The 56,319-nt window shown below is 71.4% G+C and carries 47 protein-coding genes (1 of these 47 only partly in view); 21 read left to right on the top strand and 26 right to left on the bottom strand.

The window, feature by feature from the left end; all coding sequences use genetic code 11:
• A protein-coding gene (locus tag ACIBI5_RS00970) for a PDZ domain-containing protein (RefSeq protein ID WP_397241861.1) crosses the window boundary here: on the bottom strand, positions 1 to 2,599 show its 5' portion. It extends 563 nt beyond the left edge of the window; the window shows 2,599 of its 3,162 coding nt (coding positions 1-2,599); its start codon is at positions 2,597 to 2,599; its stop codon lies off the left edge, out of view.
• 146 nt (positions 2,600 to 2,745) lie between these two features.
• On the opposite strand from ACIBI5_RS00970, the gene ACIBI5_RS00965 reads away from it, so the two are divergent.
• Entirely contained in the window at positions 2,746 to 5,115 is a 2,370-nt protein-coding gene (locus tag ACIBI5_RS00965) for a discoidin domain-containing protein (RefSeq protein WP_397241859.1), read from the top strand.
• On the opposite strand, the gene ACIBI5_RS00960 is transcribed toward ACIBI5_RS00965, so the two are convergent.
• Together ACIBI5_RS00960 and ACIBI5_RS00955 are read right to left on the bottom strand one after the other, a co-directional pair.
• Complete coding sequence (locus ACIBI5_RS00960) at positions 5,112 to 5,618, bottom strand: helix-turn-helix transcriptional regulator (RefSeq protein ID WP_397241857.1); 507 nt, start codon at positions 5,616 to 5,618, stop codon at positions 5,112 to 5,114. The genes ACIBI5_RS00965 and ACIBI5_RS00960 overlap by 4 nt on opposite strands.
• A complete protein-coding gene (locus ACIBI5_RS00955; protein ID WP_397241855.1) occupies positions 5,619 to 6,524 on the bottom strand; it encodes an LLM class flavin-dependent oxidoreductase in 906 nt (301 codons plus the stop codon).
• Positions 6,525 to 6,621: 97 nt separating this feature from the next.
• Between ACIBI5_RS00955 and ACIBI5_RS00950 the strand changes: the two genes are divergently transcribed.
• Entirely contained in the window at positions 6,622 to 6,960 is a 339-nt protein-coding gene (locus ACIBI5_RS00950; protein WP_397241853.1) for a YciI family protein, read from the top strand.
• Positions 6,953 to 8,131, top strand: a complete 1,179-nt coding sequence (locus ACIBI5_RS00945) for an RNA polymerase sigma factor (protein WP_397241851.1) — start codon at positions 6,953 to 6,955, stop codon at positions 8,129 to 8,131. Before ACIBI5_RS00950 ends, ACIBI5_RS00945 begins: the two co-directional genes overlap by 8 nt.
• A gap of 12 nt (positions 8,132 to 8,143) precedes the next feature.
• Here ACIBI5_RS00945 and leuS read toward each other — a convergent pair whose 3' ends face one another.
• Positions 8,144 to 10,627 carry a leucine--tRNA ligase gene (gene leuS, locus ACIBI5_RS00940; RefSeq protein ID WP_397241849.1) on the bottom strand — a complete coding sequence of 828 codons (2,484 nt, stop codon included), beginning with the start codon at positions 10,625 to 10,627 and terminating at the stop codon, positions 8,144 to 8,146.
• 660 nt (positions 10,628 to 11,287) lie between these two features.
• Between leuS and ACIBI5_RS00935 the strand changes: the two genes are divergently transcribed.
• Positions 11,288 to 12,766, top strand: coding sequence for a hypothetical protein (locus ACIBI5_RS00935; protein ID WP_397241847.1), 1,479 nt, complete (start codon positions 11,288 to 11,290; stop codon positions 12,764 to 12,766).
• Positions 12,767 to 12,769: 3 nt separating this feature from the next.
• Here the strand turns inward: ACIBI5_RS00935 and ACIBI5_RS00930 are convergent, their stop codons facing one another.
• Positions 12,770 to 14,011 carry a cytochrome P450 gene (locus ACIBI5_RS00930; RefSeq protein ID WP_397241845.1) on the bottom strand — a complete coding sequence of 414 codons (1,242 nt, stop codon included), beginning with the start codon at positions 14,009 to 14,011 and terminating at the stop codon, positions 12,770 to 12,772.
• Between the two features lie 230 nt (positions 14,012 to 14,241).
• Between ACIBI5_RS00930 and ACIBI5_RS00925 the strand changes: the two genes are divergently transcribed.
• Both ACIBI5_RS00925 and ACIBI5_RS00920 read left to right on the top strand, forming a co-directional pair.
• Positions 14,242 to 15,228: a methyltransferase domain-containing protein gene (locus ACIBI5_RS00925; protein ID WP_397241843.1), complete on the top strand. Its 987-nt coding sequence runs from the start codon at positions 14,242 to 14,244 to the stop codon at positions 15,226 to 15,228.
• A 60-nt stretch (positions 15,229 to 15,288) separates the two neighbouring features.
• Positions 15,289 to 16,506: a beta-ketoacyl-[acyl-carrier-protein] synthase family protein gene (locus ACIBI5_RS00920; protein WP_397241841.1), complete on the top strand. Its 1,218-nt coding sequence runs from the start codon at positions 15,289 to 15,291 to the stop codon at positions 16,504 to 16,506.
• On the opposite strand, the gene ACIBI5_RS00915 is transcribed toward ACIBI5_RS00920, so the two are convergent.
• From ACIBI5_RS00915 to ACIBI5_RS00905, 3 genes are all read right to left on the bottom strand, one after another.
• On the bottom strand, positions 16,475 to 17,311 hold the full coding sequence (locus ACIBI5_RS00915; RefSeq protein WP_397241839.1) for an alpha/beta fold hydrolase: 837 nt from the start codon (positions 17,309 to 17,311) through the stop codon (positions 16,475 to 16,477). The genes ACIBI5_RS00920 and ACIBI5_RS00915 overlap by 32 nt on opposite strands.
• 463 nt (positions 17,312 to 17,774) lie before the next feature.
• On the bottom strand, positions 17,775 to 19,028 hold the full coding sequence (locus ACIBI5_RS00910) for a cytochrome P450 (protein WP_397241837.1): 1,254 nt from the start codon (positions 19,026 to 19,028) through the stop codon (positions 17,775 to 17,777).
• Between the two features lie 75 nt (positions 19,029 to 19,103).
• A complete protein-coding gene (locus ACIBI5_RS00905) occupies positions 19,104 to 19,460 on the bottom strand; it encodes a hypothetical protein (protein WP_397241835.1) in 357 nt (118 codons plus the stop codon).
• A 100-nt stretch (positions 19,461 to 19,560) separates the two neighbouring features.
• Here ACIBI5_RS00905 and ACIBI5_RS00900 point away from each other — a divergent pair, with 100 nt between their 5' ends.
• A complete protein-coding gene (locus ACIBI5_RS00900; RefSeq protein ID WP_397241833.1) occupies positions 19,561 to 23,046 on the top strand; it encodes a helix-turn-helix domain-containing protein in 3,486 nt (1,161 codons plus the stop codon).
• Here the strand turns inward: ACIBI5_RS00900 and ACIBI5_RS00895 are convergent.
• Positions 23,016 to 24,575: a GMC family oxidoreductase gene (locus ACIBI5_RS00895; protein WP_397241831.1), complete on the bottom strand. Its 1,560-nt coding sequence runs from the start codon at positions 24,573 to 24,575 to the stop codon at positions 23,016 to 23,018. The two genes, ACIBI5_RS00900 and ACIBI5_RS00895, sit on opposite strands and share 31 nt — an antisense overlap.
• Before the next feature lie 148 nt (positions 24,576 to 24,723).
• Between ACIBI5_RS00895 and ACIBI5_RS00890 the strand changes: the two genes are divergently transcribed.
• Complete coding sequence (locus ACIBI5_RS00890; RefSeq protein WP_397241829.1) at positions 24,724 to 26,259, top strand: long-chain fatty acid--CoA ligase; 1,536 nt, start codon at positions 24,724 to 24,726, stop codon at positions 26,257 to 26,259.
• Positions 26,260 to 26,315: 56 nt separating this feature from the next.
• Here the strand turns inward: ACIBI5_RS00890 and ACIBI5_RS00885 are convergent, their stop codons facing one another.
• Complete coding sequence (locus ACIBI5_RS00885; protein WP_397241827.1) at positions 26,316 to 27,926, bottom strand: DUF885 domain-containing protein; 1,611 nt, start codon at positions 27,924 to 27,926, stop codon at positions 26,316 to 26,318.
• 96 nt (positions 27,927 to 28,022) lie between these two features.
• On the opposite strand from ACIBI5_RS00885, the gene ACIBI5_RS00880 reads away from it, so the two are divergent.
• A complete protein-coding gene (locus ACIBI5_RS00880) occupies positions 28,023 to 28,469 on the top strand; it encodes a MarR family winged helix-turn-helix transcriptional regulator (RefSeq protein WP_397241825.1) in 447 nt (148 codons plus the stop codon).
• A 362-nt stretch (positions 28,470 to 28,831) separates the two neighbouring features.
• Here the strand turns inward: ACIBI5_RS00880 and ACIBI5_RS00875 are convergent, their stop codons facing one another.
• The 7 genes from ACIBI5_RS00875 to ACIBI5_RS00845 form a co-directional block, all read right to left on the bottom strand.
• The gene (locus ACIBI5_RS00875; RefSeq protein WP_397241823.1) at positions 28,832 to 30,058 is read right to left on the bottom strand and encodes a serine hydrolase domain-containing protein; all 1,227 of its coding nucleotides are present in this window, start codon (positions 30,056 to 30,058) and stop codon (positions 28,832 to 28,834) included.
• A gap of 69 nt (positions 30,059 to 30,127) precedes the next feature.
• Entirely contained in the window at positions 30,128 to 30,592 is a 465-nt protein-coding gene (locus ACIBI5_RS00870) for a pyridoxamine 5'-phosphate oxidase family protein (protein WP_397241821.1), read from the bottom strand.
• Positions 30,593 to 30,608: 16 nt separating this feature from the next.
• A complete protein-coding gene (locus ACIBI5_RS00865) occupies positions 30,609 to 31,385 on the bottom strand; it encodes an ABC transporter permease (protein ID WP_397241819.1) in 777 nt (258 codons plus the stop codon).
• On the bottom strand, positions 31,382 to 32,350 hold the full coding sequence (locus tag ACIBI5_RS00860) for an ATP-binding cassette domain-containing protein (protein WP_397241817.1): 969 nt from the start codon (positions 32,348 to 32,350) through the stop codon (positions 31,382 to 31,384). Before ACIBI5_RS00860 ends, ACIBI5_RS00865 begins: the two co-directional genes overlap by 4 nt.
• A 233-nt stretch (positions 32,351 to 32,583) precedes the next feature.
• Positions 32,584 to 33,432, bottom strand: coding sequence for a DUF4097 family beta strand repeat-containing protein (locus ACIBI5_RS00855; protein WP_397241815.1), 849 nt, complete (start codon positions 33,430 to 33,432; stop codon positions 32,584 to 32,586).
• Between the two features lie 208 nt (positions 33,433 to 33,640).
• Positions 33,641 to 34,156 (bottom strand): hypothetical protein, encoded by a 516-nt coding sequence (locus ACIBI5_RS00850; protein WP_397241813.1) that lies wholly within the window; start codon positions 34,154 to 34,156, stop codon positions 33,641 to 33,643.
• Positions 34,157 to 34,480: 324 nt separating this feature from the next.
• Positions 34,481 to 35,761, bottom strand: a complete 1,281-nt coding sequence (locus ACIBI5_RS00845; protein ID WP_397241811.1) for an FAD-binding oxidoreductase — start codon at positions 35,759 to 35,761, stop codon at positions 34,481 to 34,483.
• A 105-nt stretch (positions 35,762 to 35,866) separates the two neighbouring features.
• On the opposite strand from ACIBI5_RS00845, the gene ACIBI5_RS00840 reads away from it, so the two are divergent.
• From ACIBI5_RS00840 to ACIBI5_RS00830, 3 genes are read left to right on the top strand one after another with little or no spacing between them, the layout of a single operon-like run.
• Positions 35,867 to 36,409, top strand: a complete 543-nt coding sequence (locus ACIBI5_RS00840) for a hypothetical protein (RefSeq protein WP_397241809.1) — start codon at positions 35,867 to 35,869, stop codon at positions 36,407 to 36,409.
• A gap of 43 nt (positions 36,410 to 36,452) precedes the next feature.
• A complete protein-coding gene (locus ACIBI5_RS00835; RefSeq protein ID WP_397241807.1) occupies positions 36,453 to 37,364 on the top strand; it encodes an alpha/beta fold hydrolase in 912 nt (303 codons plus the stop codon).
• A complete protein-coding gene (locus tag ACIBI5_RS00830; RefSeq protein WP_397241805.1) occupies positions 37,342 to 37,941 on the top strand; it encodes a TetR/AcrR family transcriptional regulator in 600 nt (199 codons plus the stop codon). The genes ACIBI5_RS00835 and ACIBI5_RS00830 overlap by 23 nt, the downstream gene beginning before the upstream one ends.
• A gap of 15 nt (positions 37,942 to 37,956) precedes the next feature.
• On the opposite strand, the gene ACIBI5_RS00825 is transcribed toward ACIBI5_RS00830, so the two are convergent.
• The 5 genes from ACIBI5_RS00825 to ACIBI5_RS00805 all read right to left on the bottom strand — a co-directional run bounded on the left by ACIBI5_RS00825 (position 37,957) and on the right by ACIBI5_RS00805 (position 44,176).
• Entirely contained in the window at positions 37,957 to 38,757 is an 801-nt protein-coding gene (locus ACIBI5_RS00825; RefSeq protein ID WP_397241803.1) for an LLM class flavin-dependent oxidoreductase, read from the bottom strand.
• 190 nt (positions 38,758 to 38,947) lie between these two features.
• Entirely contained in the window at positions 38,948 to 40,207 is a 1,260-nt protein-coding gene (locus tag ACIBI5_RS00820; RefSeq protein WP_397241801.1) for a class I SAM-dependent methyltransferase, read from the bottom strand.
• A 3-nt stretch (positions 40,208 to 40,210) separates the two neighbouring features.
• On the bottom strand, positions 40,211 to 41,560 hold the full coding sequence (locus tag ACIBI5_RS00815; RefSeq protein WP_397241799.1) for an FAD-binding oxidoreductase: 1,350 nt from the start codon (positions 41,558 to 41,560) through the stop codon (positions 40,211 to 40,213).
• A gap of 130 nt (positions 41,561 to 41,690) precedes the next feature.
• Positions 41,691 to 42,671, bottom strand: coding sequence for an NAD(P)-dependent oxidoreductase (locus tag ACIBI5_RS00810; protein WP_397241797.1), 981 nt, complete (start codon positions 42,669 to 42,671; stop codon positions 41,691 to 41,693).
• Positions 42,668 to 44,176: a serine/threonine-protein kinase gene (locus ACIBI5_RS00805; RefSeq protein WP_397241795.1), complete on the bottom strand. Its 1,509-nt coding sequence runs from the start codon at positions 44,174 to 44,176 to the stop codon at positions 42,668 to 42,670. Before ACIBI5_RS00805 ends, ACIBI5_RS00810 begins: the two co-directional genes overlap by 4 nt.
• A gap of 168 nt (positions 44,177 to 44,344) precedes the next feature.
• Here ACIBI5_RS00805 and ACIBI5_RS00800 point away from each other — a divergent pair, with 168 nt between their 5' ends.
• The 3 genes from ACIBI5_RS00800 to ACIBI5_RS00790 all read left to right on the top strand — a co-directional run bounded on the left by ACIBI5_RS00800 (position 44,345) and on the right by ACIBI5_RS00790 (position 47,395).
• Positions 44,345 to 45,457 (top strand): CaiB/BaiF CoA transferase family protein, encoded by a 1,113-nt coding sequence (locus tag ACIBI5_RS00800; protein WP_397241793.1) that lies wholly within the window; start codon positions 44,345 to 44,347, stop codon positions 45,455 to 45,457.
• The gene (locus ACIBI5_RS00795) at positions 45,457 to 46,113 is read left to right on the top strand and encodes a nitroreductase family protein (protein WP_397241791.1); all 657 of its coding nucleotides are present in this window, start codon (positions 45,457 to 45,459) and stop codon (positions 46,111 to 46,113) included. The genes ACIBI5_RS00800 and ACIBI5_RS00795 overlap by 1 nt, the downstream gene beginning before the upstream one ends.
• Positions 46,114 to 46,207: 94 nt before the next feature.
• Positions 46,208 to 47,395, top strand: coding sequence for a cytochrome P450 (locus ACIBI5_RS00790; protein WP_397241789.1), 1,188 nt, complete (start codon positions 46,208 to 46,210; stop codon positions 47,393 to 47,395).
• A 114-nt stretch (positions 47,396 to 47,509) separates the two neighbouring features.
• Here ACIBI5_RS00790 and ACIBI5_RS00785 read toward each other — a convergent pair whose 3' ends face one another.
• A complete protein-coding gene (locus tag ACIBI5_RS00785) occupies positions 47,510 to 48,715 on the bottom strand; it encodes an FAD-dependent monooxygenase (protein WP_397241787.1) in 1,206 nt (401 codons plus the stop codon).
• Positions 48,716 to 48,775: 60 nt separating this feature from the next.
• On the opposite strand from ACIBI5_RS00785, the gene ACIBI5_RS00780 reads away from it, so the two are divergent.
• The gene (locus tag ACIBI5_RS00780) at positions 48,776 to 49,321 is read left to right on the top strand and encodes a TetR/AcrR family transcriptional regulator (RefSeq protein WP_397241785.1); all 546 of its coding nucleotides are present in this window, start codon (positions 48,776 to 48,778) and stop codon (positions 49,319 to 49,321) included.
• Here the strand turns inward: ACIBI5_RS00780 and ACIBI5_RS00775 are convergent.
• Positions 49,310 to 49,762, bottom strand: coding sequence for a GyrI-like domain-containing protein (locus ACIBI5_RS00775; protein ID WP_379609391.1), 453 nt, complete (start codon positions 49,760 to 49,762; stop codon positions 49,310 to 49,312). The genes ACIBI5_RS00780 and ACIBI5_RS00775 overlap by 12 nt on opposite strands.
• 78 nt (positions 49,763 to 49,840) lie before the next feature.
• On the opposite strand from ACIBI5_RS00775, the gene ACIBI5_RS00770 reads away from it, so the two are divergent.
• Positions 49,841 to 51,280, top strand: a complete 1,440-nt coding sequence (locus tag ACIBI5_RS00770) for a GuaB1 family IMP dehydrogenase-related protein (RefSeq protein WP_397241783.1) — start codon at positions 49,841 to 49,843, stop codon at positions 51,278 to 51,280.
• Here ACIBI5_RS00770 and ACIBI5_RS00765 read toward each other — a convergent pair whose 3' ends face one another.
• Positions 51,281 to 51,898, bottom strand: a complete 618-nt coding sequence (locus tag ACIBI5_RS00765) for an SDR family NAD(P)-dependent oxidoreductase (protein WP_397241781.1) — start codon at positions 51,896 to 51,898, stop codon at positions 51,281 to 51,283.
• 54 nt (positions 51,899 to 51,952) lie between these two features.
• Here ACIBI5_RS00765 and ACIBI5_RS00760 point away from each other — a divergent pair, with 54 nt between their 5' ends.
• The 3 genes from ACIBI5_RS00760 to ACIBI5_RS00750 all read left to right on the top strand — a co-directional run bounded on the left by ACIBI5_RS00760 (position 51,953) and on the right by ACIBI5_RS00750 (position 54,418).
• Entirely contained in the window at positions 51,953 to 52,327 is a 375-nt protein-coding gene (locus ACIBI5_RS00760; protein ID WP_184973397.1) for an FKBP-type peptidyl-prolyl cis-trans isomerase, read from the top strand.
• A 72-nt stretch (positions 52,328 to 52,399) separates the two neighbouring features.
• A complete protein-coding gene (locus ACIBI5_RS00755) occupies positions 52,400 to 53,131 on the top strand; it encodes an EI24 domain-containing protein (RefSeq protein WP_397241779.1) in 732 nt (243 codons plus the stop codon).
• Positions 53,132 to 53,359: 228 nt separating this feature from the next.
• On the top strand, positions 53,360 to 54,418 hold the full coding sequence (locus ACIBI5_RS00750) for a DUF4192 domain-containing protein (RefSeq protein ID WP_397241777.1): 1,059 nt from the start codon (positions 53,360 to 53,362) through the stop codon (positions 54,416 to 54,418).
• 472 nt (positions 54,419 to 54,890) lie between these two features.
• On the opposite strand, the gene ACIBI5_RS00745 is transcribed toward ACIBI5_RS00750, so the two are convergent.
• A complete protein-coding gene (locus tag ACIBI5_RS00745) occupies positions 54,891 to 55,235 on the bottom strand; it encodes a hypothetical protein (protein WP_184973393.1) in 345 nt (114 codons plus the stop codon).
• A 132-nt stretch (positions 55,236 to 55,367) separates the two neighbouring features.
• Between ACIBI5_RS00745 and ACIBI5_RS00740 the strand changes: the two genes are divergently transcribed.
• On the top strand, positions 55,368 to 55,970 hold the full coding sequence (locus ACIBI5_RS00740) for a DUF1707 and DUF4870 domain-containing protein (protein ID WP_397241775.1): 603 nt from the start codon (positions 55,368 to 55,370) through the stop codon (positions 55,968 to 55,970).
• The last annotated feature ends 349 nt before the right edge of the window (positions 55,971 to 56,319 follow it).

Raw genomic sequence — 56,319 nt, 5'->3', positions numbered from 1 at the left:
CGACCATGTCGGGAACGTGCAGGTAGCCGAGCCGCCCGCCGGACAGCTCGTGGACGCGGGCCCGCCGGCTCTCGACCCACTCGTGGTAGCGCAGCTGGGTCTCGTCGGTGATCGGGGTGACGACGACGCGGCGCGGGTCGCCGCCCGAGGCCGGCCGTACCGTGAGCTCGGTGGGCTGGCCGGCGGTGCCGGCGAGGGAGGCGAGCGGGCCGCGCACGGGGTCGACGGGGCGGCCGCCGACGGCGAGGATCGCGTCGCCCTCGCGGACGGCGACGCCGGGCGCGAGCAGCGGCGAGCGCGCGTCGTGGTCGGAGCTCTCGCCGGGCAGGATGCGGGTGACGCGCCAGGCGCCGTCTTCGTCGCGGGCCAGGTCGGCGCCGAGCAGGCCCTGGCGGCGGCGGGGGTCGACGCCGGTGCCGTTGGCGCGGGCGTAGGCGTGGGAGGTGCCGAGTTCGCCCTGTACCTCCCAGAGCAGGTCGATCAGCTCGGAGTAGGAGCCGATGCGCTCGACGAGCGGGGCGTAGCGGTCGAGCATGCCCTGCCAGTCGACGCCGTTCATGTCCGCGCGCCAGAAGTGGTCGCGCATGAGGCGGCCGGCCTCGTGGTAGCTCTGGCGCCATTCCGCGACGGGGTCGATGGTGACGCCGACGCGGTCGAGGTCGATGGTGACGACCTCGTCGCCTTCGCCGGCGGCGCGGGTCTGCAGGCCGTTCTTGCCGTTGGTGACCAGGCGGCCGCCGTCGGAGCTGACCTCGAACGCCCGGTACTCCTTGCCGAGCTCGACCTTGGCGCGCTTCTTGAGGTCGTAGCGCTCCAGCACGACCTCGGGGGTGACGTCGCTGCCGTCGCCGAGCTGGCCGGTCAGCGGGTGGCGCAGCCACAGCAGGGCGTCCTTGGCGGTGCGCAGGTTGCCGTAGCGGCCGGCGGGCACCGGGACGGGCACGACGCGGGCGGCGAGACCTTCGGCGTCGACCTCGGTGCGCGGCGGCGTGTCGCCGTTCTTCTTGTCCTTGGCGTCCTTGGAGCCCTTGTCGTCGTCCTCGCCGTTGAAGCCGCGCCCCTGGAGGCTCGGGTCGAAGGGGCTGGGCGTGGTGGCCTGCAGCGGCACGATGTACGGCCGGCACGCATTGGGAAAGGACAAGTCGAAGACGTGCGAGTCGTAGACCGGATCGAAGGTCCGCATGGACAGGAACGCCAGGTGCTTGCCGTCCTTGGTGAAGACCGGCGAGTAGTCGGAGAAGCGCGGCTGCGTCACCTCCAGCGTGGCGGTCCCGTCGACCCGCCCGACCTTGATCTGCGACAGCGGCTCCGGGTGCGGGTGAACCCAGGCGAGCCAGGCGGAGTCGGGCGAGAAGGCCAGGTCGCCGATGTCGCCGTGGGCGGTTCTGTCGAGTTCGCGCAGAGTGCCGTTGTCGAGGTCGACGGCGAGCAGGCGGCCGTCGTGGGTGGCGACGGCGGCGTGCTTGCCGTCGGGCGCGGCGGCCAGTTCGAGCACCCGTCCGAGCTCGCCCGCGGCCAGGGTGCGGATCTCGCCGCCGGGCACTCCGGTCTCCAGCGCGTCCTCGCCGGTGGCGTCGGAGACCCAGATGGCTCGGCCGTCGGCGTCGAGGGTGCGCGGGAGCCGTACCCGCACGCCTGCTTCGGCGCGTAGCGCGCCGGCGGGTCCGTCGCGGTGGGTCACCCAGTGCGCGGTGCCGCGGATCTCGATCGCGCTGGCCCGTCCGGTCGCGTCGGGCGAGAAGCCGCCGACGCGGCTGGGCGCCGGGCGCTTGGCGCGCGCCGGGCGCGGCCCGCCAAGCGAGATGTCCAGCTTGTACGGCTCCGCAGCCAGATCCTCCAGCAGCCAGAGGTCCCCGGCATGGCTGTAGACCACGCGCTGCCCGTCGGTGGCCGCGTGCCGGGCGTAGAAGTCGTCGTGCGTGGTGTGCCGGCGCACGTCGGAACCGTCGGCCAGGGCGGAGTAGAGGTTGCCGGTCCCGTCCTCGTCGTTGAGGAACGCCAGGCGTTCCCCCACCCACATGACCGACCAGTACGGCGAGAGCCGGTCGGCGAACAGCCGCTCGAACTCGCCGTCGCCGTCGGCGTCCACCCAGATCTTGCCCGCGGTCCCGCCGCGGTAGCGCTTCCACTGCGACGGCTCGCGCCACACCGCGGAGACCACCGCGACCCGCTCACCGTCGACGGCCGCCTCGCTGACCCACCCGTACGGCAGCCGCGTGGCGGGACCGCCGTCGAGCGGCACGGAGTACGCCCAGGTCCGGCTCCGCCCGGCTTCGCCCGCCGCGGTCACGGCCAGCACGTTCCCGTCGGCGGTCCAGCCGCGTACGCCGGTCGTGCTGTTGCCCCAGAACGTCAGTCTGTCGACCGCCGCATCGTCGATCTCGGCGGCGAAGGCTTCCGGCGCGCCTTCGCGTGCGCCGGTCCAGGCGATGCGGGTACCGTCGGGAGAGAAGCGCGGGGAACTGACCGGGATGCGGTCGGCGGTGAACCGCCACGCGCGGCCACCGCTCAGCGGAGCGAGCCAGACATCGTCGTCGGCGACGAAGGTGACCAGGTCACCGTGCAGATGCGGGTATCTCAGGTATGCGCCATTTGTCACATCTGAACCCTAGTGCTCGGTCCGCGGCGACGGCTCGTGCTCGCTCCCAGCGAACAGCTCGCTAAAGCGGTCTAGTCCAGGAACAGAGGATGAAGTAGCGTCTCCACCGCAGACAGCTAAAGCGATTTAGCATCGAGGAGAGCTTCATGACCCGTCGTCTGTTACCCCTGCTGTGCGGGGTCCTGGTCGCGACCGCCCTCGTCGCCCTCCCCGCACGGGCCGCCGCCCCCGGCGACCAGCCGTACGCCTCGTACTGGCATCCCGGCACCATCCTGTCCTGGAACCCGGCGAGCGATCCCGACGCCCGGTTCAACCGGTCGAGCGTTCCGCTGCGGCCCCGCGTCTCGGACCCGGCGCTGAAGGCCAACGCCAACGCCCGCGCCGGTGAGGGCCGCGTCGCCGCGCTGGCCGCCTTCGCCCCCACCTCCGGCAACCCCTCCCAAGGCGGGCTCGACCCCAACTACTACGCCTTCACCTACTGGCAGTACATCGACACGCTGGTCTTCTGGGGCGGCTCGGCCAGTGAAGGCCTGATCCTCGCCCCCAACGGCCCCGTGATCGACGCCGCCCACCGCAACGGCGTCAGGGTCTACGGGACCGTCTTCTTCCCGCCCACCGCCTACGGCGGCCAGATCCAGTGGGTACGGGACTTCGTCCAGAAGCAGGGCTCCACCTACCCCGTCGCCGACAAGCTCGCCCAGGTGGCCCAGCACTACGGCTTCGACGGCTGGTTCATCAACCAGGAGACCGCCGGCGGCGACGCCGCGCTGGCCACCGAGATGCGCAACGTGATCTCCTATCTGCGCGCCAAGGGCATGCAGGTCATGTGGTACGACGCCATGACCGAGTCCGGCGCCATCTCCTGGCAGGACGCGCTGACCAGCGCCAACGACAGCTTCTTCCAGGCCTCGAACAACATGTTCATCGACTTCGGCTGGTCGGGCCTGACCTCCTCCCGCGACCTGGCCCGCACGATGGGGCGCAGCGAGTTCGACCTGTACAGCGGCATCGACACCGAGGCGAACGGCTACAACACCGGCGTCAACTGGAACGCGGTCTTCCCCGGCGGCGGGCCGCACGTGACCTCGCTGGGCATCTACCGCCCCGAGTGGACGTGGAAGTCCGCGAGCGGCCCCGCCGACTTCCGCACCCGTGACTCCCGCTACTGGGTGGGCGCCAACGCCGACCCGTCGAACACGGCCACCACCTCGGCCTGGAAGGGCCTGGCCCATTACGTGGCCGAGTCGAGCCCGGTCACCGGCAAGCCGTTCGTCACCGGATTCAACACCGGTCACGGCGACTTCTACAACGTCGGCGGGGTCCGGGTGCGTACCGGGGGCTGGAACAACCTGTCCGTCCAGGACGTGCCGCCCACCTACCGCTGGGTCATCGCCTCCTCAGGCACCAAGCTCACCCCGTCGATCGACTACGGCGACGCCTACGAGGGCGGCTCCTCGCTCCGCCTGACCGGCACCCTCGACGCCGCCAACACCCTGCGCCTGTACCAGACGCGCCTGCCGGTGGCGGCCGACACCAAGCTGTCGGTCGTGGTGAAGACGCCCGCCGCGGGGCCCACCCGGCTCAAGGCGGCCGTGGCCTTCACCGACGCCCCCTCCACCTTCGTGCCGCTGGACCTCGGCTCGACCGGCGGCAACGGCTGGGAACGCAAGACGCTCGACCTGTCCGCCTACGCGGGCCGTACTCTCGCCCAGGTGGGCCTGCGCGCCGAAGGTGCGGCGGGCGCCTACGACGTCAGGGTCGGCCGGCTCGCGGTCTACGACGGCGCGGTCGACGTGCCCGGCGCCCCCTCCGGGCTCACCGTGCTCGGCGCCACCGACGTCTCCCCCGCCCGCAAGTCGCTCCGCCTGAGCTGGACCGGCTCGGGCAGCCCCCACCACTACGACCTCTACCGCCGCGATGCCGACGGCACCCGCACCTACCTGGGCGCCACCCCGGGCCAGGCCTTCTTCGTGCCGCAGCTCGACCGCGCCGGATCCGAGGCGAGCACCACGCTCGACGTGGAGGCGGTCAGCGCCGAGTACGGCCGCTCGGCCCCCGCCAGCACCACGATCTCCTGGTCCGGCACCGGCGAGGCGAACCTGGCGCTGAACCGCCCGGCCACCGCCTCGGGTCAGTGCAACCCGAACGAGGGCCCGGCCAAGGCGGTCAACGGCAGCGTGGGCGGCGGCAACACCGACAAGTGGTGCGCCCTGACCGCGGCCAAGTGGATGGAGGTGGATCTCGGCGCGCCCAAGGCCCTGACCAGGTTCACCGTCAGGCACGCGCAGGCGGGCGGCGAGTCCGCCTCCTGGAACACCCGGGCCTACACCATCCAGGTCCGCGCATCCGGCTCGGACGCCTGGACCACCGCGGTCACGGTCGCGGCCAACACCGCCGCCGTCTCCGACCACCCGGTGGCGTTCACCGCCCGCCACGTCCGCCTGAACGTCACCACACCCGCCCAGAACGGCGACCCGGCGGCCCGGATCTACGAGTTCGAGGCCTGGGGAGGCTAGAAGCCCTGGGCCCAGCCCCGCTGCGCGGCCTGCCAGCCGAGCTGGACGCGGGTCCGCACTCCCGCCAGGTCCATGAGCTGCCTGATGCGCCGCTGCAGCGTGCGCAGGGACAGACCGAGCCGGCCGGCGACCGCCTCGTCGGTCAGCTTGGCCGGCCACTCCTGCGTCGTGCCCGACAGCCCGATGCGCGCCACCGGCCCGCGCACGTCGCCCGCCAGGTCCGTACGCACGTCGTAGTCGAGTTGCAGCAGCGGGATGTCCACGTTGAACGGCCCGTCCGGGTCGTTGGCGCCGGAGGAGAACCCCCACTCGGTGCGCGCGCGGGTCGAGGTCCGCCACGTCCCGCCGTCCCCGGCGCTGTCCAGCACCAGCCGGTACGGCAGCGCCGCCGGCGAGTCGTCGGGAAGAGGTGTCGAGGGGCATACGACCGATCCAACGCCGCCCCGATCGGCCCGGCCGAGACGGCGGCCCGGCGGAAGCCCGCCTTGGCGGCGACCCGCCACCTAACCGCGGGTCACGTACGCGTTGACCTCCCCGGCAAGCTCGATCTGATGCAGGAAGTCGCTGCCGTCGATGCCGAAGCCGACCTCGGCCGCGCCCGCCTCGGCGAAGGCCGCGACCCGTTCCGCCGCCTCCCGCGGGGGTCCGCTCACCGTGGCCTCGCGGATCTCCTCGGGCGAGAGCTGGAAGAATCCGGCGAGCTGGGCCTCCATCGCCCGCTTCGCCTCGGGGTCGTCGCCCAGGACGGCGTGCACACCCACGTGGACGAAGGGGGCGGGCCTGCCGTACTCGTCGGCGAACTCCTTCAGCCTGGCCACGGCCGCCTGGAGCTGGGCGGGTGTCAGCCCGGAGGGCAGCCAGCCGTCGGCGTAGCGTGCCACCCGCCGCAGGCCGGCCTCGCCGGTGCCGGAGCCGACCAGCAGGGGCGGCACCGCCGTCCCGGGGGCCAGGGTCACCTCCGGGCCGTCACCCACCGGGGTGGGGCGGCCGGCGATCAGGCCGGGCAGCGCGCGCAGGGCCTCGTCGGCGGCCCGGCCGCGGTTCGTGCCGGTGGCGCCGATCGCGATCCAGAACGGCGAGCCGGGAAAGCCCCCGATCCCCACGCCCAGCCGGACCCTGCCCCGCGAGAGGTACTGCAGGGTCTGCACCTGCGCCGCCATCATCGCCACCGGCCGGGTGGGCGCCGACAGCACCCCGAAGTCCAGCGTGATCCGCTCGGTGACGGCGGCGGCCGTGGCCAGCGTGACCACGCTCTCCAGCGCGAGCGTCCCGTCCCCGATGAGCACGTCGGCGGCGCCCAGGGAGTCGAGGCCGGCCTCCTCGGCCAGCCGCGCCGCGCGGGCCACGCCGTCGGGGCCGAGCGTTTCTATCTCCTGCATCGTCGGAAGCCCGACGCCGATCTTCACCATGGATCCACTGTGCAACCTCAATTCGGCTTGAGGTCAAATCCTGTCGAGAAGGGGCCGGGCCGTTCGTGTAGAAGGTGACCGAGGGAAGGACAAGAGGATGAACTACCTGCTGGCGATCTACCAGCCCGACGGCGAGCCGCCGGAGGGACTGCTGGACGAGGTGCTGCCGCGCGTCGTCGCCTGGGACGACGAGGTCAAGGCGGCCGGGCAATGGGTGTTCGCCGCCGGGCTGCACCTGGCCTCGACCGCGACCGTCGTGCGCGCCAAGGACGGCGACGTGCTCATGACCGACGGGCCGTTCACCGAGGGCAAGGAACATCTCGGCGGCTTCACCGTGATCAGCGCCCCCGACCTGGACGACGCCCTGGCGTGGGCGGGCAAGCTGGCGAAGGCCGTCGGCCTGCCGATCGAGGTGCGCCCGATCCACGGTGACTGACCAGGTCGAACGCGTCTTCCGCGAGGAGTACGGCCGTGCGGTCGCGGTCCTGGTCCGCTCCTTCGGCGACATCGACCTCGCCGAGGAGGCGGTCCAGGACGCCTTCGCGACCGCGCTGCGCCGCTGGCCGGAGGAGGGTCCGCCGCCCAGCCCGTCCGGATGGATCATCACCACCGCCCGCAACCGGGCCATCGACCGGCTGCGCCGGGAGTCCTCTCGCCAGGACCGGCACGCGCAGGCCGCGCTCCTGCGCGCCCGCGAGGAGCCGCCCGCCGAGGAGGGGCCCGTGCGCGACGAACGGCTGCGCCTGATCTTCACCTGCTGCCATCCCGCCCTGGCCAGGAACGTCCAGGTCGCGCTCACGCTGCGGCTGCTCGGCGGGCTCACCACCGCCGAGATCGCGCGGGCGTTCCTGGTGCCGGAGCCGACGATGGCCCAGCGTTTGGTCCGTGCGAAGGGCAAGATCCGCGACGCGAAGATCCCCTACCGGGTGCCGAAGGAGTCCGACCTGCCCGACCGGCTGCGTTCGGTGCTGGCCGTCGTCTACCTCATCTTCAACGAGGGCCACCTGGCCAGGGAGGACCTCTGCGCCGAGGCGATCCGGCTCGGGCGGCTGCTGGCCGCGCTGATGCCGGACGAGCCCGAGGTGATCGGGCTGCTGGCGCTCATGCTGCTGATCGAGGCGCGGCGGGCCGGCCGTACCGGGGAGTCGGGTGAGCTGGTCCCGCTCGCCGCGCAGGACCGCGCGCGGTGGGACCGCGCGCTCGTGGCAGAAGGCCGTGAGCTGGTACGGCGGTGCCTGCGCCGCGACCGCCCGGGCCCGTACCAGATCCAGGCGGCGATCAACGCGGTCCACAGCGACCCGCCGCCGACGGACTGGGCGCAGATCCTGGCCCTGTACGACCAGCTGATCGCGCTGGCCCCGACCCCCGTCGTGGCGCTGAACCGGGCGGTCGCGCTCGCCGAGGTCCGGGGAGCCGCCGCGGCGCTGCCCCTGGTCGAGGAGCTGCCGCTGGACGGCTATCACGTCTTTCACGCCGTCCGCGCCGACCTGCTGCGCCGCCTGGGCAGGAATGCCGAGGCGGCGCCGGCCTACGAACGGGCGATCGCGCTCACCGGCAGCGCGGCGGAGCGCACGTTCCTGCGGGGCCGGCTGGCGGCCCTGCGGTGACGTCCGTCCGGGTCAGGGGACGATGTTGACCAGCTTCGGCGCGCGGACGATCACCTTGCGGGGCTCGCCCGACAGGTGCGCCCGCACCTTCTCCGAGGCCAGCGCCAGCGCGCGCAGGTCACTCTCGGAGATGTCGGGGGCCACCTCCAGCCGGTCGCGGACCTTGCCCGCCACCTGCACCACGGCGGTCACCGACTCCTCGACCAGCAGCGCGGGATCGGCCACCGGCCAGCCTGCCAATGCCACCGAGCCGGTACGGCCCAGCCGCTCCCAGCCCTCCTCGGTGGTGTAGGGCGCGACCAGCGACAGCATGACCGCCAGCGACTCGGCCGCCTCGCGCACCGCGGGGTCGCCCGCGCCGGGGCCGGAGTCGATGGCCTTGCGGGCGGCGGAGGTCAGCTCCATCAGGCGGGCGATCGCCACGTTGAACCGGTAGGACTCGATCAGCTTGGTGACCTCGTCGATGGTCTTGTGGGTGACCTTGCGCAGCGCCGGGTCGCCCTGCGAGAAGTCGGCGCCGGCCTCACTGGCGACCTCGTCCATCACGCGGAAGGCGCGGGCCAGGTACTTCTGCGAGGCCTGCGGCGATACGTCGGCCCAGTCGATGTCGTCCTCGGGCGGGCTGGCGAACAGCATCGTCAGCCGGACCGCGTCGACGCCGAAGTCGTCGATCTGCTTACCCAGGTCGACGCCGTTGCCCAGGGACTTCGACATGGCCTTGCCGCCGTTGATCACCTGGCCCTGGCCCAGCTGGCGCATGAACGGCTCGGTGAAGTCGACCATGCCCATGTCGTGCAGCACCTTGACGAAGAAGCGCGAGTACAGCAGGTGCAGGACCGCGTGCTCCACGCCGCCGACGTACATGTCGATCGGGCCCCACTCGCGGATCTTCTCCACGTCGAACGGGCCGTCGGTGTAGGTGGGGTCGGTGTAGCGCAGGAAGTACCAGGCGGAGTCGACGAAGGTGTCCATGGTGTCGGTGTCGCGCTTGGCGGCGCCGCCGCACTTGGGACAGGCGACGTTGACCCACTCGGTGGCACCGGCCAGCGGGGAGATGCCCTTGGGGGCCAGCGCCTCGCCGCGCAGGTCGGGCAGCGTGACCGGCAGCTGGTCGTCGGGGACCGGCACCTCGCCGCAGTCGGGGCAGTGGATGATCGGGATCGGCGTCCCCCAGAAGCGCTGACGCGACAGCAGCCAGTCGCGCAGGCGGAAGTTGATCGCGCCCTTGCCCCGGCCGTCGGTCTCCAGGCTCCGGATGATCGTGGCGATGGCCTCGGTCTTGCTCAGGCCGTCGAGCGGGCCGGAGTTGACCAGCGTGCCCTCGCCGGGGGTGGCCTCGCCGGTCTCGCCGGGGTCGGCCAGCCCGGTGTGCACGACGACCCGCACCGGCAGGCCGAATTTCAGCGCGAAGTCCAGGTCGCGCTGGTCGTGCGCGGGCACCGCCATGATCGCGCCGTGGCCGTAGTCGGCCAGGACGTAGTCGGCCGCCCAGACCGGGATGCGCTCGCCGTTGACCGGGTTGATCGCGTGGCGGCCCAGGAAGACGCCGCTCTTGTCCTTGTCGGTGGACATGCGCTCGATGTCGCTGAGCTTGGCGACCTCGGCCCGGTAGGCCTCGAACTCGGCGCGGTGCTCGTCGGTGACGATCTCGTCGGCCAGCGCGGCGTCCACGGCGACCACGAAGAAGGTGGCGCCGAACAGGGTGTCGGGGCGCGTGGTGAAGACGTGGACCGGCTCCTCGCGGCCCTCGATCTCGAACAGCACGTCGGCGCCCTCGGAGCGGCCGATCCAGTTGCGCTGCATCGTCAGCACGCGCTCCGGCCAGCCGCCCTCCAGCTGGCTCATGTCGTCCAGCAGGCGCTGCGCGTAGTCAGTGATCTTGAAGTACCACTGCGTCAGCTCGCGGCGCACGACCTCGGCGCCGCAGCGCTCGCACTTGCCGGCCACGACCTGCTCGTTGGCCAGCACGGTCTGGTCGTTGGGGCACCAGTTGACCAGTCCGCCCTTGCGGTAGGCCAGGCCGCGCTCGAAGAAGCGGTTGAACAGCCACTGGTTCCAGCGGTAGTACTCGGGGTCGCTGGTGTGCAGGCGGCGCGACCAGTCGAAGGAGATCGCGTAGCGCTTGAAGGAGTTGGCCTGGACGTCGATGTTGGCGTAGGTCCACTCGGCCGGGTGGGCGTTCCGCTTGATCGCGGCGTTCTCGGCGGGCAGGCCGAAGGAGTCCCAGCCGATGGGGTGCAGGACGTTGTAACCCTGCTGGAACCAGTAGCGGGCGACGACGTCGCCGATGGCGAAGACCTCGCCGTGGCCCATGTGAAGGTCACCGGAGGGGTAAGGGAACATGTCCAGCATGTAGCGGCGCTCGCGGGGGTCGGCGGCGTCCTCGCTGGCCCGGAACGGGTCCTGCTCCTCCCATCGCTGCTGCCACTTGGCCTGCAGCGCCTGCGGGTCGTACTCACTCACGGCGGTGTCCTTCTGGTTTGATTCTGACCCCATAAGAAAACCCCTCGTATGACAACGAGGGGTAGCCGCGACGGCGAGATCTCAGGGCCGTCGCGGCCCGCTAAGAAGCAGGGTCGCGGAACGCATAGGTCAAGCCTAGCGCACGTCTTCGGAAGAATGAGGGGACTACGCCTGGGGCACCCGGCAGAATGGGCCCTTCAGGTCCTATGAGACCTCGTTGAGATCTATCCGTTGTGACCTCATATGTCCCATTAGAATACTCTCGTCGCCGTGGCCAACCCTGCTGAGCCTGACCGATCAGCGGCCGACCTGCCGATGCAGGATCCGCCGACGGATCCGCACGGCTTCGCACGTTTCCCTGCGGAAGACCACGGGCCACATGAGATCATGCCGGATGCGTCTAATCCGGACATAACCTCGGGAGGTACGGCAGCAATGGCAACGGAGAATTCCGGAGCACCACACTTGCCGCCATCCTGGCCCGAGGTGCCCACGTCCTGGCCGGAGGCTCGCGACGAGGTGCCGACCTCATGGCCGGAGGCGGGACCGCCGCCGCAGCCCACCTGGCCGGAACCACCGCAGCGTGACCCACTCGGCGGCAGGGACCCCTTGGTCGATCCTCGCGACCCCTTGGGTGACCTGTCGGGTGGCAGACGGAGCCGGGACGCACAGGGAATGAGAGACCAGCAGAACATGCGTGATCAGCAGGGTACGCGCGAGCAGCCTCCCGTCCGGGATCCGCTGCCCGCCTGGTCCGACACCCCCGCGCCGGCCCCCTGGCCGGAGACCGCCCAGCCCGGCGGCGCGCACTCCGCCCCGCAGAACCCCTTGGCACAGAACCCTTTGACGCAGAGCCCGTCCGGGCAGAACCCTTCGGCACAGCAGAACCCTTCGGCACAGCAGAGCCCGGGGCAGCAGGTGTGGCCGGAGATGCCGCCGCCCGCCGACGGAGCCTGGTCCAACCTGTCCAGCCCCGCCCCCTGGCCCCCGGCCGGACCGCCGCAGAAGGACCCGTGGCCCCCGGCCGCGCCGCCGCCGGCGGGCGCCCAGCCCGACCCGCGCGCCTGGCAGCAGGACGGCCGCCCCGACGCTCCGGCCTGGCAGCCCGACGGACGCACGGAGACCCCGGGATGGCAGCCCGAGGGGCAGCCGGTTCAGCAGGCGGCGCCCAAGGGCGACCCCATGGACCGGACGATCACCTACAACGAGGCCTACCCCACCCCCGCCGCCCCGCCGCAGGAGCCGGATGAGCACGGCCAGCAGGGCCAGCACGCCCGGCCGGGCTCCAACCTGAGCCGCGACCCGTCCGACCCCGACCGCCCGTTCGTCACCGCGGGCCAGATCAGCGGCTCGCGCACCCCTCCGCCCGAGCGTCAGCAGGAGCTCTGGAACACCGTCTTCGGCGACAACTACCAGGAGATGGGCGACGACGGCAAGGAGTCGCTCGACGAGCCGGGCAAGCCGGTGTGGCTGTTCGCGCTGGCCGCCTCGGTCGCGGTGGCCCTGGTGGCCGCGCTGGTGTGGGCGTTCGTCGCGGGACCGCTGGCCAGCGAGAGCGAGCCCACGGACCCGCCCGCCGCCAAGCCCCAGGCCAGCGGCAAGCCCACACCCACCAAGCCGTCCACCACGATCGGCCCGCTGAAGCGCTTCCCCGGCAAGGCGGCCCCGGTCATGGGCGTGGTCCCCGACCAGCAGGCCGGCATCTCGGTGCCCCGCCTGGGCGGCACCTGGCTGCTCGACCAGCGGCCCCTGGTGAAGACCACCTACGGCTACGACACCCGCCAGTACGTCCAGGTCGGCACCGACACCTACGCCAACCTGATGACCGGCCCGCTCCCCCAGCGCCTGGCCGCCTCCTACACCTCCAAGGACGACCTGGAGCCGGTGATCAAGCAGGTCGTGCTGAGCGCCCGCAAGCGTTTCTTCCCCGAGGACAACAAGGTCAGGAAGATCGCCCAGCAGCCGCTCAAGATCAACGGCTCGACCGGCCGCCTGATCGCCTACGAGCTGACCTCCGGCACCGGCAAGGCCACGATCGTGACCGCGGCCATCAACACGGCCAACGAGCTTCCGGCCATCGTCTACATGTCCGTCCCCGGCGACGCCAAGCGGCTCCTGCCCGACATCAACACCGTGGTCAAGCAGATCAAGGTGACCAACCCGGCCCCCTGACCCTCAGAACGTGCACTCCATGTGCTTGATGCCGTTGATGAAGCTGGAGTGCAGCCGGTCCGGGTGACCGGCCTCCAGCTGGGGGACGCGGCGCAGCAGTTCGCGCAGCATCACGGTGATCTCCCGGCGGGCCAGGTGGGCGCCCAGGCAGAAGTGGGGGCCGGGCCCGCCGTACCCGACGTGGGGGTTGGGGTCGCGGGTGATGTCGAAGGCGTACGGGTCGGTGAAGACGCGCTCGTCGCGGTTGGCGGCCCAGTAGAACAGGACGACCTTCTCGCCCTCGCGGTACAGGTTGCCGTTCATCTCGTGGTCGCGGGTGACCTTGCGGCGCATGAAGTTCACCGGCGAGGCCAGCCGGACGATCTCCTCGACGGCGCCGGGCAGGCGGGCCTCGGTGTCCTCCAGGAGGAGGGCGCGCTGGTCAGGGTGGTTGGAGAGCAGGCGCATGCCGTACGAGATGGCGTTGCGGGTGGTCTCGTTGCCGGCCACGACCAGGAGGATGAAAAAGGACCCGAGCTCCTGCAGCGTCAGATGCTCGCCGTCGATGTTGGCGTTGACCAGAGCGGAGATGAGGTCGCCCGTGGGGTTGCCGGTGCGGTGGGCGGCGAGGTCCTGGACGAGCTGCTGGAGTTCCATGCCGGCGTTGAGCAGGCGTTCGGCGACCTTGGTCAGGTCGTCGCCGGCGTACTCGGGGTCGAAGCCGCCGAGGATCAGGTTCGAGCGCTCGAAGATGAACTGGTAGTCCTTCTCCGGGATGCCCATCATGTCGCAGATGATCTTCAAGGGCAGGCGGGCGGCGACCTCGGTGACGAAGTCGCAGCCGGAGCCGGTGACGAGGAGGTCGTCGACGATCTGGGCGGCGGCGGTCTCCACGTCGGCCTCGAACTGCTTGATCATCTTGGGCGTGAAGGCCCGGGAGACGATGCGGCGCAGGCGGGCGTGGCGCGGGTCGTCCATGTTGATCATCGAGCCGAAATACTCGGCGAACTCCGGGGGCATGTCGGGGATGTTCGTGGCCCCGCCCCTGCCCGAGCTGAACACCTCCGGGTTACGGCTGGCCTCCAGGATGTCGGCGTGCCTGACGAGCGCGTGGTAGCCGATGCCCTTGGGAGCGAAGGACACCTCCATCTCCTCGAAGAAGGCGGGGGTGTCCCGTGCGCGCAGCGTGTCGAAGGCCGCTTCCCGCTCGGCCATGGGCCTGGCCCAGAAGTGCTGATCCGACAGATCGAAGTCGAGTGCGCTCATGTGCCCATAATTCGAGAAAGCGGGCACTTACGTCAATACTTGGCACGTACACCGTACGTAGGCCCTGGAAAATCGATGGCCGGGCGCCCGCGGGCCCGATAGCGTCGGGCGTATGACGTTCTTCTTCCTGCGCTAGCGACCCCGTCGGCGGGCACGCGGCTCAGTGACCCACCGCCGGCGATGCGGGACGGCTCCACGCCCTCCCGAGTCGCGACGTGGGAGAAGGACACGTGCATACCCTTGCCGTGGCCAGGTCGGTGCACGGCATCGAACACCTGGTGGCCACGGAGATCCGTCATGCCGGGCTGGGCATCGTGCGCGAGGTGCGGCACCGGGAGGTCTGGTTCGAGATCACGCGGCCGGGGGCGTTGGAGCTCCGCCTGGCCGACGACGTCCTGCTGGTGGGAGCCGTGGTCGACGGCGTCGGGCCGCGCCGTGACGCGCTGCGCCGCCTGGCCTCGGCCGCCGCGCGCATCGACGTCCACGCCGTGGCCGCAGGGCGGCCTCTCGGGCCCGGCTCCGGTGTGGAGGTGTCAGCCTCGTTCCTGGGGCGGCGCGCCTACAACCGCTACGACATCGAGGACGCGGTCGGGCCCGAACTCGGCCGTCCCTACCACGCGCGGCGCGAGGGCCGGGTGCCTCCGGCAGGCGCCGCGTCGTGGCGGGTGACGGTCGAGGGCGAGCGGGCCGTGATCGCCCTGCGGGCGGGCGCGCGTCCGCTGCACCGTCGTGCCTACAAGGTGCGCTCGGTGCCGGGAACGCTGCACCCGCCGCTGGCCGCCGCCATGGCGTACCTGGCCGAGCCGAAGGGGCTGGTGATCGATCCGTGCTGCGGCGCCGGCACCACGCTCATCGAGGCCGCCGCCCTCGCGCCGGAGGCCCGCACGCTGGGGTTCGACCGTTGCGGCGAGGCGATCGCCGCGGCCGCCGCCAACGGCCCGCGCCTGGCGTGGGCGCGCGCCGACGCGGGCCGCGTCCCGCTGCCCTCGGGGAGCGTGGACCGCGTGCTGGTCAACCCGCCCTGGCAGCGGCAGGTACGGCTGGCCGGATCCGGTCACCGGCTCTGGGCGGAGCTGCGCCGGGTGCTGGCCGACGGAGGGCGGGTGGTGGCACTGGTGCCTGAGGTGCCGCGCGGCTGGGCCGTACTGGAGAGGGTGGATGTTTCGCTTTTTGGGCGGCATCCCATCCTGGCCATGATGACTCCGGACAAATCCTGATCACGGTTTTGGTGGGCGGGGGACATCCGGGCCGGGTCCCGCGGCTGGCAGCGTGGACACATGAGCGAGGTTGTGATCACGGGGCTCGGGGCCGTCACGCCGCTGGGCGGCGATGTTCCCTCGACGTGGGCGGGACTGCTGGCCGGCCGGTCCGGGGTGGTGGCGCTGCGGGAGTCCTGGGCGGAGCAGTTGCCCGCGCGGATCGCGGGGCGGCTGACCGTGGATCCGGCCGCGCTCCTGGGGCGGCAGAAGGCCCGCCGCCTCGACCGCTGCGAGCAGATCGCGCTGCTCGCCGCCCGTCAGGCCTGGGCGGACGCGGGGCGTCCCGAAGTCGATCCCGAACGGCTCGCGGTCGTGATCGGCACCGGCACCGGCGGCGTCACGACCCTCCTCGACCAGGACGACGTGCTGGAGAAGGAGGGCGTGCGCCGCGTGTCGCCGCACACCCTGCCCATGCTCATGCCGAACGGCCCGGCCGGCTGGGTCAGCATCGAACTCGGCGCGCGAGCCGGCGCCCACGCCCCGGTGAGCGCCTGCGCGGCCGGGGCGGAGGCGATCGCGGCCGGAGCCGACCTGATCCGGCTGGGGCGCGCGGACGTCGTCGTCGCCGGTGGTACGGAGGCGTGCGTGCACCCGCTGACGCTCGCCGCCTTCGCCCAGGCCAAGGCGGTCTCGACCCGCAACGACCGGCCCGAGCGGGCCTCGCGGCCCTTCGACGCGGACCGCGACGGGTTCGTGCTGGCCGAGGGAGCCGCGGTGGTGGTCCTGGAACGGGCCGGGTGGCGCGACGGCGCGGCGCTGGCCCGCCTGGCCGGGCACGGGATCACCGCCAACGCCGAGCACATCACCGCCTCCCAGCTCGACGGCCAGGCACGGGCGATGCGCATCGCGCTGCGCGAGGCGGGGCTGTCGGGCCAGGACGTGACGCACGTACAGGCGCACGCCACCTCGACCCCCGACGGCGACGTGGTCGAGGCCGCCGCGATCGCCCAGACCGTGGGCGGGCATCCGGCGGTGACCGCGATCAAGTCGGCGACGGGGCACCTGTGCGGGGCCTCAGGCGCGTTCGCGACCGTGGCGGCGGTGCTGGCCATGCGCGACGGCCGCGTCCCCGCCACCCGCAACCTGGACCGCCTGGACTCCCGCGTCGAACTGGACGTGGTCACCGGCACACCCCGCCACTGGCTGCCGGGCCCCTCGATGGTGAACGCCTTCGGCTTCGGCGGCCACAACGTGAGCCTGGTGTTCACCCCAGCCAGTCGAGGATCCGCGCGTTGACCTCGCGCGGCTTCTCCAGGTGCAGGAAATGCCCGGCGTCCTCGACGATCTCCGCCCGCGACCCCTCCGGCAGCACGCTCGCCACGTCCGCCACCAGGTCGGCGCCGAGGCAGCCGTCCTGGGCGCCGTGAAGGTACAGCACGGGGCGTACCGGGCCTTCTGTCGCGGCGGCCTGCTCGGCGGCGTACCGGCCTGAAGGCGGGGTGGTGCCGAGCATGGCCCGGTAGTAGCCGATGGCGGCGGCCAGGTTGGCCGGCTCGCCCAGGCTCTGCTTCAGGAAGGCGAGGTCCTCGGTGGCGTCGTGGCCGGGCGACCAGTCCCTCCACAGCCCGTCGAGGAACCCGGGCGCCGACGCCGCGGTCTCGGCCAGCGCCGTCTGGAACAGGAAGATGTAGAAGGACCGCTTGAGCTGCTCGTAGGTGAAGAACGTGCCCAGCAGCCACTTCGTCGGAGGTACGGCGAGCGCCACCGACCTGCGGAAGCGCTCGGTGGTGCCGTAAACCGGGTAGGTGCCCCAGTCGTGGCCGATGATGACCGCGTTCTCGTCGCCGCCCAGCTCCTCGTGCAGGGCGTTGGCGTCGGCCACCAGGGCGCCCAGCTCGTAGCCTTCTGTGACCTCGGTGGGGGCGTAGCCGCGCATGAAGGGGGCGACGGCGCGGTAACCGCGCTCGGCCAGCTCGGGCATCAGGTGCCGCCAGGTGTGCGCGGTGTCGGGGAAGCCGTGCATGCACAGGGCCAGCGGCCCGTCACCCAATGCGAGGTAAGCGAACTCCACACCGTTGGCGTGGATATTCCTGATCTCCATGCGCGGAAACCTAGTGCCCTCTCCGCCCCCCGTCCATCAACCACCCCACGACGAGGACGGGACCCCACGGCCAGACGGACCACCACGGGCTTCCACGGGCTTCCACGGGCTTCCACGCGAACCACCGGCCACGCGGGCGAGCCGGCCGCCAAGCGGGTGAGCCGACGGGCAAGTGGGCGAGCCGGCGGCCATGCGGGCGGGCCGACGGAGTGCACGTGCCCGCCACCGGCCGGCACGGCACGGCACCGCCCGGCGCGGCTCCCGGGGCGGCGTGACACAGTCGCGCGCGGCCCTGCGGCGGGCGGACCGCCGTGGGCTTCCGAGGGATCGACCGCAGAGCGGGCCGGCCACGGCGACGGCATCGCCCTGGCGCGCCACCGCTCGGCACCCGGGCGGTGTGACACGGGTGCGCGGGCAGTGACGGCACGTTGGCTGGGCGGGGGTGGCCGATCGCGGGGTTGTGTCAGGTGGTGTAGCGGAGGTGCTTGATGCCGTTGATGAAGTTGGAGAGGAGGAAGTCGGGTTCGCCCTCGGACGCGATGGCGGGCAGGCGGGTGAGGAGTTCGCGGAACATCACGGTCATCTCGCGCTTGGCCAGGTGGGCGCCCAGGCAGTAGTGGGGGCCGGGGCCGCCGAAGCCGACGTGCGGGTTGGGGTCGCGGGTGATGTCGAAGGTGTCCGGGTCGGTGAAGACCGCCTCGTCCCGGTTGGCGGAGTTGTAGAACAGCAACACCTTGTCGCCCTGGTTGTACCGCATGCCGTTCATCTCGACATCCCGCGTCAGCGTGCGGCGGAACTGGATGACCGGCGTCGAGTACCGGACGATCTCGTCGCAGGCCTTGGCGATGCGGCCGTCGAAGTCGGCCATGAGGTGTTCGCGCTGTGCGGGATGGTCGGTGAAGAGCTTCAGCCCGTACGCGATGGCGTTACGGGTGGTCTCGCTGCCGGCCACCACCAGGAGGATGAAGAAGGAGCCGAGCTCCTGGGAGGTGAGGCGTTCTTCGCCGTTGACCAGGAGGCTCACCAGATCGCCCGTGGGGTGTTCGCGGCGCTGGTCGCCGAGGCGGGCGGCGAGGCGGTTCAGGCTGTAGCCGGCGTGCAGGAGCTTGCCGAGGCCGCGGGCGACGTTCATGCGCTTGAAGTCGGGCTCGATGCCCGTGTACTCGGCGTCGGTGTTGCCGAGGATGATGTTGGTCCGCCGCAGCACCATGTCATGAAATTTCGCGGGGATGCCCATCATGTCGCAGATGACGCGTACGGGGAGCCTGGCGGCGATCTGCTCGACGAAGTCACCCGGGCCCTGCGCGATGGCGTCGTCCACGATCTCGGCGGCGGCCCTGGCCAGGTCCTCCTCCATCTTGGAGAGGATGCGCGGGGTGAAGGCGCGGGAGACGATCCTGCGTAACCTGGCGTGCTTGGGGTCGTCCATGTTGATCATCGAGCCGAAGTACACGGCCAGCCAGCGCGGCATGTCCGGGATGCTGTTGGAGCAGGGCTCGCTGCTGAACACGGCCGCGTTGCGGCTGGCCTCGGTGACGTCGGCGTGGCGTACCAGGGCGTAGTAGCCGGGGCCGCCGCCGATGAAGGGCACGTGGTTCTCGCGGACGAACACCGGGCGCTCCAGCCCGCGCAGCTGACGGAAGGCGTCCATGCGCTCGGCTTGCGGTAAGGCCCAGAACGGTATCTGCGACAGGTCGATGTCGGATGTCGCCGTCATGTCTCCCAAGAGTTGCGCAAGCAATCACTTACGTCAAGACCGGCGCCGCCCCCGCGACGCCGGTCGGAACACGCTTCAGCAGCCGTCGAGGTACGTCTTGCCCTCGGTCCAGACGGTGTCGTCGAAGTCGTGCGCGTACACGCCCAGAGTGGCGTCCACGGGGTGGTTGCTCGCGTTCCTCCAGAGCCGGCCCGACTGACGCTCCTTGAGCCGCACCTGCGAACCCTGGATCCGGAAGGTGATGTCGGTGTTCTGCGAGGTGCGGTTGTAGACCCACACGCATGCCCCGGCGGGGACCGTGCGGACCTGGCAGCCGTTGTTCCAGCCCATGGCGGGCGCCTTGCAGCGGAAGGGCTTGTCGTCCGACGCCAGGGCCGGCGCCCCGCCCACCGCGAGGGCCGCGGTCAGGACCAGCAGAGCGTTCTTGATCATGAGATTCCTCCTCTCGGAGCGTAGCGAAATGGCTACGCTGTGCGATGCCTCCACTGTTGGCGGGGCGGTGCGGCGATGGGGAGGGGTTGACCGTTTCCCGATGGATGGGCGACGCCAGGAAACGACCGCGTTCGGCGCGGAACTACGCAGGTGGCGCACGCTTCGCGGGCTCTCGCTGACCACGCTGGCCGAGCGGGTGCACTACAGCAAGGGCTACCTGAGCAAGATCGAGAACGGCGGCAAGCGGCCCACGCCCGAGCTGGCGCGCGCCTGCGACCGCGCGCTCGAAGCCAACGGCGCCCTGGAACGGCTGGCCCCGCCCAGAACCGGCGGCGGCGACGAATGCCCCTACCCGGGCCTCGACGCCTTCGGCCCCGGCAGCGCCCACTGGTTCTTCGGCCGTGAGGAGGCGACCGCCGAGCTGACCATGCGGCTGGCCGCCAGGATGGACGGCGGCGGCCCGCTCGTGGTGGTGGCGCCGTCGGGAGCGGGCAAGTCCTCGCTGCTCGGCGCCGGCCTGGTGCCCGCGCTGGCCCGCGGCGCCCTGCCCCGTGCGGGTTCCAGCGAGTGGCCGGTCGTTCTGTTCACCCCGACCGCCCGGCCCATGGCCCGCCTGGCGGAGATCCTCGGCACGGACGGCCGGCTCGTGCTGGTGGCCGACCAGTTCGAGGAGGCGTTCACGCTCTGCCGCGACGACGCCGAACGCGACCTGTTCGTCCGCACGCTCAACGAGCTGGCCGTCTCCGGCCGGGCGCTGGTCGTGCTGGGCCTGCGCGCCGACTACTACGGCCACCTGCTCGCCCACCCCGAGCTGGTGGCGGCGTTGCGCGGCGGCCAGCTCGCGCTCGCGCCGCTGACCGAGCGGCAGCTGCGCGCCGCCATCACCGAACCCGCCAAGGCCGTGGGCCTGAGCCTCGAACCCGGCCTGGCCGACCTGCTTCTGCGCGACGGCGGCGAGCCCGGCACGCTGCCGCTGCTTGCCCACGCCCTGCGCGCGCTGTGGCAGCAGCGCGAGGGCGGCGTGCTGACCGTGGCCGGCTACCACCGCACCGGCGGCATCCACGGCGCCGTGGCCACCACCGCCGAGGACCTCTACACCGGCTTCGACGACGCCGCGCGCGAGGTGGCCAGACGCCTGCTGCTGCGGCTGGTGCAGCTCGACCCCGACGGCGGCCAGACCCGCCGCCGGGTCCCGCTCGGCCTGATCTCGCCCGCCTGGCGGCCGGTCCTGGACGCGCTGGTCGGCGCCCGCCTGCTGACGGCCGACGAGAGCGAGGTGTCGATCGCCCACGAGGCGCTGCTGGGCGCCTGGCCGAGGTTGCGCGACTGGATCGAGACCGACCGCGCGGGCCTGCAGACCCGGCGCAGGCTGGGCGAGGCGGCCCAGGCGTGGCGGCAGGCGGGCGACGACGCCTCGTTCACCTACCGGGGCGCCTCGCTGGCGGTGGCACGCGAGTGGGCGGCCGCGCATCCCGACGAGCTCGGCCCGCTGGAGGCGGAGTTCGTGCGCGCGGGCGAACACGAGGAGCGGCGTGCCGCGAGGAAACTGCGCCGCCTGGTCGCGGCGCGCACCGCGCTGGTGGTCGTCACGGCCATGACGGCCGGCGTGGTGGTCTGGCAGGTCGGCGACGCCAGGGCCGAGCGCGACGAGACGCTCTCGCGGCAGGTGGCCGCGGTCGCCGGTTCCGTGCGCCCGGGAAACGCGCCGCTGGCGGCGGGCCTGGCGCTGGCGGCGTGGCGGCGGGCCGAGACCCCCGAGTCGCTGGGCGCGCTGATCGGCTCCAGCGGCTTCCCCGCCGGGAGCCGGTCGAGCGCGGGCGCGGGGCGGGTGACGGTCATGGCCGCCAGCGCGGACGGCTCCGCCGTGGTGACGGGCGACTCGGCGGGTGAGGTGTGGCTACGCCGTACGGGAGACCCCGCGCCGGGCCGTACCGGAGACTCCACGCCTGGCCGTACCGGAGACCCCGTGCTGCCCCGCACCGCAGACTCCGCGGTACGGCTGGCCTGGGACCTCGGCCGGATCACCACGGCGGCCTTCCGCCGGGACGGGCGGGTCGTGGCGGTCGGCGGCGAGAAGGGCGTGCGGGTCTGGCGGGTCGGCAGACCCGAGCCGATCGCCACCCACGCGGCCTCCGCCGTCACCTTCCTGGGCTTCGGCGGCGAAGACGGAGAAGCCGTGGTGGCGGGCACCGGCGAGGAGACCTTGACCTGGAAGGCCGCCACCCCGGAGCGCACGAAGCGGACGGACCGGCTCGTCGGCCTGACACCGGACGGCCCGATCGGCACCGACAGGCGGGGCACGCTCTTCGCCCTGAGCCCCGATCACGCCACCCTCGCCGCCGCGGACGGAGACCGGCTGTGGCTGGTCGACCGCGAGTCCGGCCGGGCCAGGGAACTGCCGACCACCGGCGGCTTCATCTACTCGCTGGCCTTCAGCCCCGACGGCCGGCAGGTCGCGGCGGGGACGAGCGCGCCCGGGGTGCGCCTGTGGAGCACCGCCGACGGCGCGCTCCTCACCGATCTCCCCCACCCGGCCGAGGTACGGGCGCTGGCCTACGGCGGCCGCGACCTGCTGGCCGGGGTGGCCGGCGGGGAGGTGTTCCGCTGGGCGATGCCGCTGCCTGCCCCGCGCGTCCACCCCGGCGAGGTCATGGCGGTGACCTCGGACGAGCGGGTCATGGCGACCGGCGGCAAGGACGGCGGCGTCGGCCTGTGGACTCTCGACGGCGCCCCGCTGGGCACGGCCGGGGAGCATGACGGCCAGGTCAACAACCTCGTCCTGGCCGGCGGCCTGATGGCCTCGGCGAGCGACGACGACACGGTCGGCGTCTGGGACGTCTCCCGGCCGGGCGGCCCGCGCCTGCTCGGCCGGTTCACCGGGCACGACACCGACGTGGTCGGCGCCGCCCTGAGCCAGGACGGCCGGATCGGCGCGAGCGTCTGCGAGAACGGGCACGTGCTCCTGTGGGACCCGGCGACCGGGAAGCGGCTGGGCGAGCTGCCCGGCGTCGACGGCGTGACCGACGTGATCCTCAGGGAGGACCTGCTGGCCGTCGGCGACGCGGAGAACAACGTGCAGATCTGGGACGTCGGCCACCCCGACGCGCCGAAGCGGGTCAGGGTGCTGAAGGGCCACACCGGATACTCCGACGACCTCGACTGGCATCCGGGCGGCCGGTACCTGGCCAGCGCCGGGCACGACGGCGCCGCGCTGGTGTGGGACCTGTCGCTGGCCGAGGACACGCCCGTGGCCCGGCTGACCGGCCACACCGGGATCGTCAGGAGCGTCTCGTTCGACTCCGCGAGCGGACGCCTGGCCACGATCGGCACCGACGGGACGTTGCGCCTGTGGGAGCAGCACCGGCTCCAGGCGGTCTGGCGGGCCGCGGGCGCCGCGCTGCGCTTCCTGCCCGGCGGGCGGCTGGTGTCCGGCGGCCACGACGGCCTGCTCCACCGGTGGACGCTGGCTCCGGAGCCGGTGGCCGCGCGCATCTGCGCGCTCGACCCCACTCCCGTCAGCGCGCGGGAGTGGAGCCGGCACGTCTCCGACGGCTCCTACGCCCCGGTGTGTCCCGAGCGCGACTGAAGGATCAGGTCGGCGCCCTTCTCGCCGATCATGACGGCGGGCGCGTGGGTGTGGCCCCGGTTGAGCGTCGGCATGATCGAGACGTCCACGACGCGCAGCCCTTCGAGACCGCGCACCTTGAGCGCGGGGTCGACGACGGATTCGGCGTCGGTGCCCATCCGGCAGGTGCCGACCGGGTGGTAGAGCGTCTCGCCGCGCTCGCGTACCCACTGGGCCAGTTCTTCGTCGCTCTCCGGCGCCCAGTAGGGCGACATGGGCCCGCCCGCGTAGGGGCGCATCGCGGTGGTGGTGAAGACCTGCTTGGCCGCCTTCAGCCCGGCGACCAGGCGCTTCACGTCGGCCTCCTGGGTGAGGTACCCGGGGTCGATGGCCACCTCTCGCCCGCTCAGCGAGACCCGCCCGCGGCTTTCCGGCTGCAGCAGCACGACGCCGACGGTCAGCCCGTGCCCGGTCGGCGGGGTGAGGCCGTGGTCGATGAACGGGCCGGGCGCGAAGATCAGCTCGATGTCCGGCGCGGGCTCCTCCGGCGAGGTCTTGATGAAGGCGACCGCCTCCCCCACGTTCGTGGTGAGCATGCCGGAGCGCAGCACGATGTAGCGGACCAGCTGCACCAGCGACTCGGCCTTGACCAGCGTGACCGGCTGTTTGGACTCGACGTAGACGCCGGTGGACAGGTGGTCCTGCAGGTTCCTGCCGACCTCGGGCAGGTCGTGGACGAGCTCCACCCCGGCCTCGCGCAGGTCCTCGGCCGCGCCCACGCCCGAGCGCAGCAGCAGGTACGGCGAGCCGATCGCCCCCGCCGACAGCACGACCTCCCGTCTGGCCGACACCCGCACCCCGCCGTGCTCGACCCCGACGGCCCGGTTGCCCTCGAACACCACGCGGTCCACGGTCGCGCCGGTGAGCACGGTGAGGTTGGGCCGCTTGAGCGCCGGGCGCAGGTAGGCGTCGGCCGAGCTCCAGCGGCGGCCGCGGTCCTGGGTGACCGGGGTGGGGCTGTAGCCCTCGTTGACGCGCTCGTTCAGCTCGCCGAGCCGGCGCATGCCGAGCTCCTGGCAGGCCTTGAGGAAGGCGGCGGTGGTGACGTTGGGGCTGCGCAGCTCGGAGATGTGGAGCGGTCCCGCGGTGCCGTACACGCCGCCGTTGTTGCTGCCGACGCGGTGCTCGGCCTTCTTGAAGTACGGCAGGACGTCGTTGAAGCCCCAGCCGGGGACGCCCCACTGGTCGTAGTCGGTCGCGCAGCCGCGTACCCACATCTGGGCGTTGAGCGAGGAGGAGCCGCCGATGACCCGCCCGCGCGGCCAGTAGAGCTCGCGCCCGGCCATCTCGGCCTGTTTGGTGGTGGTGTAGTTCCAGTCGTACTCGGTCTTGAACAGCGCCTTGAACCCGGCCGGCATCCGAATCTCGAGCTTGTCGTCCTGGCCGCCGGCCTCGACCAGCGCCACGGTCACGCCCGGATCGGCCGACAGCCTGTTGGCCAGGACGCACCCGGCCGAGCCCGCTCCGACGACCACGTAGTCGTACTCCATGACCCCTCCGAACGGTAAGTAACCTGGTACTTGCCTACCCCAGGGGACAGATCCCGTCCATACGCAGTTGTGACCTCAGTTACCTACCGGTCGGTATGCATCGCCTGCTTAGATGGCGGCAAGCCGGCCCGAGGGAGGAAGCTCTTCCATGCTCAACTTGTCGATCGTCCTGGAGGACAGCGCGAGGAACGCGCCAGACAAGACGGCCATCGTCTTCGGTGATATGCGACTGCCGTACTCGATGGTCGACAACGTGGCCAGCCAAGTGGCCAATCTGCTGGTTTCGCGGGGCATCGGCAAGGGGGACAAGGTCGCGCTGGCCTGTCCGAACCTGCCCTATTTCTCCTTCATCTACTTCGGCATCCTCAAGGCCGGCGCCACCGTGGTGCCGCTGAGCGTGCTGCTTCAGGGCAGGGAGATCGCCTACCACCTCGCCGACAGCGACGCCAAGGCGCTGTTCTGCTTCGAGGGAACGCCCGAGCTGCCGCTGGGCGCGCGGGGCAAGGCCGGGTTCGAGGCCACCGAGGGCTGCGAGCACTTCTTCGTGCTGCCCGCCACGGCGCTGGCGACCGAGTCGGAGCATGGCGAGTCGATCTGGGCGGCGCTGGGCGGCATGTCCAGCGAGTTCGCCACCGTGCAGACGGCGCCGGACGACACCGCGGTGATCCTCTACACCTCCGGCACCACCGGCCAGCCCAAGGGCGCCGAGCTGAGCCACCAGAACATGCTGGTCAACACCATGGTCTGCGACAAGATGTTCCCCAGGAGCGACGGGGGCGACGTCTACCTGGGCGTGCTGCCGCTGTTCCACTCCTTCGGCCAGACCGTGATCCAGAACACCGGCTTCCTGCGCGGGGCCACGATGGTGCTGCTCCCCCGCTTCGAGCCGGGCGACGCGCTGGCGATCATGCGCAAGGAAGGCGTGACGTTCTTCGCCGGCGTGCCGACCATGTACTGGGCCATGCTCACGAAGATCCACGCCGACGGCGCCGACGTGCCGACCACGCTGAACGTGGCCGTCGCGGGCGGCGCCGCCTCGCCCCTCGAGGTCCTCAACGACTTCGAGAAGACGTTCGGCATCGGCATCCTCGAGGGTTACGGCCTGTCGGAGACCTCCCCCGTGGCCAGCTTCAACCAGCTCGGCCGGCCCACCAAGCCGGGCACGATCGGCACGCCCATCTGGGGCGTGGAGATGAAGCTCATCGACGCCGACTGGAACACGGTCGGCGGCGAGGGCCCCGGCGAGATCGCCATCCGCGGCCACAACATCATGAAGGGCTACTACAACCGGCCCGAGGCCACGGCAGAGGTGATGAACGACGGCTGGTTCCGCACCGGCGACATCGCCACCCGCGACGCCGACGGCTACTACTCCATCTTCGACCGGGCCAAGGACATGATCATCCGGGGTGGCTTCAACGTCTACCCGCGCGAGGTCGAAGAGGTCCTCATGTCCCACCCGGACGTGTCACTGGTGGCCGTGCTCGGCGTGCCGCACGAGTCGCACGGCGAGGAGATCAAGGCGTACGTCATCCGCTCGGCCGGCTCGGCGATCACCGAGGACGAGCTGATCTCCTGGTCGAAGGAGAACATGGCGGCCTACAAGTACCCGCGCAGCGTCGAGTTCCGCGACGAGCTGCCCATGACCGCCTCCGGAAAGATCCTCAAGCGCGAACTGCGCTGACCCACCGGCCCGTACGGCTCGCGCCCTCCCCCCTGAGGCGCGAGCCGTACTCGTGTCTAGATCCTCGCCAGTTCCTCGCGCATGGTGCCGAGACCCATCGGGCCGAGGTCCAGCGCGGCGGTGTGCCAGGCCTTGAGGTCGAAGCCGGGCCTGGCCTGCGCCTCGGCCCGCGCCTCCAGCCAGGCGCGCTCGCCCAGCTTGTAGCAGATGGCCTGGCCGGCCCAGCCGAAGTACCGCAGCACCTCGGGGTGGACCTTGTGCGCCTCGGCCCTGCCGCGCTCGCGTAGCACCTCGCAGGCCTTCTCGAACGTCCAGCGCGAGCCGTCGGGCAGCGGCAGCTCCAGGTGGACGCCGATGTCGATGACCACGCGGGCGGCACGCAGCGCGGAGGCTGCCAGCATGCCCAGCCGGGCGCCGGGGGCGGTCAGCCAGCCCAGCTCGTCGGCCAGCCGCTCGGCGTACAGCGCCCAGCCCTCGCCGTGGCCGCCCACCCAGGACATCTTGGCGTAGCGGGAGAGCTTGTCACCGGCGACGGCGACCGCGCCCAGCTGCAGGTGGTGGCCGGGTACGCCCTCGTGGAAGACCGTCGTCAGATCGCTCCACGTGGCGAACTTCTCCCGCCCGCCGAGCGGCCACCAGGTCCGTCCCGGCCGCGAAAGGTCCTCGCTGGGCTGCGTGTAGTACGGCGCGGCGGACGTGGACCCCGGCGCGAGCACCACGTCGACCGTGCGCAGCTGCTCGGGGATGTCGAACTGGGCGCCGTTGAGCGCGGCGATCGCCCGCTCGTGCTGGTCCCTCAGCCAGGCCAGGTACGCGTCGGGGCCGACCACGTACTCGGTGGAGTCCAGGTGGGCGGTGGCCTCGTCCACGGTGGCGCCGGGCAGGATGGCGCGGGCCTCCGCGGCCATCTCCGCCTCGATGCGGTCGAGCTCGGCCCAGCCCCAGGCGTAGGCGTCGCGCAGGTCGATCTCGTCGCCGAGCTGCATGCGGGCGGCCACGGCGTAGCGCTCGGGCCCGACGGCGTCGCGCTCGTCGGCCCGCGGCGCGTACTCCTCGCGCAGGTAGCGCGCGGTCTCGGCGTAGCCCCGGTAGGCGCTGCGCGCGGCCTCGGCCAGCTCGCCCGCGACCGGGCCGTCGCCGTAGCCCGCGATCAGGTCGTCGTGGGTGCCCGCGAAGCGCTCCGCCTGGTCGGCGGCGCCGAGCGCCTGCCGCCGCGCCGCGCGCAGCCCGCGCTCCAGGCCGACGTCGAGGGTGGTGCGCCAGCCGTTCAGCATGCCGGGGACGGCGGCCAGGCGCGCGGCGATGGCGCGCCACTGCTCGTCGTCGTTGCGCGGCAGCAGGTCGATGCTGTCCCTAAGCCCGGAGACGAGCCCGAAGGGCGAGCTGACTTCCCGGTACGGCCCGCCGATCGCGTAGACGGCGGCCTGCGCCTCCAGCCGTTCGCGCAGGTGGGCCGCGGCCCTGCGGTCGGCGTCGGAGGACGGGGCCAGGCGGCTCAGCTCGGCCAGGGTGTCGCGGACCAGCTCCTGCCTGGCCTCGTGGCCGTCGGGGCTGTAGTCGGTGGCCACGCCGAAGTCGCCGACGATGCCCAGGTAGACGGATTCGACGGGGTCCAGGGCCGCCGCCCTCAGGATGTACTGCTCACACAGGCGGAAGATTGCGCTCACCCAGGCACAATAGCCACATTTCCTTCATTTCGCGGGGTCGGGATATCTTCCTTGGAGCAGTAGTTGCAGAAACGCCTTGTCTGCTACGTTGCAGAGATGTCAACGGACCCTAGCAAGATCTTCCGGCGCTATCTGAGCGCCGGCGTGATCAACGCGCTGGCCACGGCGGAGGCGGCGGGACTCAACGCCACCGACTACTACGCGCTGAACCTGCTCGACCTGTCCGGTCCGCTGACCTCCGGCGACCTGGCCGTCGGCACCGGCCTGACCACGGGCGCGACCACGCGCCTCATTGACCGGCTGGAGAAGGGCGGGCTCGTGCGCCGCGTAACAGACCCTGCCGACCGGCGCAAGGTCATCGTGGAGTCGGTGGCGCGGCCGGAGGGGCTGGAACAGGTGCTCGCCGGGACCCGGCGGCGGCTCGGCGAGGTGTTCGAGGCGATGACGGAGGGGGATCGGGCGGTGCTGTTCCGCTACTTCACCCAGGCCGCCGACGCCTACCAGGCCGCCACCGAAGAACTCCACCACCCCCGAACCCCCTGACCCACCCCCATCTCCCGCATTCCCCCGCCCCGCCGAGCTTTCCGACCTCCTCAGCCCCCCGGACTCCCGCGCCTTGCCTCCACCCCCTCCCCCCGGGCACCCGGCCTCCGCCCCACCGGGCCACACCGGCCTTCCGGGCTCCCGGTCTCCGGGTCTTCCGGCTCCGCCGCGCTTTCTGGCCGACGGCCTCTCCGACCGGCTGTCTCCCGGGATTGCCGCTTTCTCCGGGTCCGAAATTTCCGGCGTCTCCGCCCCTCCCAGACCCCCGAAACCCCTAGCTCCGGGCTACCCCGGCTTTCCGGCTCTTCCGGGCTTCTCCCCCCAGATCCAGGTGTCTGGGGGGTGGCGGCTCAGAAGGGGTGTCAGCGGGAGGTGGGCAGGAGGGGGAAGGAGGGCTGGGCGGACTTGAGGACCGCGTCGGTGCCACAGGAGGCCTTCAGCAGGAAGGAACCCAAGGCCGGGTCGATGTCGTTGGGCAGCATCTGCCCGTTCTCGTCGAAGCGCTGATACTTCATGAGGTTCATCCCGAACGACACCTGCCGCCGCCCGTCCTCGCTGATCAGCGACTGCGTGCCCATCCCGAACACCCCGCCGTCATGCCCCCAGAACCGCCCGCACGGCAGGTCCAGCGGATACAGCCCCAGCCCGTAGTCCATGGCGAACCCGCCCACCGCCACCTTCACCGTCGTCTTCATCTGGGCCAGCGACGCCGGCCCGATCAGGTCGCCACGCAGCAGCGACCGGTAGAAGGAGTTGAGGTCGTCCATGGTCGAGACCAGGTTCCCCGCGACTCCGGCCCACGACATGTTGTAGACGCTGTAGTCGCGCGGCGGGTCGATCCAGCCGTACATGTTCTCGTAGGCCTTGGAGTGCGCCCCCCGGATGTACGGCGAGCGCGGGAAGGCCGTCTCCCGCAGCCCCGCCTTCCTGATCACGTGCCGGGTGATGTAGTCCTCGGGATTCGTCCCCGTGACCTTCCGCAGCACCAGCCCGGCGATCACGTAGTTGGTGTTGGAGTAGGAGCCCGGCTGGGCGCCCGGCTCGCCGTACGAGGGAGCGGCGAGGCCGAGCTTCACCAGTTCCTCGGAGGCGAAGGTGCGGAAGCGGTTGTCGTCCAGGCTCCTCGGCGAGCCCTCCAGGAGCGACGGGAACGCGCCGGCGACGTGGTCGGAGATGCCGCTGGTGTGGTTGAGCAGCATCCGGATGGTGACCTTGTGGCCGCGTTCGCCGGGGATGAGGCCGGGCAGGTAGCGGGCCACCGGGGCGTCGAGGTCGATCCGGCCGCGTTCGACCTGCTGGAGGACGGCCACGGCGACGAACGTCTTGGTGATGCTGCCGATCCGGTGGCTCAGGCCGGGCCGTACCGGACGACGGGTCTCCACGTCGGCCACACCCGACGCGCCCGCCCATTCCTGGCGGCCGGCGCGCGCCTGAGCGTAGATGCCGTACATGCCCGCGGCGTGGACGGCGTCGAGTGACTGCCTCAGCTCGCGCCGGTCGAGCTCGCCCGTGGCGGCCGCGGCCGGTGCGCCGCCGAGGTACAGGGCCGCGGCGACGGCGGCGACGGTCGCGATCAATGGTCGTCTCATGAGATTCAGCATGATCGTTGGGCGCGGGCGCGGTTAGTCCGGCGCGTCACCGGCTGGGGATGACAACTGTCATGTCCAGGTGAAGCGGGTGGCGTCCTCGGGGAGGCTGTTCCAGGCGAGGACGCGTTCCGGCCGCAGGGTCCAGACTTCGGGCAGGAACGCGCCGTAGCCGTATTTCTCCTTGTCGGCGGCCTCCAGGCGGCGGGCCAGGTCCGGGCCGGGAGTGGTCCAGGTGGCGGCGCCCTCCACGATGACGGCCGCGGTCGCGTTTTCCAGGTGGACGCAGGCGTGGCCGTTCGCGCGCAGATTGCGGATGTGGACGGTCTGGTCGCCGCCGCTGAAGTAGAAGGCGTCGGCCACCCACAGCCCGTCGACCGGGACGACGTGCGGGCGGCCGTCCGGACGCGCCGTCGCCAGCCAGTAGCTGGGGGCGGCCCGGAGCTTCTCCCGCACCTCGCCCCAGGTCAGGGTGATGGTCTGCGGCTGGGTGCGATACCCGTCGGGCAGGTCGAGTACTTCGGTCCTCGGCTCCATGGCCCGAGTATGCGCGTCAGCTGTCCGCCCGGCGGTTGAAAACCGAACGTGCCCAGAAATATCCGGCCAAGGCCCCGGCCAGGCACCAGGCGATCGCCACCAGCCACTGGCCGCCGACGGGCCGGCCCATGAGCAGAGCGCGCAGCGTGCCGATGATCGGCGTGAACGGCTGGTACTCGGCGAACCACCGCAGCCCCGCCGGCATCGACTCCGGCGTCACGATCGCGTTGCCCAGGAAGGGCAGGAACTGGAACGGCAGCCCGATGTTGCTCGCCGTCTCCGCGCCCTTGGCGATCAGCCCGAACGCGGCCGAGATCCACGTGATCGCGAACGCCACCAGCAGCATGAGCCCGATCACCCCGAGCCAGCCCAGCGGCCCGGCCGCCGGCCGGAACCCGATCAGCAACGCGACCAGCGTGACCAGCACCACGCTGATCATCGTCTGGATGACGCTGCCGACCACCTGCCCGGTCATGACCGAGGCCCGCGAGATCGGCATCGTGCGGAACCGGTTGATGATGCCCTCGGTCTTGTCCACCGAGACCGAGACCGCCACGACCACCGAGCCGGACATGGTGGCCATCATGAGGATGCCGGGGGTGACGAAGTTGACGTAGTCGCCGGTCGCCAGGCCCTTGCCGATCGCCCCGCCGAAGACGTAGACGAACAGCAGCAGCATGAAGATCGGGATGAACGCCACCGAGAGCGTCATGTTCGGATACCGCTTGGCGTGCAGCAGGTTGCGCCGCAGCATCGTCATCGAGTCGCGCATGGCGAGGGTCGTCGAGCTCATCGGAGGGCTTCCTTCTGGGAGTCGTGGGGGTGGCCGGTCAGCGCGAAGAAGACGTCGTCGAGGTCGGGGGTGTGCACCGACAGCTCCTCCACCTCGACCGCCGCGCCGTCCAGCCGGTCGATGAGGGCGCGTAGCGCGCGGAAGCTGCCGTCGTTCGGGACCTGCAGCGTGAGCGCGTCCTCGTCCGCGCTCACCTCGCCCGCCGCCCCGAGCGCGAGCTCGCCCGCCCGCAGCGCGCGCGGGTCGGCGAAGCGCAGGCTCACGTGGCCGCCGGGAATGCGCCGCTTGAGCTCCTCCGCGGTGCCTTCCGCCACGATCCGCCCATGATCGAGTACGGCGATGCGGTCCGCCAGCTCGTCGGCCTCCTCCAGATACTGCGTGGTCAGGAAGATCGTGGTGCCGTTCGCGACCAGCTGCCGGATGATCTGCCACATGGTGTGGCGGCTGCGCGGGTCCAGGCCCGTGGTGGGCTCGTCCAGGAAGATGACTCGTGGGTCCCCGACCAGCGTCATCGCCAGGTCCAGTCGGCGGCGCATGCCGCCCGAGTAGGTGGTCGACACCTTCTTGCCCGCCTCGACCAGGTCGAAGCGCTCCAGCAGCTCGGCTGCCCTGCGGCGGCCCTCCTGCTTGGACAGGTGGTTCAGGTCGGCCATGAGGAGCAGGTTCTCCTCGCCGGTCAGATAGCCGTCGACGGCGGCGAACTGGCCGGTGACGCCGATGGACATGCGGATCTCGTCGGACTGCTTGGCCAGGTCGAAACCGTTGACCCGCGCTTCACCGGCGTCGGGCTTCTTCAGGGTGGCCAGGATCTCCACGGCGGTGGTCTTGCCCGCGCCGTTCGGACCGAGCAGGGAGAAGATGGTGCCGGCCGGGACGGTCAGGTCGATGCCGTCCAGGACCAGCTTGTCGCCATAGGACTTGCGCAGGCCGGTCACCGCGATGGCGGGTTGGGCATGGGAGGGCATGATGCCTCGTCTCTTTCGGACGTGTGGGTGTCGGGGGTCCTGCCCTGCCGGTTTCGGGCGCGCTCTGGCGCGCCGTGGCGGCGGTGCGGGAAATGTCGCGCGCGGCCTGCGGTCCCGGGAGCGGTCACCGGGCGGGCGTGCGGCGAGTGTCAGGTGATGTCGGGGTCGGGCGGTCAGGCAGGGCTCAGGTGGTCACCTCGTGGGGGTGCGGGTGTGGATGGCCGGGTTGCCGGTCAGGCGCGGCGGACGAGGATGTCGCCGTAGCCGGTCGTGGCGTGGACCTCGACCATGTCCTCCGCCTCGGCGGGGCCGTCGTGGGCGTCCAGCTGGACGCGCACGTCGCCGTACTGGGAGGAGACGTTCAGCCAGGCGGCCGTGCCCTTGCGGACGCCGACCTCCAGCTCGCCGTAGGCCGTGTCGATCACCGTCGAGCCGCGGACGATCTGGCCCAGCCGTACGTCGCCCGCCGCGGTCTTGGCGATCACACCCGACAGCGCACGCTCGACCTGGATGTCGCCGTAGGCGGTGTTCATCCGTACGTCACCGGATACCTGGCCGAGTGTGATGTTGCCGTTGGACGTCTTCACCAGAGCGGCGCCGTCGATCTCCCGCACCCGGATGTCGCCGTTGGCCGTGGTGATCTCGGCGGGCCCGCCGGCCCTCGTCACCAGGACGTCGCCGTCACCGGTGTGGATCTGGACCCGTCCGGCCTCGTCGACGTCGACGTCGCCCATCGACGTGGTGAACCGGCAGTCACCCAGCCGCCCGCGGCAGCGCACCTCCGCGTCGGCCTGCACCTCCACGCCGGACCCCGAGGGCAACTCGACCGTCACCTCGACCGAACCGCCCCACAACCACCACCAGCTGCGGCGGCCGGAGTCCTTGGACGTCTTCACGGTCAGCCTGCCGCCGGAGTACTCGACCCGGGTCTGCTCGGCGGCGCTGACATCGGACTCGTTGCCGGAATCGGCCGGGCGCACGTCGACGACCGTGTCGGTGCGCTCGCTCGCGACGATGCGGATATGGCCGGTGCCGATCTCGATGCTGGCCGAGATCGGTTCGTTCGTGTCGAACCTGGGCATGGCGCTGCCTCCTCTTGATACCTGCCGCCTCTGCTGCCCGTACGGCGGACCGATGCCGGCGACCGCCGCTCCCGTGCGGCGGGCCGATGGTGGTGGCCGCTGCCCTCACGTGCCCGTGCGGCGGCCGATGCCGGTGCGCGCCGCCCTCAGGTGCCGGTACGGCGGGCCGATATGACGACGGCGCCATGGGCGGCGCCGGGATGTGGGGTCAGCGGACCCAGCCGGTGTAGCGCTGGCCGCCGGAGCCCGCGTCCTTCGTTCCCCGGCCCCCGTGGTCGGGGTCGAGAGCCGCCGACACCGCGCGTACGAGCCAGGAGTTCACCGACAGCCCCTCTCGGGCGGCCGCCTCGTCGATGCGTGGTTTGAGATGGTCAGGAACCCGCAACGCCACCCGGGTGGTGCCGCCTTCGTCGGTCTCCGGCGGGCGTACCGGGCGGGCCTGGGCGGTGCCCGGACCCGCCTCCGTGTCACGTGGCGCCACGGGCGGCGGGGTCACGACGAAGTCCGGGTCACGTCCGCGCAGCCGTACGTCCACCGAGCCGGGGGCGAGCTCCCTGGTGATCTCGTTGGCGGCGGCCGACAGCGCCTCCAGCAGGGTCAGCCGGGCCGCCGACTCCAGCGACGCGATGAGGCGCTCGGCCGGCGCCCGGGTCTCCTCACCGCCGGCCTCGGCGGCGACCGCCAGCTCCCGGCGGAGGTGATCGACATATGGCGCGAGTTCCATGACACCACTATGACATGTCTATGGCACCAACTCAAGCGCTCATGGCACCATAATGGCACCATTCAAGGAAACGCCAGGTCAGGCAATCCTGCCACGCCTTGTCGCCCAGCCTCCGGCGAAAAGGAGTGGCACCGGCCTGCCGGGGGTGCGTTCCGGCTGCGCCTCTACGTGTCGGCTCGGGGCCCGATGCGGGCGGTGTCCGGCCCACGGGGCGGACGTCACGGCGGCCGGCCCCGCACGCTGGACGGCCGTTCCCCTGGACGGGGCCCGGCCACGGTCGGCGGGCGGGGTCTTGGCGGCCGTGCCGTAACGGAGAGAGGGAGATCAGAAGCGGGCCAGGTTCTGGGAGAACACCCGCGCGGGGTCATAGGCCTGCTTGATGGCGGCGAGGCGGGCGCGCGTGGCGGGCGGGTAGACGGCGGCGACGTCGGTGGGGCGGGGGTCACTGAAGAAGTTCGCGTACGCGCCCGAAACGTGCGGCTCCATCGTCTCCCACAGCGCGTCGTAGGCGGGCAGCCGCGCGGGGTGGTCGGCCGGAGTGCCGAGCAGGACCCCCAGCAGCATCGCCTCGCTGTCACGGTGCGCGAAGGCGGTGTCGTCGCCGCGTCCCATCGCGCCCCCGATCGCCCGGATCTCGCGGAACATCATCGGAATGTCCGCCGACACCCACGCGTCGATCAGCTCATCCGTCAGAACCGGGGCGAACCGGTTGCGGACCATGGGACGCCAGCCGGGCGGCAGTTCGGCGCTCTCCAGGACCTCGGCGTAGGGGATGGCCGAGATCTCCTGGAACGTCGGCTCGCCCAGGCGGGTCAGCGGCTCGATGACCGCGGGGTCGTCGCCCGCGTAGGCCGCCAGGATCAGGATCGACGGCGGCGCCTCCTCCCCGAACGCCGGGTACAGGTGCGCCGACGACGTCAGCTCCTCGCCCGCCTCGCGCACCACGTCCCGCCAGGCCTTGAGAACCGCGGCGGCGTCGGCGGCGGGGTACCCGACGCGGGCGAAGGTCACGGTCGTCTCCCGGCGGGCCCTGACCAGGAATGAGGTGATCACCCCGAACTCCCCGCCACCGCCCCTGACGGCCCAGAAGAGATCGGCGTTCTCGTCGGCGGCCGCCCGCAGCACCTCCCCGGCGGCGGTCACCACCTCGGCCTCGACCAGGTGATCCAGCGCCAGCCCGTACTTGCGGACCAGCCACCCGATCCCGCCCCCGACCATCAGCCCGCCCACGCCGACCGAGTCGGTGTCACCCGAGGAGATCACCAGCCCATGCGGCGCCAGCACCCGCGAGACCTCGCCCCACCGAGCCCCCGCGCCGATCCGCACCAGGTCATCATCCAGAACCTCGACGCCGTTGAGCCGCGCCAGGTCGATCACCGCCCCGCCGTCGTTGGTGCCGTAGCCGGGCACGCTGTGCCCGCCGCTGCGCACCGACAGCACCAGCCCGTCGCGCACGGCGTGCCCGACCGCCTCGGCCACAGCCGCGGCGTCGCGGGGGCGGACGACGCGCGCGGGCGCGCCCTCCTTGGAGAAGGTACGGCTGAGCAGCTCGTACCCCTCGTCACCGGGGCGGACGATCTCGGTGGCCAGCGTGTCGTTCGTCATCGTTGTTGCCCTTCCTGTCCGTGTTCTCCCTGACAGGTCGGAGCCGGTGACGCCCGCTCTACACGCACGGCCAAGATTCTTTCCGGGCATGGGAGGGTACGGGGCATGGTCTTCGGAGTCCGCGCGTTCGAACTGGCACTCATGCACCGCATGCGGGACCTCAATCCCGCCCGGGTCGAGGACGCCCTCGCCGACATGGGCGCCACCCGCGCCGAACTCCGCGAGGCCCACACCCTGTGGACCCGCACCGCCTACGCCGGCCGGGCGCCGAAGGGGGCGGGCCGGTTCCGGAGGGCACTGGGGCGGCCCGCGTTCGAGGGCGAACGGCCCATCGGCAGCCTGACCTGCGACGTGGTGCGGTGGGCGCTGCCGTACTGGCCGGGGCTGGAGTTCGAGCTGCTCGTCGGGCCGGGCGGAGAGATCTGGAACCAGTGGTTCGTCCGGCCGTCCGGTGACCGGACGCTGAGCTTGGCCGGCCTTGTGCCGTGGGAGTGCGTCGTGGCCGACGTCGGCGCGAGCTTCCCCGACGCCGTCCAGGAGGAGGGCGCCGCGCCCCACCACTGGGCCGTCTCCTTTCCGCAGTCCGGCGCCACCTACCGCGCCCGCTTCGTCTACGGCCTCCTGCAGTGCGTCGACCCCATCCCTTAGCGGTTAGGATACAACTGTATCCATACGGGAGATGGGGTCCATCATGCGCACACCTGATCGGCCGTCCGGCTTCAGCGACGACGCCGCCCGCGACAAGTTCCACGCCGTCTACGACCGCGTGCTCGGCGAGCTGTGGCCGGTGCCGGTGGACGCCTTCGACGTCGAGACCCGCGCGGGAAAGGTACGGATCCACCGGGCCGGGCCCGCCGAGGGCGATCCCGTGGTCCTCGTGGCCGGCGCCGGCGGGAACGCGCTGGCCTGGTACCGCTACATCGAGCCGCTGGCGCGCACCCGCCCGGTCTTCACCGTCGACCCTCTCGGCGAGCCGGGCCGCTCGGTTCAGACCCGGCCGCTCACGAACGGCGCCGAGGTCGGCGGCTGGCTCACCGACGTCCTGGCCGGGCTCGGAGCCGAGCGCGCACACATGGCTGGCTTCTCCTACGGCGGCTGGACCGCGGTGGAGCAGCAACTCGGCGAGGGCGGCCGGGTCGCGGCGCTGACGCTGGTGGACCCGGGCGGCTTCGCGCCGTTGCCCGGGCGGTTCGTCCGGTGGGCCCTCGCCGGGGCTCTAGCCTCCATGCTCCCCCGTCCGTTGCGGCACGGCATGGCCGGCGTCGTGAGCAACGGGGTTCTGCGCGAGGATGGGCTGGTGAGGCTGATGCGGGCCGGGTGGTCCTTCCGCCGGCGCCTGCCCGTGCCGCCCACCTACACCGACGAGCGGATACGCGAGGTGCCCGTGCCCGTCCAGATGCTGCTCGGCGCGCGCAGCGCGCTGCTCGACCCGCAGGCGGTGGCCGCGCGGCTGGCCGGCACCGCGCCGTCCTGGCGCGTGGAGATCGTGCCCGGCACCGGACACTCGTTGTCCGTCGAGGCGCCAGACCTGGTCATCGAGCGGATCCTCACCTTCCCCCAGCTAAAGGCAGGACACGGGCATGCCCCGACAGGTGGATCATGACGAGCGGCGGCGCCGGCTCACCGACGCGCTGCTGCGCATCGCCAGCACCCGCGGCCTGCAGGCGGTGTCGATGCGTGAGATCGCCGCCGAGGCCGAGGTCTCCCTGCGCGTCGTCCAGTACTACTTCACGAACAAGCAGGCCCTGCTCGAATCCGGCCTCACCGAACTGGGCGCCCGCATGGAGCGCCGGGTCAGGCAACGGACCGCCGCCGCGGGCGAGCTGACGCCCCGAGGCGTCTTCGCCGCCGTCCTCGGCGTGATCCTGCCGTTCGACGAGCAGAGCGAACGGGACTCCATGGCCTGGACCGCCTATTACACCGCCGCCCTCACCGACCCGGCACTCGCCGCGGTCGGGCTCACCCTGCCCAACGCGCTGGAGAACTTCCTCACCGTACGGCTGACCGCCGCCCAGCAGGCCGGGGACATCGCCCCCGATCGGGACCCGCGTACCGAAGTCGCCGGCCTCCTGGCCCTCGTCAACGGCCTGACCTCCAGCGTCCTCAGCCGGCAGCGCAGCCACGAGGCCGCCGTCGAGATCATCGACTACCAGCTGGACCGCCTGTTCGCCTCGGGCTGACGCGGCGGTTCGCGTTCACCCGGGCGGGCCCGCCCTGACGCGCTCCACCAGCTGTTCCATCGATCCCCGGTAGCCGTGAAGGTGTTCGAGCCACCAGGTGGCGCCCGCCTCGGCGTAAGCCCGTACCGACGAGCCGGGTTCGCTCACGCCGATGACCGCCACGTCGAGGTCGCCCGCGCCCGCCCGGCGCAGCTCACCGGCCTGGACGGCGAGGGCGTCGGGCGTGAGCGACATGCGGCCCTCCTGGTCGTCGGCCGCGACGATCCAGCCGTCCCAGCGGGCGGCCCGCCGGAGGGCGGCGGGAGCCGTGCCGCCGACCCACACCGGTACCCGCGGGCGCTGGAGGGGCAGGGGCGAAAGCCGTACGCCGTCGACGGTGTAGTGCGCGCCGCGGTGGCGCACCTCGTCGCCGGACCAGAGCGCGTCCAGCACGCCGAGCGCCTCGTCGAGCACGGCCCCGCCGGGACGCGCCTGACCGAAGGCGGTGAACTCCGCCGTCACCCCGCCCAGCCCGGCCCCCAGGATCACGCGGCCACCGCTCAGCCGGTCGAGCGTCGCCACGGTCTGGGCCAGCCGCTCCGGACGGTGCCGGGCCACGGCCGTCACCGCCGTGCCGAGCCTGACGCGCGAGGTCGCCTGGGCCGCGGCGGCCAGCGCCACCCACGGGTCGGCCGACGGCGTGCCCCAGGCGAAGGCCAGATGGTCCCAGACCAGCACCGCCTCCCACCCGGCGTCCTCGGCCTCCTGAGCCAGGGCGACCAGACGCGCCGGCTCCGCGAGATCACCGAGAATCGCGATGTCAATGCCGTACCGCATCCCCCGACCCAACCACCCGCCACCGACACTTTCCCGGTCCCGCACTTTCCCGGGGCGGACGGGACGGTTCGCGAGCAAGCCGACGCGGGATCATGCTCGACGAGAAGCACGAGATCACCGAGGTCGAGCCTGGTGGCGCCGTGAGGTGCTCCGCTGGAGCCAGGGTGGGCTCCAGCGGAGGCGGGCACGTCTACGGCCAGTCGACGGAGGGGCGGAGGGGGATGCCGGAGCGGCCCTCCTTGTCGAGCTTCACGCCCAGCACCTGGTGCAGCTGGACCTTGTTGCGTTCGAAGCCCACGATGCAGCCGGCCATGTACAGGGCCCACACCCGGGCCGTGCCCATGCCGACTTCCTGGACCGCGTCCTCCCAGTTGGCGTCGAGGTTGTCGCACCAGGCACGCAGCGTCTTGGCGTAGTGCTCGCGCAGGTTCTCCTCGTGGCGGATCTCGAAGCCGAGGTCCTCCATCTGCCTGACCAGGTAGCCCACCGACTCCAGCTCACCGTCGGGGAAGACGTAGCGGTTGATGAAACCGCCCTTGTTGAACGTCTTCTCCTTGCCGGTTGGCCGGGTGATGCAGTGGTTCAGGATGCGGCCGCCGGGGCGGAGCTTGCCGTACAGGAAAGAGAAATAGGCCGGTACGTTGGCCGCGCCGATGTGCTCGGTCAGGCCGATGCTGCTGACGGCGTCGAAGTCGCCCTCGGGGACGTCGCGGTAGTCCATGAAGCGGACTTCCGCCAGGTCCTCAAGGCCCGCCTCCTTGATGGCGGCCTGGGCCCATTCGGCCTGCTGCTTCGACAGGGTGACGCCCAAGGCCTTGACGCCGTAGTTCTTGGCGGCGTGCATGACCATGCCGCCCCAGCCGCAGCCGACGTCGAGCAGCCGCATGCCCGGCTTCAGGTCGAGCTTCTTGGCCACCAGGTCGAACTTGGCGAACTGGGCCTCTTCCAGCGTGGATTCCTGGGTGGGGTAGACGGCGCAGGTGTAGGCCATCGACGGGCCCAGGACCCACTCGTAGAAGCGGTTGGAGACGTCGTAATGGTGGTGGATGGCTTCGGCGTCGCGCTGCTTGGCGTGCCGGGAGCCGAGCTTGGCCAGCGTGCTCTGCCGCATCTCCTGCGGAGGCGGCGGGACACGCATCATCAGCGGCTTCATGCCCAAAGAGCGGACGGCCTCCACTTTTTCGGCAAGAGTCAGGTCGTTGGTGGTGATGTTCCACATACGGTCGAGCAACGTGTAGATGTCACCGTGCACATCGATGTGCCCCGAGACATAGGCACGTGCCAGACCCAGCTCCCCCGGAGCTTGAGCCAGGTACGCCACCGCGATGGGTGACTTCACCTCGATGGTGACGTCCGACCCGTCCGGCCCGGCCTTGCTGCCGTCATAGGCCAGGAACGAGATGTTCGACTTGGAACCGACGATTTTTTCAAAGATGGTTGCGAGCGCCATCACTTACCTTCCCCGCACACACTTGTCGTACAGGTCAAGCAGGCGACCGTTCGGATCGTATTCCCGCTTGACCGGCCAGTAAGCATCGCCGTTGTACAGCTGCCAGAACTGCTCACGGGCATAGAAACTGGTCGAATATAGCGACTTGTGCCCGTCCAGCTCGTGCACAGAGTTCTCGATGAGCCGGTTGTAGTACCCGTCGAACTGCCCCCGAGGCAACGGGACCAGCCCCCAGAACCCGAAGTTGACATACAGCTTGCCCTGCTCCAGCGGATAGAGCGGCCAGTCGCTCGACGACTTGAGCGGGCACATCCAGACCGGCGTCATGCCGACCTTCTCGTGGAAGAACCGGAGGAAGTCCGCGCCCCGCTCGACCGGCGTCTCCACGTCCTGGATCACCGACTCCTGCACCGGCTGGTCGCGCCACCGGTCGACGCGGGCGGTGAAGCCGTACTTGCGATCGAGGGCGACGAGCCTGCGGTAGACGTCGGAGCGCATGTAGCGGCGCGGCATGAGCGAGCGGACGACCGGCTGCTGCACGCCGAAGGCGCGCGAGCACCAGAACCAGTCGGTGTCCCAGCGCCACAGATAGTCGCGCACGGTCAGCCAGTCGCGGTTGCGCTTGCGGATGGACTGGTAGTAGATGCGCATCCCGGTGTAGTCCGAGACGTACGGGGCGCGCTCGGCGAAGCGGCCGAGCGTGACGTACATCTCGTCGGGGCTGAAGAACACCCCGTCGATGAAGTCGACCTGCTCGCCGTCGTGCACCATCGTGTCGCAGATCTCCTGCATGGCCAGCATGCACTTGTCCGCGTCGGTGAACTTCACGTGCGTGAGATGCACGTACGGCTGGACCGCCTTGAGCTTGATCCGGATGCGCAGCGCGTAGCCGAGCGTGCCGTAGGAGTTCGGGAAGGCGCGGAAGAGGTCGCGGTGCTCGTTGTCGTCGCGGGCGATGACGATGCGCCCGTCGCCGGTGAGGATCTCGAGCTCCTCGACCGACTCGTGCGGCAGACCGTCCCTGAAGCTGGTCGACTCGATGCCCAGACCCGTCACCGCTCCCCCGAGCGTGATCGTCTTGAGCTGCGGCACGACGTACGGCATGAGCCCGTGCGGGAGGGTGGCGTCCACGAGGTTCTCGTAGGTCGTCATCCCCTGGACTTCCGCCGTCATCGTGACCGGATCCACGCTGATGACCTCGTCGAGGTCACGTGCGGAGAGTTTGGCCGTCTTGCCGTTGTCGCGGAACCTGAACAGGTTCGACGTGGCCTTGGCCAGGCGGGGCGCGGCGTCCCCCGGAATCTCGGCGTACGACTGCCGGATGTGCTCTACGGCCCTCTGGTGTGTCGACATGTCTGTCGTCACGGAACACCCCCTGGAGCTGGTAGAGATCGTCCGTAAGACCGTATCTCCCTCCAAACACATAGAACAGACCGGGGTCTGTTAAAGACACGAAAACTGTTCACAGTGCCAGGTCGAGGAGCTACGCCGCGGGCGAATCACCAAACTTCCTGGTGACAATCGCATCGGCCCTGTTGACAACGTTGACTAGTGGCCGCCCGTCGACCGCCGCTTCAAGGTTGTCCATGACGGCCTTGAGCAGGCGTCCCGTCGCCTGTCCCGTGACGCCCGCGATGTGCGGCGACAGCAGGACGCGGTCGAGCCCGAGCAGCGGGTCGTCCGCGGGCAGCGGCTCGGTGGCGAAGACGTCGAGCGCCGCGCCGCCCAGGTGCCCGCCGAGCGCCTCGGCCAGCGCCGCCTGGTCGACGACCTCGCCGCGGGCCGCGTTGACCAGCAGCGCGCCCTGCTTCATCCGCCGCGCGTCGATGAGCCCGCGCGTCTGCTCCGACAGCGCGATGACCACCACGAGCACGTCGGACTCGGCCACGACCGTCTCCAGCGGCGTGTAGGCGGGGTCCTCGCGGGGGGTGCGCGTCCAGTAGGACACCTGGCAGCCGAACGCGCGGAACAACCGGCCGCACTCCGCGCCGATCGGGCCGTGGCCGACGATCCCGACCTTCGACCCGGACAGCTCGCTCGGCTGCAGCTCCTGCTGGGGCCAGCGGCCGGCGCGTACCGCGGCGTCGGCTTCGCGCAGTTTCCTGCGTACGGCCAGCGCCGCCGACACACACCACTCCGCGACCGCCACGGCGCTGACCCCGGCGGTGTTGGCCAGCGGCACCCCTGCGGCGGTCAGGGCCGTCAGGTCGTGCCCGTCCACGCCGACGGACGGCTGCTGCACGAAGGCGAGCCGGGACGCGGCCGCGACCGCCTCGGCGTCGAGCGCGAGCTCGGCCGACCAGTCACCGAGGACGATCTCGGCCTCGGGCAGGGCGTCGAGCATGGCGGCCCGGTCCCGCCTGGCGGGGACGCTCAGCCGTACCCGATCGCCGAGAGGGGTGAGCAGGCCCCGCAGCAGTTCCTCGGGCAGCGGCGGGAGCGCCAGCAGGTTCCAGGGCGTCATGCGCCCACTGTAAAGCTGTTGATCACCTTGCGCATGAGCTCCCGGTGCCGCGGCCACTGCGCCTCGGTGAAGGTCCAGGACAGGACGTAGGCGGTCTCGCCGACCGTCACCGCGCGCCTGACCTCGCGGTAGCGCTGCCCGGCCTGCGCCCAGGCGCTCTCGCCGGGGGCGCCCGCGGCCCGCCAGGTGAACTCCCACTCGACCGCGGTCGCCCCGCGGTGCCTGACGACCTTGCGACCGACCGTGGTGAACTCCTGGCCGCTCTCCTTGAACATCTCCTCGGAGTCGCGCAGGAGCTGGTGCGGGTCGGTCTCGGAGAAGACGGCCTCGACGGCGAGGTGTCCGCGCCGGTCGGGCCTGGTCCAGGTGGCCGAGCCGTCGCCGCGCGCGCCCCGCCAGCCGGTGGGGCGGGAGATCGACCAGCCGTCGGGCGAGGTCCAGACCCGCATCGGCGGCCTGGTCCTGGTCGGGGTGGGGGTCGGCGTCGGTGACAGTGTGGGGCTCGGGGTCGGCGTGGAGACGCTCGGCAGCGGGCTGCTGGCCGCGCGCTGCGCGAGGCGCGGGGTGGGTTCGGCGTCGGCCGACAGGATCGTGTACGCGCTCACGCCCCCGCCGATCACCAGCACGACCGCCGCCACGGCCGCGACGAGCAGCTTGCGGCTGCCCACCTTCTCCACCGACTCCACGGTACGGCCGGCCGCCAGCCCGGCCAGCAGCCGCTCCGCCTCCTCCGGCGCCAGCCGCTCGTGCGGTTCCTTGCGCAGCAGCCCGCGCAGCACGGGATGCATGGCGGGCGGGATGCGCCGGTAGTCGGGCTCCTCGTTGAGCAGCGCGGTGAGCGTGGCCATGGGCTCGCCGCGTTCGAACGGCGAGCGCCCGGTCAGCGCCGCGAACAGGGTGGCGCCCAGCGACCACAGGTCGGAGGCGGGCCCGGCCTCGGCGGCGCGTACCCGCTCGGGCGCGAGGAAGCTGGGCGAGCCGGTGACCATGCCGGTGCTGGTCAGCGACGAGTCGCCTTCGGCGGTGGCGATGCCGAAGTCGGTGAGCACGGCCCTGCCGTCGTCGTCGAGCAGGATGTTGCTCGGTTTGACGTCACGGTGCAGGATGCCCAGCTCGTGCGCGGCGCGCAGCGCGGAGAGCACCTGCCTGCCGACCTCGGCGGCCTGCGGGATGGGCAGCGCGCCGGTGGTGGCCACGATCTCCTCGATGGAGCGTGCCCTGAGCATCTCCATGATGATCCAGGGGCGGCCGTCCTCCTCGACGACGTCGTAGATCGCGACGACCGACGGGTGGTTGAGCCGGGCGGCCGTGCGCGCCTCGCGGGCGGTACGCAAAAGCTGCCGCTCACGGTCGGCGGGTGGGACCCCGTCGGGCAGCAGCACCTCCTTGATCGCGATCTGCCTGTTGAGGAGCGTGTCGCGACCTTCCCAGACCACGCCCATGCCGCCGCGCCCCAGCTCGCGCAGTAACTGGTACCGCCGAGCGACGAGCTGTTCCGAAACCATGTCCAACCTCCACAACAGTGGGCAAGTTTCCCATAAGTGGGAGTGCGGAAGAGTGTGATCACATGAGCCCGGCATGGTTGCGGCCTGCTACCGAAGGTTGTTCTACTGGGGTGGGCGCCCGGCGCCGGGTCGCGCCCGCCGTACCGGAACAGACTTGAGGAGATGTCCATGCGTGAAGGTCCGCTGGCCGGAGTGCGGGTGCTGGAGCTGGCGGGGCTCGCGCCAGGGCCGTTCGCGGGGATGATGCTCGCCGACCACGGCGCCGAGGTATTGCGCGTCGACCGCGTCAAGGCGGTCACCGACAAGCCGCGCACGGACGTGATGGACCGCGGCAAACAGACCGTCGGCCTCGATCTGAAGTCGCCCGAGGGCGTGCGCGCGTTCAAGGAACTGGCGCGGAACGCGGACGTGGTCATCGAGGTGTTCCGCCCCGGTGTCGCGGAACGCCTCGGCATCGGCCCCGCCGACCTGCACGAGATCAACCCGAGGCTCGTCTACGGCCGCATGACCGGCTGGGGCCAGGACGGGCCGCTGGCCCCGACCGCCGGGCACGACATCGACTACATCGCGATCTCCGGCATCCTGTCGATGCTCGGCCGCGCGGGCGACAAGCCGACGCCGCCGATCAACATACTCGGCGACTTCGCCGGTGGCGGGCTGATGCTGGCGTACGGCGTGCTGCTGGCCCTTTTCGAGCGCGAACGCACCGGGAAGGGCCGGGTGATCGACGCCGCGATGGTGGACGGCGCCTCGATCCTGTTCGCGATGTTCCACCACGGCGTGCAGTCCGGCTTCTGGGGCCCGCGCGGCACCAACCTGCTCGACACCGGCGCCCCCATGTACGACACCTACGAGACCGCCGACGGGGGGTTCGTGGCGGTCGGCTCGCTGGAGCCGCAGTTCTGGGACGAGATGGTCCGCCTCATGGAGCTGAGCGACCTGCCCGACCGCGGCGACAGGGAGCAGTGGCCCGCGCTCAAGGCCCGGCTCGCGGACGCCTTCAGGTCGAGGACCAGAGCCGAATGGGAGGCCGTCTTCGACGGCTCCGACGCCTGCGTCTCCCCCGTGCTGACCATGGGCGAGGCCGTCGAACACCCGCACAACGCGGCCAGGGAGAGCTTCGTCCAGGTCGGCGAGTACCGGCAGCCGATGCCGGCGCCGCGCCTGCTCGGCGCCCCCGCGCCCGATCTGTCCCCCGCCACCCGGCTGGCCGACCTGTCGGCGTGGGGACTCGACGCCGCGGAAGCCGACAAACTCCGCGAAGCGGGGATACTGGCCTGATGGAGATCTTCGAGGCCCTCTACACGACGCGCGCGATGCGCCGGGTGAAGCCCGACCCCATCCCGACGGAGGTGCAGCGCTCGATCCTGGACGCCGCCATCCGCGCCCCCACCGGCGGCAACGCCCAGAACTGGCGCTTTTTGCTAGCCGACGACCCCGCTCTGAGGGCCGAGCTCGCGCCGCTCTACCAGGACGGCCTGCGCCGCCTGTTCGGGACTCACTACAAGGAGGCGATCGACCAGGCCGACGACCAGGCCGACCGCGTCTTCACCTCCGCCCGGTACCTGGCCGACCACTTCGACGGCTACCCGCTGCTGCTGTTCGCGTTCGTCCAGCACGACCCGAGCGGCGGCTCCATCTTCCCCGCCGTCTGGAACGCCCAGCTCGCCGCCCGCGCCCACGGCGTCGGCACCGCGCTGACCACCATCCTCGGCATATTCCACCCGAAGGAGACGATGCGCCTGCTCGGTGTTCCCGAAGACGAAGGCTGGTGGCTGGCCTGCACGGTGACCTTCGGCTACCCGACCGGCCGCTGGGGCGTGGCGCCCCGCCGTCCCGTCCACGAGGTCAGCTACCGCAACCGCTGGGGCGACCCGGTCGGCTTCACCGTGGACGAGCCGCTGTGGAGCCCACCGGCCCCGCGCGGAGAGGGGTGACGCCCACCTGATTTCCCCGGCCTGACCGCCCAGTCGCAGGCGCGAGCGATGCGGCGGCTCCGTGACAGCACCTCTGAACCCCCGGAGCTGACCCATGCACGAACCACCGGCGCGCCTGCGCACAAGCATCGACCTGCTCGACGGCGACCTGTACGCCGACGACCCCCTGCCGCTCTACGCCTGGCTGCGCGAGCACTCCCCCGCCCACTACGACGCCGCCAACGACCTGTGGGGCATCTCCCGCCACGCCGACATCTGCGCCATCGAACGCGACGCCAAGCTCTGGACCAGCACCGGCGGCTACCGTCCCCAGCTGCCCTCCGATCCGTCCATGATCGGCATGGACGACCCCGAGCACGCCGAGCGCCGCCGCCTCGTCTACCGCCGCTTCACGCCGCGCCACGTGCACGAACGCTACGCCGACCGGATCCGGTCCGTGGTCACCGAACAGATCGACCAGGCCCTGGCGGAAGGCACCGTGGACGCCGTACCGGCCCTGGCCGCACCGCTTCCCGCCCGCATGATCGGCTGGCTGCTCGGCTTCCCCGACGCGGACTGGCCCAAGCTCAAACACTGGTCGGAGACCACGATCGCGGCCGGCGGCGGCCTGCGCTACGTCACCCACGAGGCCGCCGTCGCCGCCGGCGAGTTCGGCCTCGCCGTCCTGGACCTGGCCGCCGAGCGCCGCGCCTGCCCCCGCGACGACCTCCTGTCGGTATGGTCGGCCCGCCCCGACTACGACGACGAACACCTGGCCAACGAGGCCCTCCTTCTGCTCGACGGCGGCGCCGAGACCACCCGCACCGTGATCGCCACCGCCCTGGACGCCCTCATCCGCCACCCCGCCCAATGGCGCCACCTGCGCGAGAACCCCTCCCAGATCGACACCGCCGTCGAGGAGTTCATCCGCTGGACCACGCCCATCCTCAACATGTGCCGCACCGCCACCCGCGACACCACCCTCCACGGCCAGACCATCAGAAAGGGCCAGCAGGTCCTTCTCATGTACGGCTCCGCCAACCGCGACCCGGCGGTCTTCGACGACCCCGACACCTTCGACATCACCCGCAAACCCGGCGGCCACATCGCCTTCGGCCTCGGCACCCACTTCTGCCTGGGGGCGGCGCTGGCACGGCTGGAGCTCAAGATCTTCTTCGAGGAGTGGGTGGGCCGCGTGGAGTCGGCGGCCTGGGCGGACGCCGACGGTCCCCGCCTGATGCGCAACTCCTTCGTCCGAGGCGTCACGTCCTTCCCCATCACCCTCCGCCCCCGCCGCCAGTAGCACCGCCCCACCCTGGGGGCCGGGGCATCGCCTTGGTCCTCCCCGCACGATCCGAGGCGGGTCCCCTGGTTCCCCGGCCACGGCGCCGTGGCCGTGCCCCGGTCGCGCGGGGGGTCAGGCGTGGGTTGTGAGGGGGTGGTAGGGCTTCAGGGTGATCGAGTCGTGGAGGCGGAGGCCGTTGGCGCTCAGCTTGGCCAGGCGGCGGGTCAAGGGGCTGGGGAGGTGGTTGATCAGGCGAGCCCCTTGGGCCAGGGCCCAGACGTCCAGGCGCGTCGTGGGGACCAGGCGTTGGGCGGCCGCCACGGCGAAGGTGCGGCTCCGCCGTACATAGTCGGAAATTTCGTGTTCGTAGGCCGGGAAAGCGCGCGTGTGGTCCCCGCCGTGCGCGGCCAGTTCGCCGGCCAGCACGTACGCGCCCACGACCGCCAGGCTCGTGCTCCCGCCCACCGCCGGACCGGGGCAGTAGCCCGCGTCGCCGACCAGCGTGACCCGGCCGCGTGACCACGTGTCCAGGCGGAGCTGGGTCACCGAGTCGAAGTAGAAGGTCCCCGCGGCGTCGGCCTCGTCCAGGAGGCGGGGAATCTCCCAGCCCATGCCGGAGAAGGCCTCGCGGAGCAGTCGCTTCTGCCTGGGCACGTCGCGGTGGTGGTAGCCGAGCGGGGCGTCGGGACGGAACAGGAACAGGGCCCGCGCGTCGGGCAGGCGGTCGGCGCCGTAGATCCCGGCGATCCTGCCGACCTCGGCGGCGACCTCCATCCGCCCGTCCAGCCCCAGGTAGTTGGGAACGGACGCGACCGCCAGGTACGCGCCGATCCAGTGCTCCTCGGCGTCCCCGAACGTCAGGCGGCGCACGTTCGAGTGCAGGCCGTCGGCCCCCACCACGAGGCCGAAGCACCGGGGCGGCCCCTTCTCGAAGGTCACCTCGCCGTCGGCGGAGATGGAGGTGATGGAGTCGCCGAAGATGTACTCGGCGCCGTCGCGGGAGCGCTCGTAGAAGATCTCGCTGAGGTCGTCGCGCATGATCTCCACGTGCCGGTCGGAGACGGCCGTGACGAGGCGGCCGAGCTCCAGCCCGACCGGGCGCTTGCCTGCGCGGTGGTAGGTGAGGTGGCTGGTGCCGGTCTTGGCCTGTTCGAGCTGGTCGAGGACGCCCATGCGCTCGGCGATGTCCATGGCGGGGCGGAACAGGTCCACCGCGTGGCCGCCGCTCTTGCGCAGCGTGGGCGCGCGTTCCACGACCGTGACCGCGAACCCGTGGCGGGCCAGCCAGTAGGCGAGGACGGGACCGGCGACGCTGGCGCCGGAGATGAGGACGCGCATGCCTTTACCTAACGGTAGGTAAGTAGCTGACTTAACGGAAGGTAAGTCATACTGAGGCCCATGGCAAGACCCGGTGACACCAAGAGCCGCATCCAGGCCGTCGCCCGTGAGTTGTTCCTGGCCAAGGGCATGCAGCAGACGAGCCTGCAGGACATCGCCGACCGGCTCGGCATCACCAAACCGGCGCTCTACTACCACTTCTCCTCCCGCGAGGAGCTGGTACGCAGCATCATCGAGCCGATGTTCCAGGACGGCGAGGCGTACGTGTCACGGCTGGAGGCACTGGAGGAGGTCCACGTCCCCGAGCTGCTCAGGGAGTACTTCGACTTCCACTACCGGCACCGGGACATGGTGATGTTCATGCTCAGGGAGATGATCTCGCTGAGCGGCCAGGGGCTGATCGACTGGGCGTTCACCTCACGGGAGCGGCTGACCGTGCTCCTCGTGGGGGAGAATCCGACGCTGGAGCAGGCCACGCGTGCGACGGTCGCGCTGGGCGGGGTGGCCGACTGCGCCGTGCAGTTCGTGGACGCGCCCGCGGACCAACTGCGGGCCGCGGCCGTGCGCGCCGGATGCGACGCGCTCGGCCTGCCGTCAGATCGCTAGGTAGAGGTCGGCGCCGTCCGCGTGGTGGATCTCCAGGTCCGTGGTGAAGGCGCGCGCCGGGCTGCCGCCGGACTCGGTGTGCTTCCAGACGTGCTGCCAGGCCTCGATGAGCGCCTGCGGCATCGGTCCGCGCGCCGCCAGTGTCAGCGCCTGGCCGGCCGGCACGCGTACCGCGACCATCCCTTCCGGCAGCCTTGGAACGGTCCGTACCCCGACCCCGAGAATCTGCGTGTAGGCGCCGTGATGGTCGCTTTCGTAGTCCGTGAGGACCGCGTAGAGGTTCTCGTCCGTTCGCCCCGGAACATGGGCGAACGCACCCGGCGCCCCCGCCCGCTGCCATTGCGCGGGCAGCTTCGCGCGCGAGGGATCCATCTCGTCGGCGTTCGTCGTGCGGACGGCGTAGCCGACCACCAGCAGTTCGGCGCGTTCTGTGACGTCCACTGCTCCTCCATCCCCCATAAGTATCCAGGGCCGATCATATGGCGGGACTTGACCGGCTACCGCATAGGATGGACGAACGTGAAGTTTCTCAACGGACTCGAGCCGTCCTACGACCTGACCTACAGCGACGTGTTCATGGTCCCGTCGCGTTCCTCGGTCGGATCCCGGCTCGGCGTCGACCTCTCGACGAACGACGGCACGGGCACCACCATCCCCCTCGTCGTGGCGAACATGACCGCCGTGGCCGGCCGTCGCATGGCCGAGACGGTGGCACGGCGGGGCGGCATCACCGTCATCCCGCAGGACATCCCGATCGACGTGGTGACCGACGTCGTCGACTGGGTCAAGAAGCGCGACCTGGTCCACGACACCCCGCTCACCCTCACGCCCCACGACACCGTCGGCGAGGCGCTCAACCTGCTGCCCAAGCGCGCCCACGGCGCGGTCATCGTGGTCGACTGGGAGAACCGCCCGGTCGGCGTGGTGACCGACGCCGACTGCCAGGGCGTGGACATGTACACCCAGCTCTCGCAGGTGATGTCCACCGAGCTCCTGACGCTGCCCGCCGGGCTGGACCCGCGCGTGGCCTTCGACCGCCTGCACGACGGCCGCCACCGCCTGGCCCCCATCGTCGACGGCGAGGGCCGCCTGATCGGCATCCTCACCCGGACCGGCGCGCTACGCGCCACCCTCTACGACCCCGCGCTCGACGCCGCGGGCAAGCTGCGGATCGCCGCCGCCGTCGGCGTCAACGGCGACGTGGCCGCCAAGGCGAAGGAACTGCTGGAGGCGGGCATCGACGTCCTGGTCGTGGACACGGCGCACGGCCACCAGGAGAAGATGATCTCGGCGCTGCGCGCGGTGCGGGCTCTGGACCCGTCCGTGCCGGTCGCGGCCGGAAACGTCGTGACAGCCGAGGGTGTACGCGACCTCGTGGACGCCGGAGCCGACATCCTCAAGGTCGGCGTCGGCCCGGGCGCCATGTGCACCACCCGGATGATGACCGGCGTCGGGCGGCCCCAGTTCTCCGCCGTCCTGGAGTGCTCCGCCGAGGCCCGCCGCCTGGGGCGGCACGTGTGGGCCGACGGCGGCGTACGGCACCCGCGTGACGTCGCGCTCGCGCTGGCCGCCGGGGCTTCCAACGTGATGATCGGATCCTGGTTCGCCGGCACGTACGAGTCGCCCGGTGACACCCGCACCGCGGCCGACGGCCGCAAGTACAAGGAGAACTTCGGCATGGCCTCGGCGCGGGCCGTACGCCTGCGTACCGCCGAGGACAGTCCTTTCGACCGGGCCCGCAAGGCGTTGTTCGAGGAGGGCATCTCCACCTCCCGCATGTACCTGGACCCGGTGCGCCCGAGCGTCGAGGACCAGATCGACGCCATCGTGGCCGGCCTCAGGTCCTCGTGCACCTACGCGGGCGCCACGACGCTCGAGGAGTTCTACGAGCGGGCCGTGGTCGGCATCCAGTCGTCCTCCGGCTACACCGAGGGCATGCCGCTCCACCAGAGCTGGTGATCACTCCTGGCCGACGTGGATGGTCGTGCCCGTGACGAGCCTCGCCATCTCCCCGGCCAGGAAGACCGCCACCGCCGCGGCGCCGGACAGATCGCCCGGCGGCCGTCCCGGCGCGATCGCGTTGACCCGGATCGGCGCCAGCTCCGCCGCCAGCGAGGCGGTGAGGCCGGCCACCGCGGCGGTCATCGCGGCCTGGATCGCGAAGCCCGGGGCCGCCCCGATGTTGATGATCGACGAGCCCGCCCGCATCAGCGGCAGCAGGCGCCGGATCATGGCCGTGAGCTGGGTGAAGTTCTCCTCGATGAGGGTACGCTCGCCCATGGCCGTGGTTTCGGCGAAACTCGTGTGGCAGGCACCGCCCGCGCTGTTGACCAGGATGTCCACCCGCCCATAGCGCTCTTCCACCGCGCGGGCGAACACATCGGCGGCCACCGGGTCGCGGACGTCGAGCGTCATCGCCAGCCCCTGCCCGCCCGCGATCTTGACCCGGTCGCAGACCGCCACCGACGCCCCGAAGGCCTCGAACGCCTCCGCCACCACCCGCCCGACCCCCTCGGCGCCTCCCGTGACCACGGCGACGCGCCCGGTGAGCAGGATCCCATCGGGAGAAAGGGCCATCCCGACAGCATAGAGTCGTCGGGTCCATTCGTTTCGTTCATCAGGAGTACTTTCGTGGCACTCGAGAAGCCGGAGATCGACTTCCCGGAGGGCAACCCGCCCACCGACCTGGAGATCGTCGACCTGGTCACGGGCGACGGCCCCGAGGCCAAGCCCGGACACACGGTCAACGTCCACTACGTCGGCGTCGCCTTCTCCACCGGCGAGGAGTTCGACGCGTCGTGGAACCGGGGCGAGGCGTTCGCGTTCCCGCTCGGCGGCGGGCGCGTCATCGCCGGCTGGGACCAGGGCGTCGCGGGCATGAAGGTCGGCGGCCGGCGCAAGCTGGTCATCCCGCCGCACCTCGGCTACGGCAACCGGGGCGCCGGCGCCCGCATCAAGCCGGGCGAGACTCTCATCTTCGTGGTGGACCTGCTCTCGGTCGGTTAGTCGGCTGTTCGGGTGTCGCCGCGTCCCTGACGGGCGCGGCGGCGCCTTTCGGCGCGCGCTAGCATGCCGGGCATGCGATCTGTGCGCGACTTCTTCGCCGGTGTCGGCTTTTTCGTTCAAGGGCTGGGCTGGGTGGCACGTAACGGGCGTTGGTGGCTCTTCGGCCTGATCCCCGCGCTGATCGCCTTCGCGGTCTACGTGGCGGCGCTGGTCTACCTGGGCAACAACGCCATCGAACTGGCCAACTGGATGACGCCGTTCGCCGACACCTGGGGCTGGCGGGACGCGTTCCGGGTGATGATCGCGATCGTCGTGTTCGTGGGCGGGCTGGCGCTGGCGGTGGTGACGTTCACCGCGATCACACTGGTGATCGGGGAGCCGTTCTACGAGAAGCTGTCGGCGACGGTGGACGTGGTGCCAGGGTATGAGGAACTGCCCTGGTGGCGGACGCTGCCCCGGTCGATCAGGGACAGCCTGGTGACGTTGGGGTGGGTACTGTTGATCACCGTTCCGCTGTTCTTCCTCGGTTTCATCCCGGTGGTGGGCCAGACGGTGATCCCGGTGATAGGCGCCGCCGTTTCCGGATTTTTCCTGACAGTGGAGCTCACGACCCTTTCGATGGAAAGGCGGGGGTTGGCGCGCAAGCAGCGATTCGCCCTGCTCCGCGGAAACAAGCCGGCCGCGCTGGGGTTCGGGGTGGCGGTGTTCCTGCTGTTCCTGGTCCCCTTCGTCGCCGTGATCGCCATGCCGGCCGCGGTGGCGGGCGCCGCCCTCCTGGTCCGCAACCGCCTGTCCCCCGCTTAGCCGTCCTTTTCCGCGTACGGCCCGCGTAGCCGTCCTTTTCCGGGTACGGCCCGCGTAGCCGTCCTGCCGGAACAGCCCGCGTAGCCCGTCCTGCCGGAACAGCCCGCGTAGCCGTCCTTCTGGCATGGCCCGCGTTATCCACAGCCGGGCCCGCCCCAACCCCGCTCCGTCCCCAGAACGCCTTTCGGCCCCCCGGCCGCACCCCCGTCCACGGCACCCTCATGCCCCATGACCCCGTGCCTCACCCTGCTCTCCCCGTCCGACATCCTCGCCGCGGTGCCGTACCTGGTCGGCTTCCACCCGTCGGAAAGCCTGATCGTGATCGGCATGGCCGCCGACCAGGCCCAGATCGCGGCCCGCTGGAGCCTGCCCCTGCCCGAGGACGCCCTCGCTCCCCTGACCCCGGTCCTGGAGCGGGAGAAGATCACCGAACTGATCCTCGTCGGCTACGGCGCCGGCCCGCTGGTGACCCCGGCGATCGACGAGGCCAGACGCCTGGCGGCGGCGGAGGGTGTGAAGATCGGCGAAGCCCTGCGAGCGGAGGACGGCCGCTACTGGTCCTACACCTGCGACCTCCCCCACTGCTGCCCGCCCACGGGCACCCCCTACGACCCCACGACCAGCCCCGTGGCCGCCGAGGCGACGGTCCACGGCATGGTGGCCCTCCCCGACCGCCAGACCCTGGAACGCACCATCGCCCCGTGCACCGGCCCGGTCCGCATGTCGATGCGCGCCGCCACGGCCACCGCCGTCGCCGACCTCCGCACCCGCCTGGCGAATTCAGAAGACACCGAGGCCTTCGCCCGCAAGTTCGTGGCCGAGGGCCTGGTGAGGGTCCGCGCCGCCATCGCCTCCCACGCCGCCGGCCGCCGCCTCGACGACACGGAAGCCGCCAAACTCGGCCTGGACCTCACGATCATCCGCATCCGGGACGAGGCCTGGACCCTCATGGACGACGCCCACACCCCACTCTGGAAGGACCTGACCCGCAGGCTGGAGCCCCGCTTCGTCCCCGCGGCCGCTTCCCTGCTGGCCATGTCCAGCTGGCGCTCCGGTGACAGTGTTCTGGCCGTCATCGCCCTCGAACGCGCCCTGACCACAGACCCCGCCTACTCCATGGCCAACCTGCTGATGCACGCCCTGCAGCACCTCATGCCGCCCTCACTCCTGCGCGGTCGCCTGCCCACCCCCGCCGAACTGGACACCGCCATGGGCACCCCAAGAGCCGCCTGGCTCCTCCCCCTGACCACCCTCCTGGACGACCCCGCAGACGCCATAACCGTCTGACCCCACCCCGCAGGCCCCACCACGACCCACCCCACAGTGCCGTCACGATCTGCCCCGCGAACGCCGCCACATCCCAGCTCACCACCCGAGCGCACTCCGCCACGCCCCAACCCACCACCCGGCGGATGCCGTAACGGCCTGCCCCACCACCCGAGCCCACCCCGCCACGCCCCAACCCACCACGCTGCGGATGCCGCAGCGGCCTGCCCCACCACCACGCGGATGCCGTTGGGACCTGATCCCACCACCCGGCGGCTGAGGCCACGACCATCTGACGCCCCGCCCCGGCCGCTGCTGCGACACGACCCACCAGGACCCCTTGGCGGCCTGACCCATCACCCCCGGGCACCCGACGGGCACCACACCACCACCGGGGCGGCCACTTCCAGGGCTGCTCGGAGACGGGCAGGAAGATTGCGAGCACACGAAAAGGGCACGCGCCAGAGCGGCGCGTACCCCGAGGGCAGGCGGGCTACAGCCCGCCCTCCTCCCTGCGCCGCTTCTCGTTGTAGGCGCGCATGCGCTGCGGATACCCCGTCAGCTGCACGTCGTACACGGGCAGCGCCAGGTCACGGGCGACCTTGTGGATGACGGCGGGCGAGCCCACCCGTCGCCGGGTCCACTCCCCGTCGTCGGCCACGGCGACGGCCGTGGTGTCGGTGGCAAAGGTCTCCGGTTCGACGTAGAACTCGACGCCGCGCCGCGACTTGGCAAAGGCGATGAGCGCTTCGATGTCGGCGTCCGTCGCCTCCCGGTCGAACTTTGCGACCTTCGGCCCGCGCAGACGCCGGAGCCCATAGCGGTCTCGCCATCTCATGGTTCCTTTTTATATCGGTTTCGCGTCCGCCGCGTCGGGGCTGTTCTAAGGGAGACTTCGGGGTTCCTCCCGATCCCACATCACCGGAAAAGGATGCAGCATAGGACCAGACCGCCTGAGCTAAGGAGAGGCATGGCCGCGATGACAGAGGCACCCACACCCCCGGGCGGCCCGGGACCCGTGCCCCAAGCCCAACTGCGGGTGACCAACCAGGACCGCGAGCACGTCGTGGAGCACGTCCAGGCCGCCTATGCCGAGGGCCGGTTCGACAAGCACGAGTTCGACGACCGCCTCGAACGCGCCATGACCGCGCGCACGCACGGCGACCTCATGCCCATCATGACGGAGCTGTACGGCTCGCGCCCCGCAGCCCACCTGCACCAGACAGCGGCCCCGGCACCGCCGAAGCACCACGGCCCCACGGAGAGCAACGAACGCCTGGGCGCATCCGCGGCCCACCTCGTGGCGCTGATCGGCTTTCCCATCATCGGCCCGCTGATCCTCCTGCTGACCGGCGGCAAAACCTCGCCGTACATCCGCCGCCACGCCTTGGAGTCGCTCAACTTCCACCTCACGGTGACCGGTGCGACGTTCCTGCTCCCGTTCACCATCGTGGGCGTCATCTTGCTGCCGGTCATCTGGATCGCCGCGGTCATCCTGTCGATCGCCGGAGGCGTGGCCGCTCTGTCGGAGAACGAGTTCCGCTACCCCCTGACGGTCCGCCTGATCAAATAGCCGCGACCGCGACCCGACCACCAGTCTCCAGCCACCAGCCAGGCGACCAGAGAGGGGCCTCCGGCCTCCCACCAAACGCCGGCCACGCTAGACCCTTCGGCCCACCCGGCTCCCGCCGAAAAGCGGGAGACCCGGGCCCACCCAGCACCGCCCACACGGATTTCCAGGCACACATGCGCGGCCGGGCCCACAGGACCTCAGCTCCACGCGGAACCCAAGTCCGGACGCAGCCCAGCCTCACGCGGGCACCCGGCTCCACGCGGAACCCAAGTCCGGACGCAGCCCAGCCTCACGCGGGCACCCGGCTCCACGCGGAACCCAAGTCCGGACGCAGCCCAGCCTCACGCGG

This window comes from Nonomuraea sp. NPDC050540 (assembly GCF_044457485.1).
Classification (GTDB): Bacteria; Actinomycetota; Actinomycetes; order Streptosporangiales; family Streptosporangiaceae; genus Nonomuraea.
Note: the sequence above shows the minus strand (reverse complement) of the source record. Positions and strands in the feature narration are given on the sequence as shown.

Bases quoted from the DNA above. Each gene is read 5' to 3' on its own strand.
- ACIBI5_RS00785 (WP_397241787.1), bottom strand. From the start codon at position 48,715: ATGCGCGTCCTCATCTCCGGCGCCAGCGTCGCCGGTCCCGTCCTCGCC.
- ACIBI5_RS00790 (WP_397241789.1), top strand. From the start codon at position 46,208: ATGCACGAACCACCGGCGCGCCTGCGCACAAGCATCGACCTGCTCGAC.
- ACIBI5_RS00900 (WP_397241833.1), top strand. From the start codon at position 19,561: ATGGATGGGCGACGCCAGGAAACGACCGCGTTCGGCGCGGAACTACGC.
- ACIBI5_RS00870 (WP_397241821.1), bottom strand. From the start codon at position 30,592: ATGGAGCCGAGGACCGAAGTACTCGACCTGCCCGACGGGTATCGCACC.
- ACIBI5_RS00745 (WP_184973393.1), bottom strand. From the start codon at position 55,235: ATGAGATGGCGAGACCGCTATGGGCTCCGGCGTCTGCGCGGGCCGAAG.
- ACIBI5_RS00920 (WP_397241841.1), top strand. From the start codon at position 15,289: ATGAGCGAGGTTGTGATCACGGGGCTCGGGGCCGTCACGCCGCTGGGC.
- ACIBI5_RS00815 (WP_397241799.1), bottom strand. From the start codon at position 41,560: ATGTCGACACACCAGAGGGCCGTAGAGCACATCCGGCAGTCGTACGCC.
- ACIBI5_RS00835 (WP_397241807.1), top strand. From the start codon at position 36,453: ATGCGCACACCTGATCGGCCGTCCGGCTTCAGCGACGACGCCGCCCGC.
- ACIBI5_RS00865 (WP_397241819.1), bottom strand. From the start codon at position 31,385: ATGAGCTCGACGACCCTCGCCATGCGCGACTCGATGACGATGCTGCGG.
- ACIBI5_RS00755 (WP_397241779.1), top strand. From the start codon at position 52,400: ATGCGATCTGTGCGCGACTTCTTCGCCGGTGTCGGCTTTTTCGTTCAA.
- ACIBI5_RS00915 (WP_397241839.1), bottom strand. From the start codon at position 17,311: ATGGAGATCAGGAATATCCACGCCAACGGTGTGGAGTTCGCTTACCTC.
- ACIBI5_RS00950 (WP_397241853.1), top strand. From the start codon at position 6,622: ATGAACTACCTGCTGGCGATCTACCAGCCCGACGGCGAGCCGCCGGAG.
- ACIBI5_RS00955 (WP_397241855.1), bottom strand. From the start codon at position 6,524: ATGGTGAAGATCGGCGTCGGGCTTCCGACGATGCAGGAGATAGAAACG.
- ACIBI5_RS00800 (WP_397241793.1), top strand. From the start codon at position 44,345: ATGCGTGAAGGTCCGCTGGCCGGAGTGCGGGTGCTGGAGCTGGCGGGG.
- ACIBI5_RS00845 (WP_397241811.1), bottom strand. From the start codon at position 35,761: ATGACGAACGACACGCTGGCCACCGAGATCGTCCGCCCCGGTGACGAG.
- ACIBI5_RS00830 (WP_397241805.1), top strand. From the start codon at position 37,342: ATGCCCCGACAGGTGGATCATGACGAGCGGCGGCGCCGGCTCACCGAC.
- ACIBI5_RS00910 (WP_397241837.1), bottom strand. From the start codon at position 19,028: ATGACGGCGACATCCGACATCGACCTGTCGCAGATACCGTTCTGGGCC.
- ACIBI5_RS00895 (WP_397241831.1), bottom strand. From the start codon at position 24,575: ATGGAGTACGACTACGTGGTCGTCGGAGCGGGCTCGGCCGGGTGCGTC.
- ACIBI5_RS00805 (WP_397241795.1), bottom strand. From the start codon at position 44,176: ATGGTTTCGGAACAGCTCGTCGCTCGGCGGTACCAGTTACTGCGCGAG.
- ACIBI5_RS00860 (WP_397241817.1), bottom strand. From the start codon at position 32,350: ATGCCCTCCCATGCCCAACCCGCCATCGCGGTGACCGGCCTGCGCAAG.
- ACIBI5_RS00795 (WP_397241791.1), top strand. From the start codon at position 45,457: ATGGAGATCTTCGAGGCCCTCTACACGACGCGCGCGATGCGCCGGGTG.
- ACIBI5_RS00780 (WP_397241785.1), top strand. From the start codon at position 48,776: ATGGCAAGACCCGGTGACACCAAGAGCCGCATCCAGGCCGTCGCCCGT.
- ACIBI5_RS00740 (WP_397241775.1), top strand. From the start codon at position 55,368: ATGGCCGCGATGACAGAGGCACCCACACCCCCGGGCGGCCCGGGACCC.
- ACIBI5_RS00890 (WP_397241829.1), top strand. From the start codon at position 24,724: ATGCTCAACTTGTCGATCGTCCTGGAGGACAGCGCGAGGAACGCGCCA.
- ACIBI5_RS00905 (WP_397241835.1), bottom strand. From the start codon at position 19,460: ATGATCAAGAACGCTCTGCTGGTCCTGACCGCGGCCCTCGCGGTGGGC.
- ACIBI5_RS00750 (WP_397241777.1), top strand. From the start codon at position 53,360: ATGACCCCGTGCCTCACCCTGCTCTCCCCGTCCGACATCCTCGCCGCG.
- ACIBI5_RS00875 (WP_397241823.1), bottom strand. From the start codon at position 30,058: ATGAGACGACCATTGATCGCGACCGTCGCCGCCGTCGCCGCGGCCCTG.
- ACIBI5_RS00820 (WP_397241801.1), bottom strand. From the start codon at position 40,207: ATGGCGCTCGCAACCATCTTTGAAAAAATCGTCGGTTCCAAGTCGAAC.
- ACIBI5_RS00850 (WP_397241813.1), bottom strand. From the start codon at position 34,156: ATGGAACTCGCGCCATATGTCGATCACCTCCGCCGGGAGCTGGCGGTC.
- ACIBI5_RS00855 (WP_397241815.1), bottom strand. From the start codon at position 33,432: ATGCCCAGGTTCGACACGAACGAACCGATCTCGGCCAGCATCGAGATC.
- ACIBI5_RS00810 (WP_397241797.1), bottom strand. From the start codon at position 42,671: ATGACGCCCTGGAACCTGCTGGCGCTCCCGCCGCTGCCCGAGGAACTG.
- ACIBI5_RS00840 (WP_397241809.1), top strand. From the start codon at position 35,867: ATGGTCTTCGGAGTCCGCGCGTTCGAACTGGCACTCATGCACCGCATG.
- ACIBI5_RS00880 (WP_397241825.1), top strand. From the start codon at position 28,023: ATGTCAACGGACCCTAGCAAGATCTTCCGGCGCTATCTGAGCGCCGGC.
- ACIBI5_RS00765 (WP_397241781.1), bottom strand. From the start codon at position 51,898: ATGGCCCTTTCTCCCGATGGGATCCTGCTCACCGGGCGCGTCGCCGTG.
- ACIBI5_RS00825 (WP_397241803.1), bottom strand. From the start codon at position 38,757: ATGCGGTACGGCATTGACATCGCGATTCTCGGTGATCTCGCGGAGCCG.
- leuS (WP_397241849.1), bottom strand. From the start codon at position 10,627: ATGGGGTCAGAATCAAACCAGAAGGACACCGCCGTGAGTGAGTACGAC.
- ACIBI5_RS00935 (WP_397241847.1), top strand. From the start codon at position 11,288: ATGCGTGATCAGCAGGGTACGCGCGAGCAGCCTCCCGTCCGGGATCCG.
- ACIBI5_RS00965 (WP_397241859.1), top strand. From the start codon at position 2,746: ATGACCCGTCGTCTGTTACCCCTGCTGTGCGGGGTCCTGGTCGCGACC.
- ACIBI5_RS00930 (WP_397241845.1), bottom strand. From the start codon at position 14,011: ATGAGCGCACTCGACTTCGATCTGTCGGATCAGCACTTCTGGGCCAGG.